The 57,671-nt window shown below is 69.6% G+C and carries 46 protein-coding genes and 1 pseudogene (1 of these 47 running past the window's edge); 28 read left to right on the top strand and 19 right to left on the bottom strand.

Features of this window, described 5'->3' with window-relative positions:
• Window positions 1–1,991, bottom strand: the 5' portion of a protein-coding gene (locus RN729_RS01970; protein WP_310781952.1) for a TlpA disulfide reductase family protein. It extends 256 nt beyond the left edge of the window; the window shows 1,991 of its 2,247 coding nt (coding positions 1–1,991); its start codon is at window positions 1,989–1,991; its stop codon lies off the left edge, out of view.
• A gap of 207 nt (window positions 1,992–2,198) precedes the next feature.
• On the opposite strand from RN729_RS01970, the gene RN729_RS01965 reads away from it, so the two are divergent.
• Window positions 2,199–3,746, top strand: a complete 1,548-nt coding sequence (locus tag RN729_RS01965; RefSeq protein WP_310781951.1) for an ATP-dependent DNA helicase RecQ — start codon at window positions 2,199–2,201, stop codon at window positions 3,744–3,746.
• Window positions 3,747–3,748: 2 nt separating this feature from the next.
• Here the strand turns inward: RN729_RS01965 and RN729_RS01960 are convergent, their stop codons facing one another.
• Window positions 3,749–4,837, bottom strand: a complete 1,089-nt coding sequence (locus RN729_RS01960; protein ID WP_310781950.1) for a carboxypeptidase regulatory-like domain-containing protein — start codon at window positions 4,835–4,837, stop codon at window positions 3,749–3,751.
• Window positions 4,838–4,970: 133 nt separating this feature from the next.
• Between RN729_RS01960 and RN729_RS01955 the strand changes: the two genes are divergently transcribed.
• The 7 genes from RN729_RS01955 (at window position 4,971) to RN729_RS01925 (ending at window position 13,433) form a co-directional block, all read left to right on the top strand.
• Window positions 4,971–5,495: an isoprenylcysteine carboxylmethyltransferase family protein gene (locus RN729_RS01955; protein WP_310781949.1), complete on the top strand. Its 525-nt coding sequence runs from the start codon at window positions 4,971–4,973 to the stop codon at window positions 5,493–5,495.
• 29 nt (window positions 5,496–5,524) lie between these two features.
• Window positions 5,525–6,337, top strand: a complete 813-nt coding sequence (locus RN729_RS01950) for a hypothetical protein (RefSeq protein ID WP_310781948.1) — start codon at window positions 5,525–5,527, stop codon at window positions 6,335–6,337.
• Between the two features lie 97 nt (window positions 6,338–6,434).
• Entirely contained in the window at window positions 6,435–6,884 is a 450-nt protein-coding gene (locus tag RN729_RS01945) for a RidA family protein (protein WP_310781947.1), read from the top strand.
• A gap of 10 nt (window positions 6,885–6,894) precedes the next feature.
• Entirely contained in the window at window positions 6,895–8,898 is a 2,004-nt protein-coding gene (locus tag RN729_RS01940; RefSeq protein WP_310781946.1) for a pyrroloquinoline quinone-dependent dehydrogenase, read from the top strand.
• Window positions 8,899–9,073: 175 nt separating this feature from the next.
• Window positions 9,074–10,102, top strand: coding sequence for a hypothetical protein (locus tag RN729_RS01935; RefSeq protein WP_310781945.1), 1,029 nt, complete (start codon window positions 9,074–9,076; stop codon window positions 10,100–10,102).
• 23 nt (window positions 10,103–10,125) lie between these two features.
• Window positions 10,126–11,202, top strand: coding sequence for an HmuY family protein (locus tag RN729_RS01930; RefSeq protein ID WP_310781944.1), 1,077 nt, complete (start codon window positions 10,126–10,128; stop codon window positions 11,200–11,202).
• Window positions 11,199–13,433 (top strand): TonB-dependent receptor, encoded by a 2,235-nt coding sequence (locus RN729_RS01925; RefSeq protein WP_310781943.1) that lies wholly within the window; start codon window positions 11,199–11,201, stop codon window positions 13,431–13,433. Before RN729_RS01930 ends, RN729_RS01925 begins: the two co-directional genes overlap by 4 nt.
• 19 nt (window positions 13,434–13,452) lie before the next feature.
• On the opposite strand, the gene RN729_RS01920 is transcribed toward RN729_RS01925, so the two are convergent.
• Window positions 13,453–14,625: a M20/M25/M40 family metallo-hydrolase gene (locus tag RN729_RS01920; protein WP_310781942.1), complete on the bottom strand. Its 1,173-nt coding sequence runs from the start codon at window positions 14,623–14,625 to the stop codon at window positions 13,453–13,455.
• On the bottom strand, window positions 14,622–14,906 hold the full coding sequence (locus RN729_RS01915) for a hypothetical protein (RefSeq protein WP_310781941.1): 285 nt from the start codon (window positions 14,904–14,906) through the stop codon (window positions 14,622–14,624). The genes RN729_RS01920 and RN729_RS01915 overlap by 4 nt, the downstream gene beginning before the upstream one ends.
• A gap of 132 nt (window positions 14,907–15,038) precedes the next feature.
• Here RN729_RS01915 and RN729_RS01910 point away from each other — a divergent pair, with 132 nt between their 5' ends.
• On the top strand, window positions 15,039–15,461 hold the full coding sequence (locus tag RN729_RS01910) for an OsmC family protein (protein ID WP_310781940.1): 423 nt from the start codon (window positions 15,039–15,041) through the stop codon (window positions 15,459–15,461).
• A gap of 13 nt (window positions 15,462–15,474) precedes the next feature.
• Here RN729_RS01910 and RN729_RS01905 read toward each other — a convergent pair whose 3' ends face one another.
• Together RN729_RS01905 and RN729_RS01900 are read right to left on the bottom strand one after the other, a co-directional pair.
• Complete coding sequence (locus RN729_RS01905; RefSeq protein WP_310781939.1) at window positions 15,475–16,263, bottom strand: carboxypeptidase-like regulatory domain-containing protein; 789 nt, start codon at window positions 16,261–16,263, stop codon at window positions 15,475–15,477.
• Between the two features lie 112 nt (window positions 16,264–16,375).
• Window positions 16,376–16,966 (bottom strand): DUF6265 family protein, encoded by a 591-nt coding sequence (locus tag RN729_RS01900; protein ID WP_310781938.1) that lies wholly within the window; start codon window positions 16,964–16,966, stop codon window positions 16,376–16,378.
• Between the two features lie 37 nt (window positions 16,967–17,003).
• Between RN729_RS01900 and RN729_RS01895 the strand changes: the two genes are divergently transcribed.
• Window positions 17,004–17,363, top strand: coding sequence for a hypothetical protein (locus RN729_RS01895; protein ID WP_310781937.1), 360 nt, complete (start codon window positions 17,004–17,006; stop codon window positions 17,361–17,363).
• 7 nt (window positions 17,364–17,370) lie between these two features.
• Here RN729_RS01895 and RN729_RS01890 read toward each other — a convergent pair whose 3' ends face one another.
• Entirely contained in the window at window positions 17,371–18,030 is a 660-nt protein-coding gene (locus RN729_RS01890; protein WP_310781936.1) for a class I SAM-dependent methyltransferase, read from the bottom strand.
• Between the two features lie 147 nt (window positions 18,031–18,177).
• On the opposite strand from RN729_RS01890, the gene RN729_RS01885 reads away from it, so the two are divergent.
• The 5 genes from RN729_RS01885 to RN729_RS01865 all read left to right on the top strand — a co-directional run bounded on the left by RN729_RS01885 (window position 18,178) and on the right by RN729_RS01865 (window position 27,111).
• Window positions 18,178–20,454 (top strand): hypothetical protein, encoded by a 2,277-nt coding sequence (locus RN729_RS01885; RefSeq protein ID WP_310781935.1) that lies wholly within the window; start codon window positions 18,178–18,180, stop codon window positions 20,452–20,454.
• 289 nt (window positions 20,455–20,743) lie between these two features.
• Window positions 20,744–21,517 carry a signal peptidase I gene (gene lepB / locus RN729_RS01880; protein WP_310781934.1) on the top strand — a complete coding sequence of 258 codons (774 nt, stop codon included), beginning with the start codon at window positions 20,744–20,746 and terminating at the stop codon, window positions 21,515–21,517.
• 308 nt (window positions 21,518–21,825) lie between these two features.
• Window positions 21,826–23,328 (top strand): efflux RND transporter periplasmic adaptor subunit, encoded by a 1,503-nt coding sequence (locus tag RN729_RS01875; protein WP_310781933.1) that lies wholly within the window; start codon window positions 21,826–21,828, stop codon window positions 23,326–23,328.
• 8 nt (window positions 23,329–23,336) lie between these two features.
• The gene (locus RN729_RS01870; protein ID WP_310781932.1) at window positions 23,337–26,480 is read left to right on the top strand and encodes an efflux RND transporter permease subunit; all 3,144 of its coding nucleotides are present in this window, start codon (window positions 23,337–23,339) and stop codon (window positions 26,478–26,480) included.
• 4 nt (window positions 26,481–26,484) lie between these two features.
• On the top strand, window positions 26,485–27,111 hold the full coding sequence (locus tag RN729_RS01865) for a hypothetical protein (RefSeq protein WP_310781931.1): 627 nt from the start codon (window positions 26,485–26,487) through the stop codon (window positions 27,109–27,111).
• A gap of 44 nt (window positions 27,112–27,155) precedes the next feature.
• On the opposite strand, the gene solA is transcribed toward RN729_RS01865, so the two are convergent.
• Entirely contained in the window at window positions 27,156–28,274 is a 1,119-nt protein-coding gene (gene solA, locus RN729_RS01860) for an N-methyl-L-tryptophan oxidase (protein ID WP_310781930.1), read from the bottom strand.
• A 16-nt stretch (window positions 28,275–28,290) separates the two neighbouring features.
• Window positions 28,291–30,048 carry a serine hydrolase gene (locus RN729_RS01855; RefSeq protein WP_310781929.1) on the bottom strand — a complete coding sequence of 586 codons (1,758 nt, stop codon included), beginning with the start codon at window positions 30,046–30,048 and terminating at the stop codon, window positions 28,291–28,293.
• Window positions 30,049–30,121: 73 nt separating this feature from the next.
• On the opposite strand from RN729_RS01855, the gene RN729_RS01850 reads away from it, so the two are divergent.
• From RN729_RS01850 to RN729_RS01840, 3 genes are read left to right on the top strand one after another with little or no spacing between them, the layout of a single operon-like run.
• Complete coding sequence (locus RN729_RS01850; protein ID WP_310781928.1) at window positions 30,122–31,642, top strand: pyridoxal-dependent decarboxylase; 1,521 nt, start codon at window positions 30,122–30,124, stop codon at window positions 31,640–31,642.
• The gene (locus RN729_RS01845; RefSeq protein WP_310781927.1) at window positions 31,642–33,411 is read left to right on the top strand and encodes a solute carrier family 23 protein; all 1,770 of its coding nucleotides are present in this window, start codon (window positions 31,642–31,644) and stop codon (window positions 33,409–33,411) included. Before RN729_RS01850 ends, RN729_RS01845 begins: the two co-directional genes overlap by 1 nt.
• A complete protein-coding gene (locus tag RN729_RS01840) occupies window positions 33,411–34,661 on the top strand; it encodes a sialidase family protein (RefSeq protein WP_310781926.1) in 1,251 nt (416 codons plus the stop codon). The genes RN729_RS01845 and RN729_RS01840 overlap by 1 nt, the downstream gene beginning before the upstream one ends.
• 12 nt (window positions 34,662–34,673) lie before the next feature.
• On the opposite strand, the gene RN729_RS01835 is transcribed toward RN729_RS01840, so the two are convergent.
• Window positions 34,674–35,666 (bottom strand): alcohol dehydrogenase catalytic domain-containing protein, encoded by a 993-nt coding sequence (locus tag RN729_RS01835; protein WP_310781925.1) that lies wholly within the window; start codon window positions 35,664–35,666, stop codon window positions 34,674–34,676.
• Complete coding sequence (locus RN729_RS01830) at window positions 35,663–36,940, bottom strand: hypothetical protein (protein WP_310781924.1); 1,278 nt, start codon at window positions 36,938–36,940, stop codon at window positions 35,663–35,665. The genes RN729_RS01835 and RN729_RS01830 overlap by 4 nt, the downstream gene beginning before the upstream one ends.
• 216 nt (window positions 36,941–37,156) lie before the next feature.
• Between RN729_RS01830 and RN729_RS01825 the strand changes: the two genes are divergently transcribed.
• The 4 genes from RN729_RS01825 to RN729_RS01810 are packed head-to-tail and all read left to right on the top strand — an operon-like array spanning window position 37,157 to window position 42,342.
• A complete protein-coding gene (locus tag RN729_RS01825) occupies window positions 37,157–38,995 on the top strand; it encodes an FAD-dependent oxidoreductase (RefSeq protein ID WP_310781923.1) in 1,839 nt (612 codons plus the stop codon).
• A 13-nt stretch (window positions 38,996–39,008) separates the two neighbouring features.
• The gene (locus RN729_RS01820) at window positions 39,009–40,841 is read left to right on the top strand and encodes a 2-oxoacid:acceptor oxidoreductase subunit alpha (protein WP_310781922.1); all 1,833 of its coding nucleotides are present in this window, start codon (window positions 39,009–39,011) and stop codon (window positions 40,839–40,841) included.
• The gene (locus RN729_RS01815; protein WP_310781921.1) at window positions 40,838–41,911 is read left to right on the top strand and encodes a 2-oxoacid:ferredoxin oxidoreductase subunit beta; all 1,074 of its coding nucleotides are present in this window, start codon (window positions 40,838–40,840) and stop codon (window positions 41,909–41,911) included. The genes RN729_RS01820 and RN729_RS01815 overlap by 4 nt, the downstream gene beginning before the upstream one ends.
• Window positions 41,912–41,952: 41 nt before the next feature.
• A complete protein-coding gene (locus RN729_RS01810; protein WP_310781920.1) occupies window positions 41,953–42,342 on the top strand; it encodes a VOC family protein in 390 nt (129 codons plus the stop codon).
• A 39-nt stretch (window positions 42,343–42,381) separates the two neighbouring features.
• On the opposite strand, the gene RN729_RS01805 is transcribed toward RN729_RS01810, so the two are convergent.
• Window positions 42,382–42,990 (bottom strand): aquaporin, encoded by a 609-nt coding sequence (locus RN729_RS01805; RefSeq protein ID WP_310781919.1) that lies wholly within the window; start codon window positions 42,988–42,990, stop codon window positions 42,382–42,384.
• Window positions 42,991–43,130: 140 nt separating this feature from the next.
• Between RN729_RS01805 and RN729_RS01800 the strand changes: the two genes are divergently transcribed.
• The 3 genes from RN729_RS01800 to RN729_RS01790 all read left to right on the top strand — a co-directional run bounded on the left by RN729_RS01800 (window position 43,131) and on the right by RN729_RS01790 (window position 44,789).
• Window positions 43,131–44,159, top strand: a complete 1,029-nt coding sequence (locus tag RN729_RS01800; RefSeq protein ID WP_310781918.1) for a proline racemase family protein — start codon at window positions 43,131–43,133, stop codon at window positions 44,157–44,159.
• A gap of 60 nt (window positions 44,160–44,219) precedes the next feature.
• Window positions 44,220–44,465: a hypothetical protein gene (locus tag RN729_RS01795; protein ID WP_310781917.1), complete on the top strand. Its 246-nt coding sequence runs from the start codon at window positions 44,220–44,222 to the stop codon at window positions 44,463–44,465.
• A gap of 111 nt (window positions 44,466–44,576) precedes the next feature.
• On the top strand, window positions 44,577–44,789 hold the full coding sequence (locus RN729_RS01790) for a hypothetical protein (protein ID WP_310781916.1): 213 nt from the start codon (window positions 44,577–44,579) through the stop codon (window positions 44,787–44,789).
• A 12-nt stretch (window positions 44,790–44,801) separates the two neighbouring features.
• Here the strand turns inward: RN729_RS01790 and RN729_RS01785 are convergent, their stop codons facing one another.
• Window positions 44,802–46,973, bottom strand: a complete 2,172-nt coding sequence (locus RN729_RS01785; RefSeq protein ID WP_310781915.1) for a DUF6600 domain-containing protein — start codon at window positions 46,971–46,973, stop codon at window positions 44,802–44,804.
• Window positions 46,974–47,065: 92 nt separating this feature from the next.
• Window positions 47,066–48,202: a hypothetical protein gene (locus RN729_RS01780; RefSeq protein WP_310781914.1), complete on the bottom strand. Its 1,137-nt coding sequence runs from the start codon at window positions 48,200–48,202 to the stop codon at window positions 47,066–47,068.
• Between the two features lie 174 nt (window positions 48,203–48,376).
• Between RN729_RS01780 and RN729_RS01775 the strand changes: the two genes are divergently transcribed.
• The 3 genes from RN729_RS01775 to RN729_RS01765 all read left to right on the top strand — a co-directional run bounded on the left by RN729_RS01775 (window position 48,377) and on the right by RN729_RS01765 (window position 50,694).
• Window positions 48,377–48,889 carry a sigma-70 family RNA polymerase sigma factor gene (locus tag RN729_RS01775; RefSeq protein WP_310781913.1) on the top strand — a complete coding sequence of 171 codons (513 nt, stop codon included), beginning with the start codon at window positions 48,377–48,379 and terminating at the stop codon, window positions 48,887–48,889.
• Window positions 48,886–49,608 (top strand): methylated-DNA--[protein]-cysteine S-methyltransferase, encoded by a 723-nt coding sequence (locus RN729_RS01770; protein WP_310781912.1) that lies wholly within the window; start codon window positions 48,886–48,888, stop codon window positions 49,606–49,608. Before RN729_RS01775 ends, RN729_RS01770 begins: the two co-directional genes overlap by 4 nt.
• 123 nt (window positions 49,609–49,731) lie before the next feature.
• Window positions 49,732–50,694 carry a hypothetical protein gene (locus RN729_RS01765; RefSeq protein WP_310781911.1) on the top strand — a complete coding sequence of 321 codons (963 nt, stop codon included), beginning with the start codon at window positions 49,732–49,734 and terminating at the stop codon, window positions 50,692–50,694.
• Window positions 50,695–50,725: 31 nt separating this feature from the next.
• On the opposite strand, the gene RN729_RS01760 is transcribed toward RN729_RS01765, so the two are convergent.
• The 5 genes and pseudogenes from RN729_RS01760 to RN729_RS01740 all read right to left on the bottom strand — a co-directional run.
• A complete protein-coding gene (locus tag RN729_RS01760) occupies window positions 50,726–52,501 on the bottom strand; it encodes a hypothetical protein (RefSeq protein ID WP_310781910.1) in 1,776 nt (591 codons plus the stop codon).
• Between the two features lie 15 nt (window positions 52,502–52,516).
• Window positions 52,517–54,184: a formate--tetrahydrofolate ligase gene (locus RN729_RS01755; RefSeq protein WP_310781909.1), complete on the bottom strand. Its 1,668-nt coding sequence runs from the start codon at window positions 54,182–54,184 to the stop codon at window positions 52,517–52,519.
• A gap of 114 nt (window positions 54,185–54,298) precedes the next feature.
• Window positions 54,299–55,975 carry a sodium:solute symporter gene (locus RN729_RS01750; protein WP_310781908.1) on the bottom strand — a complete coding sequence of 559 codons (1,677 nt, stop codon included), beginning with the start codon at window positions 55,973–55,975 and terminating at the stop codon, window positions 54,299–54,301.
• Window positions 55,972–56,136, bottom strand: a complete 165-nt coding sequence (locus RN729_RS01745) for a hypothetical protein (RefSeq protein ID WP_310781907.1) — start codon at window positions 56,134–56,136, stop codon at window positions 55,972–55,974. The genes RN729_RS01750 and RN729_RS01745 overlap by 4 nt, the downstream gene beginning before the upstream one ends.
• Window positions 56,133–57,671, bottom strand: a pseudogene (locus RN729_RS01740) (hypothetical protein); the annotation flags it as partial. The gene RN729_RS01745 and the pseudogene RN729_RS01740, both read right to left, overlap by 4 nt.

The following is a 57,671-nucleotide window of genomic DNA, read 5'->3' as shown; positions in this document are numbered from 1 at the left end:
TCGGCGTCGTCGCGGTAGCGTTCGTCGAACTTCTGGTATTCCGGCATCTCGACGACGCACGGTCCGCACCACGTCCCCCAGAAGTGCAGCACGGCGATCTTCCCGTCGAGGTCCGCGGAGTCGACCATCTCGCCGTCGAGTCGAGCGAGCGTGAACGGTTCGTACGTCCCCGCCGCCTCCACCCGTGACTCCATGATCCGCTCGTGCCGCCGGATCCGGTCCCGCTCATCGAGCGTCGCGAGGTACTCCTCGATCCCCTCGCGGCTCCCGTTGCGGCTCTCATAGAGCGCTTCGAGCGCCGCCTCGTTCGGGTTTTCGCGCCGGCTGGCACCGAAGCCCGCGATGTAGGAATCCTCGGCCTGATCCAGCCAGCGCGCCGCTTCTTCCTCGTCCTGTCGCTCGGCCGCTTCGGCGGCCCGCTCCTCATACAGTTGTCCAATGTGGTAACGGGCCAAAGGATTCTCTCCCCAGAGGACGAGCGCACGTTCGAGCGTGTGACGCGCATCTTCACTTCGTCCGCCCTTGGCGAGGCCCCAACCCATCACGTCATGACCCTCGCTGAGAGCGGCACGGATAGCTTGGTCGAACTCCCCCTCCGTATCGAAGAAACTCCGCGTTTCCCGGTAGTAATCGATCATAGCCTGGAACCCTTCGCGGGCAATCTCGACCGCCTCGAGCGCGTAGGGTGTATGTTCGACCATCGCTCGCGGTGCCTGCAGATAGGTGATCCAGGGGGGCGTGCCCCTCGCGTTCGCGGCGAGGCCGCGCACCGCGTCGGCCAACTCTTCCGCCGGTACGGGGTCCATCTGCCGCAGGGCGTTGAAGAGATCGATGTATGCGCCGCCGGTGTACCTGTCGTTGTAGTGGGGACGATCGAGGAATTCGTGGACTGCATCGCGCACGCCCGCGAGTTGAGCCTGGTATTCGGGCGACTCCTGGCCATGCTCTTCGAGGATCCGGCGCCGCTCCTCCTCTGCGGCGCGCTGCCTTCCGACGTAGACCAACAGGGCGTGGCGGCTCTCCGGCTCCCGCTCGACGACCATTGCCTCCAGTTCTTCTGCGCGATCATCGTCTTCCAGATCGCGGTACATGCTTGCCATCACGGAGAGACTGCGAAGCGACTCGGGCGCCGCGTCGCGAAACTCCGCGATGCTGGCTTCCACCGCCGGGCGGCGCTCGTCGGTGGGTAGCGCATCCGACTCGAACAGAATCCACCAGTGCCACTGCCGGACGTCCACGGAGCCGGGTGCGAGGGCGACCGCTTGCTCGATCAGCGGCAGAGCTTCCTCGGGTCGATTGGCCCGGAAGAGAGCCTCGGCCGCCTTGAGATAGCCGTCGACATGGTCTGGCCACCGTTCCCGCAGTTCGGCGTACGTGGCGAGACTCGAGTCCGCCCACGTGGGATCTTCACGCTCGTACCGCGCCAGATTCTCCAGTTCGGCCCGTGCCGCGAGCACTTCGGCCGATCCCCCGATCTCCGGATCCAGAGTCCCGATGAACTCGAGGGCCGCATCGAAGTCGTCAGTCCGCATGGCACGCGCGTACGCGGCGGCAACCTCGGGGCGCGGAAGGGCCTCCCAGGCCCGGCGGCCGGGCTCGAGCGCGAGATCGGATTCGTACGCTGCGAGGTGCCCCAACGCCCGGATGTATGAACCCCAGGGGTTGTCGGGGTCATCGGAGAGGAGCACGTCCGCTTGCCCCTCCAGCTCCTTCGACAGCCGCCAACCCGCGAGCTGCTCCGCGTAGAGGGCCCGGAGTTCCGCGTCGTCCGGAGCGCGCGCAACCCACTGCTCTCCGAACGGCTTTCCGGCCGCGAAGGTGCGCAATCTGGTGTGGTCCCGGAGTGCGGCCTTCGCTGCTTCGAGTTCCTCGGCGGTGTAGTCGGGCGGAGCGGCGCCGTCTCCACATGCCCCAAGCAGCGCACCCGCGAACATGACCAGCGGAAGGAAGAGTCCGGCCTTCGGGCCGGAACGGCGGGAACGCGTCGACATCGCACACCTCCAGGGCAGGGACGTCCTTGGGTCCGACGAGGCCAGGTCTGACGTGGCCAGACTCCTCAAACTCTATCGACACTGAGACGGGTGAAAGGGTTCCCGCGCGCACGCCGGCGTCAACGCACGGCCTCGCAGAGGAGACCCGCTTAACGCCATTGAGGTTACGTTGAGCCCCCGGCGGATATCCGTCGTATGTTCACCGAGATGAGCGACCCCCGACCCCACGCCCCGGAATCCGTCCTGCGCGACGTCTTCGGCTACGACGAGTTCCGGCCGGGACAGGCGCACATCATCGACTCGGTCCTGGCGGAGCGGGACTGCATAGGCGTTATGCCCACCGGGGCGGGGAAGTCGCTCACCTTCCAGATTCCGGCCCGCATCATGCCCGGGACCGTGCTCGTCCTCTCCCCGCTCATCAGCCTGATGAAGGACCAGGTCGACGCCCTCCGCGACGTCGGGTTCCGCGCCACGGCGATCAACTCGTCTCTCGCGGCGGACGAGCGCCGGCGCCGACTGCGGGGATTCGAGCGGGGGGACTATGAACTCGTCTATCTTGCGCCGGAAGCGCTGGGTCCGCACATGCGGGAACGCCTGCGTTACGCGCCGCTTTCCCTGATCGTCGTCGATGAGGCGCACTGCATTTCGCAATGGGGACACGACTTTCGCCCGTCCTACCGGGCACTTCAGGGACTGCGGGACGAGATTCGCGACGGAGGCGCGGGGGAAAACGGACTGCCGATCCTCGCGCTCACCGCCACCGCCACCCGCCGGGTCGCGGCCGACATCATTCGACAGCTGGGGATGAGGAAACCCGAGGGATACAAGGGTTCCTTCTTTCGCTCGAACCTCCGCGTCGTGTGCCGAAAAAAGGGGGAGGGAAATACACGGGCCGAGATCCTCGGGCTTATCCGCCGCCACGCCGGGGAGAGCGGAATCGTCTACTGTCTGTCGCGAAAGTCCGTGGAACAGATGACCGAGTTTCTCCGCCGCGAGGGTGTCGACGCCGTTCCGTACCACGCGGGACTCGACGACGCCTCGCGGGCCGAGCACCAGGACGCCTTCGCCCGCGACGAGGTCGACGTGGTCGTGGCGACGATCGCCTTCGGGATGGGAATCGACAAATCCAACGTGCGCTTCGTCATCCACCGCGACATGCCGTCGGACATCGAGTCGTGGTACCAGGAGATCGGACGCGCCGGGCGCGACGGGCTCACCAGCGATTGCGTCCTCTTCTACTCGTGGGCGGACGTGAAGGTGCGCGAGCGGTTCCTCGCCGACATCGACGACCCCACGGTGCGCGAGGCGAAGCGCCGGGCGGCCGTCGACCTCTTCCGCCTCGCGGACCGAGACGTGTGCCGCCACCGCGGGCTGCTCGCGTACTTCGGGGAGGACTTCGATACGTGCGGCGAAGCGTGCGATGTGTGCGCGGGAATCGGCGTCGCCGATCTCGTGGACGTGCTCCCCGTGCTCAAGCGGAAGGCGCGTGCGGCGGACTCCCGGCGACCGGCTGCGGCGGGCGGGATCGACCGGTCACCGTCGGACCCCACCTTCCAGCGCCTCCGCACCCTGCGGAAGCAGCTGGCGGATGCGAGAGGGGTCCCCGCCTACATCGTGTTCAGCGACCAGGTACTGTGGGACCTGATCGACCAGCGCCCCGGCTCGCCCGAGGAGATGCTCCGGGTCCCCGGCATCGGCCCCGCCAAGCTCCAGCAGTACGGCGACGTGTTCCTCGACGCGCTGCGCGAGGGCTGATCTCAAGACTTCGTCCAGATCACGACGACGCCGCAGCGCGATTCCATCCCGACGAACTCGGCCGGCAGCTCGGAGGGGCCCAGGTACACTTCGACCCCCGCGATCTCGATCGGAAGAACGAAATCGTTGATGTTCGGTACGTCACCGCCCCCGATCCGACCCCTGCGGACGATGAGGCTGCCGTCCAGGTAGATGTTCATCAGGCAGCCATCGTTCGAAGAGATATCCGATATCCGGGTGTTGTACAGCCTGCAGCTGTTCTGCCGCACGCCGCAGTTCCGGAGTCGGATCCCCGGGATATCGGCGACCATCTGCGTGATCCGCAGGGGATTGCGGCGCTCGATGTCCTCGGCCGTGAAGAACATGCCGCCTGCGACCAGTTCGCCCCAGTATTTCCGCTCGTAGAAGCCCCTGGTCTCCAGTCGGCGAGACCGTAGCACGGTCGCGACCAGCGGCTCCAACTCCACCGGGTCCGGGACGAGACCGATCTCGATTTCCGTCGTGTGGCCGCGGGCCACCGCGACCGGATGGCGGAAGGGCGCATACCCGATGTGGCGTATGGCGATCTCGCGCCGGCCGACGGGGACGCCGCTGAGGACGAAGCGGCCCCGCCGATTGCTCGAGACTACGCCGGCGGCACCGAGGATGGACACCGCCGCCGCGGCCACGGGCTCATCCGTAGCGGCATCGCGGACACGGCCCACGAGCCGTCCGGTGCCGGCCTCCGAGAGCAGGAGCCGAAGCTCCACGTCGTGCGGCATCCCCGCTTCGAGAGCCACGACGGCTTCCGGGCTGGATGCGTCTCCGAACTCGGCCCAGAGCGTGGCCTCGCCCGCGTCCCGCGGAGCGCAGAGAAGCAAGTGTCCGTCCGTGCCGGCACTTTCCCGCACGGGTCGCCGCACCGCGTCCGTCCAGCGCAGGACCACGGTGGCTCCGGGGATCGGAATGACGCCGGACTCGTCCACCACCGAGACCCGGAGGGAGGCCCGGCCGTCGCAGTCGTCCATCGACTGGCCCTCCACACCGAGGGGGACGACAACCGGTTGCAGCGCGACCAGAACGGCCAGAGCCAACGCTCGTCCGTGATGCATGTCCGTCACTCCCGCGAGGTGTATAGCCCGTCCCGATGGAGGCGTGGCGAGGCTACGTTCCCGGATGCTGTCCGGAAGACGCCGAAATCACTCCCGGCGTCACATGGCCCCGATACCCGACGCCGAGGTCCGAATGATGAAGCGCCCGCACGCCGCAGCGTTGAAAACGATCCTCACGGCGATCGTGCTGTACGGCGTCTTCGTGGTGGGGCTCCCGGCACTCATTCTCCAGCGCTCCCAGGCGATCCCGCTACCATCGGCGGACATCGGGACTCTTCGCTGGCTGGGCGTTCCTGTGGCGGGATTCGGCTTCTATCTCTACCTGTGGGCGGCCAGCCGGCTCCTGCGGAGGCGGACATCCGCCATCCCCGGAATCGCGCCCAGCGTGCTCGTGACGGACGGTTGGTATGGACGCACTCGCCATCCGCTTCTCCTGGGCGTGGTCCTCACCCTCTTCTCCGAGGCCGTGTTCTTCTCATCCATGGCGTTGCTCGTCTACGCGCTGGCCTACTGGCTGTGGCTGACCCTCTTCGTCGTACGAAGGGAGGAGCCGGATCTCCGTCGGACGTTCGGCGATGCATTCGACGACTACTGCCGCGACATCCCCCGGTGGATTCCGGGAGCACGGCGGGACGCGCAGTCCCGCCGCTCCCGGTAGTGCAGCCGATGCCGGAGGTCTTTTTTCACGTGGGAGCCGGCCGGGCGGCGTCCAGGTGGCTGCAGGAACGGGTGTTTCCGCACTTTCGGGGCGTGCGCTACGTCCCGCGCACCCGGTTTCGGCAGAGCGCGAAGGTGGTGCGGCGGGGTGGAGACCTTCCCGTCCTCGTGTCCCGACAGCTCGGATACCGCGAGTTTACGCCCGCCGTGGAGTGGTTCGCGCGCCTGGCACCGGCGGCCCGGCCGATCCTGGTCCTGCGCCGCCATGATGAGTGGCTCCGGTCGGTATATCTCCGGGAGATCAAGGAACTGCGCTACGTCCCGTTCGGGGCTTTCATCGACATCGAGCGTGACGAAGGCGTCCGGCCGCAGTCCTCGGCCCTCTTCCGCGAGCGCATCCGCGTGCTGGAGGATCACTTCGAACACCGGCCGCTCGTCCTCTTCTTCGACCGGCTCGTCGCGGATCCGCGCGAGTTCGTCCGAACGATCGCGGACTACGTGGGCGCGTCGTACGACGAGACCGACATCTCGTTTCGCCCGTCGAACCGTTCCTATCGAGACCGGCAGTACCGGTTTCTGCGGGAGGTGCGTCGACGCTGGCCGGCGAAGCGGAGCGCGGAGCCTGGGCCCGCCGCCCTCCGATGGCTTCGGGTCCGGGGTCGACGGTTCGCCTGGCACGCGGGCGTGGCGCTCGGACGGGTGGTGCCGGAGCGGATGCTGAGTTCCGACGCGCTTCTCACCGAAGCTCAACTCGCGCGCTCCCGCGCCTTCTACGAGACGGACTGGCAGGCCTGCGTGGACTATGCCCGCCGACACAACCCGCGGCTCCTCGCCGGGGACTGACCGAACGCCGAAGGCGGCGAAGGACTCGCCGCATCCGATCGCGACCGCCAGATTTCCGCCCCTGCGATTCGTTTGCTGACGACACCCGGGAGGACGCATGCCCCGACTACGGTTCTTCATACCCCGCGCGGCCCCAGCCATGCTGGCCCTCGGATGGCTGACGTCTGGCCCGGCACCTGCCGCCGCGCAGGAGCGCTTTCCTGATCCGCCTCCGGAACACGGCCTGTACTCCGATGCCGTGCGGGTGGGGGATCTCGTCTTTCTGGCGGGCGTCGTGAACCGCGACCCCGACCCGGCTACGCAGTTCCGAAACACGTTCCGCCGGATCGGCGAGGTCCTCGAGGACGCCGGATCGAGCCTGGAACGGGTGATCGACATCACGACCTACCACATCGACATGCACGCTCACATCGAGGCCTTCATCGAGGTCAAGGATGAGTTCGTGCCCGAGCTCCCGTCCTGGACTGCCGTGGGAGTGACCGAACTCTACAGCCCGGGCGCCCTTATAGAAGTCAAGGTTATCGCGGCGGTCGATGAAGAGGGCTGACGGTCGACCCGTGACTCCGGCCCGGGCGTGCCGGCCCGTGCACTGTCTGGCTCTCGGGGTGGCGCTCTCGGGGTGCGCCGGCGAGGACGCGGCCAGCGGTATCGGCGAACGCCTGCCTCCGACGGCGGCGCACGCGGGTGACGCCTATGCGGGTGACGACTGGCCGGTGTACGGCGGCGACCCGGGCGGCCTCAAATATTCCGCCCTCACGAATATCGACCGCTCGAACGTCGCGGACCTCAAGACGGCCTGGGTGTGGGAGACGGGGGAGGAGCCGATTCCCGACGCGGCGAGCCCCATCCAGGGCGAACGCGTGGCGCCGGGGGCCTTCGAGGCGACGCCGATCGTCATCAACGACACGATGTGGCTCTCGACCCCCTACAGCCGCGTCGTCGCCCTGGACGCGGAGACGGGAGAGGAGTTCTGGAGCTACGATCCCAAAGCGTGGGAGTGGGGAAACCTCCACCGCGGCTGCCGCTTCTGTCACCGCGGAATCGCCCAGTGGAACGACGGAGGCGAGCGGAGGATCTTCCTGAACTCGCGCTGGCGGCTGATCGCGCTCGACGCCGCCACGGGCGAGCCGATCCAGAGCTTCGGGGACGGAGGCGAGGTCGACCTGACGGATGGGCTCGCCTGGGACACGAACCGGCTTCACATCTCCAACACCTCTCCCGCCGTCGTGTTCGAGGACATCGTGATCGTGGGCAGTGGCGTCCCGGACAACCGGATCTACCGCAACAACCCTCCGGGCGACGTGCAGGCATTCGACGCGCGCACCGGAGAACTGCTCTGGACCTTCCACACCATCCCCAAGGAGGGGGAGTTCGGGGTCGAGACGTGGGAGGACGAGTCGTGGTCCTACACCGGCTCGGCCAACGTTTGGGCGCCGTTCTCGCTGGACCCGGAGCGGGGCTTCCTTTACCTGCCCGTCTCCACGCCGAACAACGACTTCTACGGCGGGCACCGGAGGGGCCAGAACCTGTTCGCCGAGTCGCTCGTGTGCCTCGACGCGCGGACGGGCGAGCGTGTGTGGCACTTCCAGACCGTTCACCACGGGCTGTGGGACTACGACCTGCCCGCGCCGCCCGCGCTCGCGACGATCGAGGTCGGCGAGCGCGAGATCGACGCGGTCGTGGCGGTGGGGAAGACGGCGTTCACGTACGTGCTGGACCGAGTGACCGGCGAGCCCGTGTGGCCGGTCGAGGAGCGCGCGGTGCCGGAGAGCACGGTGCCCGGCGAGGTGCCGTGGCCGACCCAGCCGTTCCCGACGCGGCCCGCGCCGTTCTCCCGACAGGGGATTACGGAGGACGATCTCATCGACTTCACGCCCGAACTGAGGGCCGAGGCGCTGGAGGTGTTCCGCCGCCACCGGACCGGCCCGATCTTCACGCCGCCCTCGGTCGAGGGGACGATCATGATGCCGGGCCTCATCGGCGGGGCGGGGTGGGGCGGCGCGGCGATCGATCCCGAGAGCGGCCACATGTTCGTGAAGGCGTATGACGATCCCTTCCTGGCCCGTGTCGCCGAAGCGGAGCCGGGGGAGGGAGACGCGGACTATCTCCCGAACTTCGCGAGCACGCTCTCTGTGGCCGGCGGGCTTCCCATCCTCAAGCCGCCCTACGGCACGATCACGGCGATCGACCTCAACACGGGCGACCACCTGTGGCAGCGTCCGTTCGGGGACGACTCGGCGATCCGGGAGCACCCGGCACTGGCGGGACTCGACCTCCCACCGATGGGGGGCACGCCGCAGAGCCACGGCACGACGTCGGGACCGCTGGCGACCGCGGGCGGGATCGTATTCCTGGCGGGTGGAACTCCGTGGCTCGAGGCCATGGATGTCCGCGACGGAACCACGCTGTGGCGAGGGGATCTGGCCGGGGGCCTGGGGCGCGGCAACCCGATGACCTATCGCACCCGGTCGGGACGCCAGTTCGTCGTCGTCGCAACCTCCGCCGACGGACAGGTCGATTCGAAGCTGCAGGCCTTCGCCCTGCCGACTCCGGGGCGCTGAACGGTATCTTTGCCAACGTCCCTTCCGGCGCCCGCGGTCCCCGTTAGCCGCCGGGCCGTCCCCGCTGGCCGCCGGCCGAATTGCCGCTTGCCATCCCCCCCTCGCGACGTGCATCATCATTTGACGGTTCTAGTTGAGAATGATTCTCATTATCATTATTGACAAGGTTGAGCCGATGTTGAACGGATCACAGGCGCGCGCGCCGTTCGCCGCCTTCGGATTGCTCTGGATGTTGAGCGGGTGCGCCTCCGCAGGGGGGCCGCAGCCCACCGTCGAACTCACCTCCCGCCCGGAGCATCGGGGAGTCACGCTGGAATCGGTGCCACGTCCCGGGATCCTCGTCATGGCGCATGGGGGTGGGGCGGAGTGGAACGGACGGGTCGAGGAAGCCCTGCGGCCGCTGCGCGACCGGATCCCCGTGTCGCTCGCGCTGGGGATGGCTGACCCCGCGACGATGCAGTCCGCCCTGGACTCTCTCGCGGAAGAGGGCGTGAACACGGTGGCCGTCGTGAGGCTGTTCGTGTCGGGAGCGTCGTTCCTGCATCCGACGGAATTCCTCCTCGGCCTCCGTCCCGACCCCCCGGAGCGCGCGATGGTGGGGCACCGAATGGTGAGCGGGACGGAACTCGATCCCCTCGCGAACGGCAGCCGGATCCTGCTGGTGCGGGAGGGGTTGGGAGGGTCCGGCCAGGCGGCTCGCATCCTGGTCGACAGGGCCGCGACCGCCGGGATACCCCCCGCCCAGAGCGGCGTGCTGCTCCTCGCCCACGGCATGGGCGATGATGGCGAGGACCGACAGGTGCTCCGCTCCATGGAGGATGCGGCCGAGGCCCTGCGGACCGGCGGCTACGCCGAAGTCCACGTCGGGACGCTCAGGGAAGACTGGGCCGGCGCACGGGAGGAGGCGGAGGAGCGGATCAAATCGCTCGTCGCCGGAATGGGAGAGCGTTACCGGCACGTCCTCGTGGTCCCGTACCGCGTGTCCGGCTTCGGACCCTACGCCGACGTGCTGGAAGGTCTCGAGTACGTCGCCACCGAAGGCTTCCTCCCCCATCCCCTGATCACGGACTGGATCGCGGAGAGGGCGGCGGCGCGGTTCTGCGCCACCGGTCTCGTCTCACCGCTCGGACCCTGTTCAGCCTCCGCGGGCGGGCGGGCGCCGTCGCCCCCCCGCGGACAGTCACGAAACCTCGCACGGCGCTAGCTCTCGACACGGAGACGGACCACATGTCCAGAAGCACACTTCTCCCGGCGCGGATCCCGTTCCGCGCACTGATGATTCCACTCGCGCTCGCCGCCCTTGCGGCCTGCGAGTCGGAAGTCGCCGCCCCCGCCGAAGAGACGTTCGAAGAAGGGGTGCTCACGATCGACGCCTCCTCGCCCGTCTCCTTCGGCTACGTGAGTCTGACCGGTGGCGGGGCGCTCCCGAGCCCGGCGGACCCGGGTGGTTCCACAGCGTGGGACATGGCCTTCCGCAGGTTTTCCGTGCGGCTGAACGGCGGCGTCGCGGGCCCCGGCAGCGTCTCCGCGGTCAGCCTGGGGAACAACGCGGGGCTGACCGCGGATCAGGTCGCCGCGCTGACGCCGGAAGACGGCGAAGCGGCGTTCGCGGCGGTCACCGCCGCCGACATTCCGGCGGGGGGATTCGTCGAGGATGCCCTGGCGCCGGAGACGGGACCGTCGTGGTTCCGCTTCGACCGCCAGTCGGGCTCGATCATGGCGAACCCCGGCGCGGCCTGGAAGCTGCGAGAGGGTTCGGGGCGCGGATACGGCGTGATTCGCATGGTGGAGATCGCGATGCAGGGCGAGAGGCCCGTGGGCGCGACGATCCAGTTCCGCCGTCACGACCCGGGCGGCAGCCTCGGCGCGCCGGAAAGCCTGGCGCTGGACCTCACGCGCGGTCCCGTCTTCGTGAGCCTGTCGAACGGGATCGTGCGCGACCCCGCCGGTTGCGGCTGGGACGTCGCGACATCGCCCGAATTCACGATACAGGTGAACGAGGCCTGCGGCGCGGGAACCTTCCCGCTCGACCCGACGGACGACTTCACGGCGCTCGCCCGGGCGGACGACGCTCCGGATTACGCCGGCTTCCTCTCGACGATCGCCGGCGCGTTTCCGGCCACGGTGGGAGATGCGCAGGGCGCGTTCTGGTACAGCATCCGGCAGAACAATCGAATGTGGCCGACCTACAACGTCTACTTCGTCCGCGTGGGCGCGGAGGTCTACAAGGTGCAGCTCTTCGACTACTACAACGCGACCGGGGATTCGGGCCATCCGTCGGTGAGGTTCCAGCGGCTCCGGTGACGCCCGCGCTCGCGCGCCTGACCCTCAGCGCCGCCCTCGGACTGGGCGGCAGCCTGCTTCCGGCTGCGGCCGAGGCCCGGATACAGGCCGAGAGACAGGCCCGGACACAGGCTCAGGCGCAGGGTCGGATCTTCGACCTGGCGTCGGGGGCGGGGATCGCGGACGCCGAGGTGACGTGGCTCCCGGCTCGCGCCGCCGCGGGGTCGGCGGCTCCCGGTGCCGAGGGTTCGCCGGCTCGGGCTCCCCACCAGACCTCGGTACGCACCAACTCCGTCGGCGTTCTTACGCCGGACGACACCTGGGGGCCCGACGGAGGCATCGAGGTCTCGGCGCTCGGATACCTCCCGCGAAAGCTGGCCTGGGCGGACGCGGCGGCGGCGGGCTGGCGGATCGGACTCGAACGCGACCCGCTCGCCCTCGACGAGATCGTGGTCACGGCGAGTTCACTCCCGCGGCTCCGCTCGCAGATCGCCGTGCCCATGGAGACGGTGGAGGCCGAGGAGATCGACGCGGCCGGCGTGGCTTCCGCCGACGGGCTGCTTGCAGAGATTCCCGGCGTCCAGGTGACGGCCGGCACCCCGGTCGGCTCGAATCTCATGATCCGGGGCATCGGTGGCGCGCGCGTCCTCGTCCTGCTCGATGGCCAGCCGACCGCGGGCGCGCTGCTCGAAAACCGCGACCTGAGCCGCATGTCGCTGGCGGGCGTGGAGCGCGTGGAGATCGTGAAGGGCCCGTTGTCGTCCCTTTACGGCTCCGACGCTCTGGGCGGCGTCGTGAACGTCATCACCCAGCTTCCCGCCTCGGGGTTCCAGATCGATGCGCGCGCCGTGTCAGGCGGCGCCGGACGTCGCGAGGCGGAGGCGACGGCAAGCGGTGGAGGCCGTCTCCGGTACCGGATCACGGGCGGCTGGCGCCAGGAAGACCGGATCCCGGGGCTCGCCGATGGGGGGCGGAGCGCGTTCGCCCGCGTCTGGGACTTCCGGTCCCGCTTTCAGTTCAAGGCATCGAACGCCTGGGACCTCCTCGCCACCGCCACCTACCTCCGCGAGCGGCAGCGCTGGCCGGTGGGCGGCGCGTTCTCCGGGTTCAACGACAACGCGGGATTCTCGGGGTCGGTGGAGGCGCGGCGACCGCTGGGTGCCGGAACGTGGAGCGGAAGTCTCTTTCTCCAGGAATACGAGCACCTGTTCCGCAGCGCCCGTGGAGACGCCCCCATCGCCGATGAGGGTGACGACACCCAGTGGGAACGCCTGGCGAAGGGTGCCGCGGGGTATTCCGCCGTCCTGGGTGGACACTCCGTCGATGTCGGCTTCGAGGTCGCGAGCCGCGCGATCCGGTCGCCCGACAAGCTGGTCGAGGAGCGCGCGGCCGACCAACAGCTCGCGCTCTTCGCGCAGGACGCGTGGCGTCTCGGGGGGACCGTCGTGAGCGGGGGCGCCCGCCTCACCTGGAACGACCGCTGGGGCTCCAACCTCTCGCCGACCGTCGGCGTCACACGTCGCGCCGGGGAGCACGTGCACCTCCGCGCGGCGGTGGCCCGCGGCTTCCGGGCCCCCTCCTTCAAGGAGCTGGCCTGGAACTTCGTCAACGTGGGGGGCGGCTACGTCCTCCAGGGGTTCCCGGATCTGGATCCGGAGCGCTCGTGGAACATCTCCGGCGGGGTGGAATGGCAACCGGCGTCGACCCTTCGGATGGAAGTCGAGGCCTTCTCCAACCGCATTCGGAACCTCATCGAGCCCGGGTTCGTCGGTAATGCCGAGAGCGGTCTCCTCGTCTTCTCCCCGCGGAACGTCGCGGACGCGATCACGCGCGGGTTCGAGTTCAGCCTCCGGGCCGTCCTGGATCGCGCGGAGTTCACCGCGGGCTACGCGTACCTCGACGCGTACGCGGTCGACTCCGGGCTTCCGCTGGACCGGCGCGCCGCACATTCCGCGCGCGCCCGGGCGGCGTGGACCGCCGAGGCGCTCTCCGGGCTGCGGCTCGATGCCACGGCACATCTCACGGGCGCCGCGCCGATCATCGGAACCGGCGCCGACGGGAGCGACGCGAGGATCGGCACGCAGGAGCGGTTCGTGGCCATCGACCTGCAGATCTCCGTCGATCTCGGGCGGAGGCTCAAGCTCGTGGCGGGCGTCGACAACCTGTTCGATGCCCGCCCGGCGGGTTGGCAGGGGGCGATAGAACGGAAGCTGCGGTTGGGGCTCGCGGTCGAGGAGCTGTTCGCCCGCTGAGTCGACGCGCGCGGCGAGCTCAGCCGCAGTAGTCGGCGGCCGCCTCCGCGAGGATCTCGGCCAGCCTCGCGCACGATGCGAGGTCCACCCACTCCACGTCGGCGTGCGCGCCCTCGCCGGCCGGGCCGATCACGACGCTGTCGACGCCCGCGGCCTGCGTCAGCGCGGAGTCCATCCACGGAGAGTCTCCGATGACCTCCGGTGCGCTGCCCAGAACGGTGCGGGCGGCGCGCGATACGCAGGCCGCGACCGGCGCCTCCGGCGTCGTCTCGAAGGGTTCGCGGTGGAAGAAGGTCGACCAGGCGACCTCGAGCGACGGGTCCTCCGCGCGCAGGTCCTCGATGATGGCCGCGATCTCGGCTTCCACGGACTCCCGCGTCTCGGGCGGCACGGTGCGCCGCTCGACCCGGAGCGTGCAGCGCGGAGAGTAGGTGCTGATCCCGCTTCCGCCCTCGAGCAGCGGCGCGTGCATCGACGGGGGGCCGAGGAGGGGGTGCCCCGGCCGGGACTGGAGTTCTCCCATGAACGCCTCCAGCCGGTGCAGGATGCGTCCCATTCTCACGTTCGCATCGATGCCCTCCCGGTACCGGCTGCCGTGGGCGGCGCGCCCGCGCGTCGTGATCTCGATCCACGTGAATCCGCGGTGGGCCACGCACAGATCCAGCGACGTGGGTTCGGTGACGATCGCGGCGTCAAACGCGAGTTCGCCGCGTACGCGCCGTTCGAGCAGGTCCGCGGTGCCGAGGCTCGCGTATTCCTCGTCGGCCACGGCGGCCACGAGGACATCGCCTGCCAGGCGCGTTCCCGCTTCGCGGAGGAGTCGGGCGGCCTCGATGCAGGCGGCGAGCGCCCCCTTCATGTCGTAGGCCCCCCGTCCGTAGAGCCGTCCGTCCCGCAAGCTCGGCGAGAACGGCGCCTCCATGCCCTCCACCCCGACCGTGTCGTAGTGGGCGTTCAGCATCAGCGCCTGTCCGCTCCCCGCGCCCGCGAGGCGCCCGACGACGCTCGGCCGCCCCGCCTCGGGCTCGTACCGCGCCACCTCGAGGCCCGCCTCGCGCATGTGCCGCGCCGTGAGGCGCGCGATCTCCGTCTCGCCGGGCGCCCCCTCCACCAGCCTGGGGTTCACGGAGTTCGTGGCGACGAGATCCGTGAGGATGGTTGTGAGGTGCAGCGGGTCGGCGGAGAAGCTCAAGGGCTCGGGAGGCGCTTGATCTCCCTTCGCCCCGCGGCCACGCCGGTCCCGATCCCGATCCCGAACAGGACGGCCGTGAGCGGAGTGACGAATGGAAGGATCGCCGCCAGCAATCCCACGCCCCAGCCCGCGACCCCGGCCACGAGCGGAACCCCGCGCCGGTGAACGCCGTCCACGAAGCGCAGCCGTCCGCGCACGAACCTCTTCATCGTCACGTAGCCGCCGACCGAAGCGAAGCCCGCGATGGCGAGCCAGAGAAAATTCCCGATGAACTCGAACATGTCGCACCTCCCGCACAGCCTGTACGCCCTCCATCCCGGGGCGGTTTCAACGGTCCGGCAGCCGGTTTGCGACGGGCTGCCGACCGTGTTGTACTATGTTGCCGAAGTCCGAACCCAGCCACGGAGATCGAGATGAACAGGGACGGAATCCAGGTCCGGTGGGACGGCGGACTCAGGTTCAGCGCCGACCGAGCCGACCACGAGACGCGAATCGACGGGGACGAGGGCATCGCCCCCAGCCCGGTCGCCCTTATGGTGGAGTCCGTCGCCGCCTGTGCCGCGATCGACGTGGTGGTCATTCTTCAGAAGGGGCGCCAGGAACTCACCGGGCTCTCGGTCCGGGCGAGGGCGCGCAGGGCGGACGCGGCGCCGCGCTACGTGAAGGGTCTCCAGTTCGACTTCCACGTCTCCGGCGACGTGGACGAGGCGAAGGCCCGGCGGGCCGTCATGCTCTCCTTCGAGCGCTACTGCTCCGTCTACCATTCGCTCCGGAAGGATATGGAACTCGAATGGACGCTGACCCTCAACGGCGAGCCCGCGGGCGGACAGGACTGAGCGACCAGGGCCGCTATTCGAAGGGATTGGGAAGGTCCCCGGCCCAGTCCAGGAAGCCCGCGCCGCTCGGCGTCCACACGACGATCGCGCCGCAGGTCGAGCCTGTGCGCATAAATTCCATGGGCGTCTCGACCTCACGCTTGTAGACCTCGACCGCGCCCAGGTCGTCCCTCGGGAGGTCGTCGAACTGCATCCCCGCCTGGTACATCCCGTCCAGGTAGAGCGCCGGCGGACAGTTGAGCCGCGCGCCGTCGCCGAGGAAGACTTTCGCGATCCCGTATTCGATTCGGCCCACGGAGACGTTCGGCAGGCCGCGCAGGAGGTCGCTGGGGAGCCGCGGGTTGCGGTTGATGATGTCCCGCGGCGTGAAGAAGGTCCCGAATCCCCGTCCCCTGCGTTCGAGGAAGCCCTCGAGGTTCCGCGCGCGGCGGGTCTGGCGGACCTCCACGGTGAGATCCGCGATGCGAATGACGGTGCTCGAAAGGGTCAGGGTGACGCGTGTCGTCTGCCCGGGCTCGAGGTCGATGTGCGTATAGCCGGCTTCGTAGCCGATGAACCGGACCTCGATCGAGTCCCTGCCGGCCCAGGTCTGCGGGACCCGGAAGTTGCCTTCGACATCGGTGATCGCCCCGTACCCGGAGCCCATGAGGATCACGCGTGCCCCTTCGATCGGAAGCCCCGTCGAGGCGCTGACCACCTGCCCGATCAGCTCCGCCGTCTGCCGTTCCGTCTCCTCCTGCGCCACAGCCGCGCCCGGCGAACCCGCCAGCACGCCTCCGGCGACAAGGGTCAGTGCCGCCAAACGGGCGCTTATGCTTCCCGGCTCCAACGCACTCATGTCGCCCCCTGCTCGAATCCGGCTCTCTCCGTGACGCTTTCCATCATCCGCTTTCCATCATCCGAAAGATAAGGTCTCATCGCCTCTTCATCGACAGCACCGTCGGATCGCCGCCCGTGCTGCCGTGGATGGTCACGATCAGTTCGGTGCTCGTCGGGCTCTCGTACGTGAACCACCAGGGAGCGTTCGGCTGTGGTGTCTCCGCCGTGCTCCGGAAGGTGGCCTTCCGGCCGTCGAGGGCCGTGAGACGGTATTCGAGGCGCGTCTCCTCCCAGGGTTCCCAGCCCCGCCCGACGTGCTTGAACCGGTAGTAGATCTCGCCATCGTCGTCCTGCTCCAGGAGCAGCAACTCGTACATGACCGCGAGACCGTCCTGCACGAGGCGGAAGGAGCCGGACATCGAGCGCCCCGCCGGGCCGAACCACCCCTCCTCGATCTGTCCCCCGAAGGCGTCCCCGCCCCAGTGGCCGGCGATCCATGCCAGCTCCTCGAGATCGACGGCCCGTGAGGGCGCGTCGGGCGCCGGATGGCCCGCCGGATCCGCATCCTGACCCGTCGCTCCGGTGGCGCCGATCGCGTGGACGACGGCTGCGAACGCGACGGCGACCCATGTCGCCCGCCGGCGAAAGACTCGCGCCGGGCAGCGAAAGGCCCGCGCCGTCGACATTTGAGAAACCGCGGCTCCCGCCGCATCTTCGCACGCCATGAGAGCGGTCCTGAAAGTCCTCGTCTCGGTCATCGTCTGCCTCCTCGCGGGCCTCGCGGGGCTCGCGCTCGTGTTCAGAGATCTGCCCGTGGGTCCCGGTCCCGGGCTCATCGCGCTCGGGGGTCTACTGTACTTCTCCGCGGGCTTCGGCCTCGCGCGGTGGCATCGCGGCGCGCGTCCCCTCCTCTGGGGGCTGGCGCCGGGCTGGAGCCTGGCCCTGCTGGGCGGCATCGGCCTCTGGGTCACGGTGACGGATCCTCCGTCCGGCCACTGGGGCCTGGCGTTTCTCTTCCTGCTCGGCCCGGCCGTCGCGGGCTCGGCGGGCGCCGTCCTCGCCGCGAGGACAGTGAACGGCTGACCCGCGCTCACGGCCCCGTCCCCCGCGGTCTCTCGAGGCCTCCGCCGCCGCGCGGTGTGGCCACGCCGAGGTAGACGGAACCCAGCGCCCGGGGCACTCCCGGCATCGTAAACCGGTCGAGGTCGACAATCCGGAATCCGCCGCCTTCGATCTCGGCATCGATCTTCCGGTTTATGTTGCAGCCGCAGGCGACGACGTTCTGGATCGGGTTCAGCGTGTCCTGGAGGCGCGAGACCCAGCCTTTGTCGTTCCGTCCGTGCTCGAGGAAGAGGAGTTCGCCGGAGGGTTTCAGCGCCCGCCTCAGTTCGAGGAGGGCGTCCCGGAGCCGCTCGATCGAACACAGCGTCCAGGTGGTCGTCACCGTGTCGAAGTGCCCATCCGGAAAGGGGAGTCGGTCGGCGGCGTCGTGGATCACGCGGTCGACGCGGAAGGGGGCACGGGCGATGCGGGCGCGTACGCGGCGTTCGAGTACGGCCGCGGGATCGATCCCCGTGACGCGGCGAACCGACATCGGGTAACATTCGACATTGAGCCCGGTGCCGAAGCCGACTTCGAGCACGTGCCCCTGCGCACGGGAGAGGACCCGGCGCCGGTACCTGCGATGCAGTTCGCCCTTGAGCCCGCTCTCCATGAGACGCGGAAAGATGTGTTCGGAGTACAGCCCCACTCGCTCTCCTCCCCGGTGACGCGGGCCCGGTGACGCGGGCCCGGTGACGCGGACCCCGTGACGCGGGCGAAGGTTGAAACGTCTACCCGAACATAGACGTAACGGCTCCCGTCGGGAGGGGTCGTGGCTCTGGACTGGAGAGCGCTCTTGAACCGAATGTCTGCTGCCGGACGCGCCCTCGCGCTTGCGGTGTGCCTGGGAGCCGCCGCGGGCGCCGCGTTCGACGCGCGCGCGCTCCAGGAGGCGCCCGTCTCCGCCTCGCGGCCGATTCCGGTCGACGCCTACGCCGACGAAGGGATCGCGGGACTGATCGAGCGCGCGCTGGCGCAGCGGAAGGCTCGGGCCGAAGGGCTGACCAGCTTCGAGACGACTTTTCGCGAGCGCATCTACGCGGGACTGGGCGGTGCGGCCCTGCGCCGGGAGCGGGCGGTGTTTCACCAGGAACGCGCCGCACGGCTGCGCTGGGCGGCGGAGGGCGAACACATCATCCGTTGGCTGGGACTGCGACGCGGCGTGCCGATCGTCGGCCTCGGCGTCGAGTTCGAGGACGACCTGCGCGACGACGATGCGTTCGAACTCGATTTCGACATCATCGATCCGGCCAGCGAACACCTGGCCCTGGGCTCGGAGTGGGCCCTCCATCCCCTGGCGGATACTGCGGCCTATCACTACCGCTATCGCTCCGGCGACACGCTGCGCATCCGCTTCCCGGGGGACAACCGGGAGGTGACGCTGATCGAGGCGGTCGTCGAGCCGCGGGAGGCCCGCTTCGACCGCATCGCGGGCTCGCTCTGGTTTGACGCCGACGAGGGCGTCCTCACGCGCGCCGCCTACCGTCCCGCGATCGAATACGACTTCGAGCGCGAAGAACCGGAGGATGCGGAGGATGTTCCCGGGTTTGTGAAGCCGATCCGCGCCAGGGTCGACTTCATCACGATCGACTACGGACTCCAGGAATTGCGCTGGTGGCTGCCGAATCGCATGGCCTTCGATGCGGTTGCCACGATGGCGGACCTCGCGAGCATGCCCGTGCGTTACGAATGGATCTTCGAGGACTACCTCGTCGACGCCGAGCAGACGCTCGATCCGGGGGAGGATCTGCCGGAGGGCTGGACGCGCTGGGTCGACGAGGTCATCGACGCGGATGAGCTCGAGGGGGAAGAGGGCGAAGAGGGGCGAGTCGAGGGATTTCGCGACGACCCGTTGACGGCGGAAGCGGATTCGCTCCCCGCCAGGGTCCATCCCATCGTGACGATCGTCCCGCCCCTCGATCAGCTTCCCGCGTACCCGGAGCTTCCGGAGCCGCTCTTTTCCGCCACCGTCGACGCCTTCGCGACGGCGGAGCTCGACGACCTGAAGGATCGTTTGTCCTCGCTGCAGATCCCCGCCGCCGTGGGCCTGAGTCCCCGTCTGGATCTTTCCCCGGGTCTGCGCAGGCTCCGCTACAATCGGGTCGAGGGACTGTCGGTCAGCGCCCGGTTAGCCGTGCCGACGGGGGTCACGTCCGAGTTCGCGGTCACGCCGCGAATCGGCATACCGGAGTGGGAGCCGGGCGTGGAGGTCGGGTGGCGGCGCCAGACGGCGACGGGCGGTTTCGGGATCACGGCGTACCGGCGCCTCGCGGACCTCGGGGACTGGGGCCGTCCGCTCTCCTTCGGCAACTCCTTCAACAGCTTGGTTGTGGGGTACGACGAGGGCCTCTACTTCCGCGAGACCGGCTTCGAGGTCTCGGCGAACCGCCACGGCAAGAGGACGCGCGTGGAAGGCGCCCTCTTCGCCGAGCGCCACCAGAACGCACGGAAGCAGAGCGACGCCTCGCTCCCGAACCTCTTCGGCGACGCGGTCTTTCCGGACAACATCGTCGCCGCGCGCGGAGATCTCGCCGGCGTCTCGGGCCGCCTGCGCGCGTTTTCCTCCGTCGACCCGGGCACGCCGATCCTCAGCGGGTCCGTTTGGGGAGAAGTCGCGACGGGCGATTTCGATCTTTACGGGCGCGCCGCCGTCTCCGCGGCGCTGCAACTCCCCGTGAGCGAGTGGTCGCTGGCGCTGGAGGGCGGGGCCGGAAGAGTATTCGGAGAGCCGCCTCCACAGCGTCGCTTCCACCTCGGCGGATCGTACACCTTGCGGGCCTTCGATCCCGTGTCGACCGGAGGCGACAGCTTCTGGTTCGGCCGATTGGAACTGGGGCGCGGTTTCCGGATCGGCGATCCCACGTACGACGTCGGGGGCAGCCCGATGCGGATCACGGGGTTCTGGGACACGGGCTGGACGGGCCCCGTGGACGCCTTCGGCACGGAGGGCTGGCGGTCGAGCGTGGGCGTCGGCGTGTCTCTCCTGGACGGCCTGTTTCGCATCGACATCGCCCGCGCCATCCGCGGCGGCAGCCTCTGGCGCCTCCACATATACTCCGACGGCCTGATGTAACGATGCCGAGGGCCGGGGGTTCTGACGATGCGGGGAAGGCCCTTCTTCGTCTACTTCTCATACGATCGGGACGCGCTCGAGCCGTTTCGGGTTCTGACGGCCATGAGGCCGGGCAGGTTCGGGCTCCGGCCGGACTGACGATCATGAAGCTCGCGGCGCTGGCTGGATCCGTCCGCAGGGCCGAGTGTTTGCATGGCGGCTGACATGGTCGCAGAGTAGCGTCCGCCGCAACCGACGACGACGCCCGGTGCCGTTGGCGCCGGCGACCCCCGCAAGAGCGTCCCGAAACATGGCACGAGATCGGAAAGTAAAGAACGGTTCCGGAGAGGCGGACGAGGCCGCGGGAGGGAAGCGGGAACGTTCCCCGTCTCCGCCGGCGTTCAGCGCGGCGTGGTTCCGCGACTGGGGCCGCACGCTCTTCGTTGCGCTCCTCATCTTCCTGTTCTTCCGGACGTTCCTGCTGGCGACGTTCGTGATCACGTCGGGGTCGATGGAGGGGACCCTCCTCGTCGGCGATTTCCTGCTCGTGAACAAGACGTCGCTCGGTGCGCCGATCCCGTTTACGAATGCCCGCATCCCGGGATACGCGGAGCCGGAATACGGGGACATCATCGTGTTCCGGGCGGACCATTCTCCGGGGCTGGATATCGTCAAGCGCACCCTGGGTCTGCCCGGCGACACGCTGCGCATGGAGGGGGGGATCCTCTACCGGAACGGCGTCGCGCTCGACGAGCCTTACGTCCGCCGGAATCCGCGACAGCGGGATGAAGGGGATCTCCGGATGCAGTGGCAAGTCGCGCACCTGATCCCGGATCCCGAGCGGGGCGAGTACAAACCCACGCGGGACAACTGGGGGCCCCTCGTGGTGCCGCCGGAACGCTACTTCATGTTGGGGGATAACCGGGAGGAGAGCCTCGATTCACGGTACTGGGGCTTCGTCGAGCGCGGGAAGATGCAGGGCCGGCCCTTCTTCATCTACTTCTCGTACGACCGGGAGGCGCTGAAGCCCGTTAAATTCATCACGGCAATGAGGCCGGGAAGGATCGGACCCTCGCCGGACTGAGCGGGGTCGGGAGGTTTTCGTCCGCCGTCAGAGTGTGGCGTCCGCCGTCAGAGCTTCTTGAGCAGCTTCCGAATGACGAAAACGGCGACGACGATGGCGATCTTTCTCATCGGGTTTCCTCTTCCGCGCATGGCGTATGCTTCAAGGTGGCGCGTCCACCCCCTGCCGGACAGTCCATCCGCGGGTGTATCCGCGCTCTGTCGGACAGTACGGGCCGCTCCCGGGTCGAGGTTTCGGCGGCTCTGGCCCGCGGCCGGACGTCGGGCAACGTTGAGCGGCTGGGAGAGGTTCGCAGTCGAGGAGGTGTCATGCGCGTGAACCGGGCGGTCGCCCTTGCGGCGGCGTTCTCTTGTGCGGGGTGTGATTCACCGTCCGCCGACGAGGCGGCGGCCACCCATTCCCATGCCGGCGGTGGTGTCGTGACGCACTGGACCGAGTCGCTCGAACTCTTCGTCGAGTACCCTCCGCACGTCCGGGAGGTCGCGAGCGAACCGTGGGGCATCCACCTCACGTGGCTGGCGGACTGGAAGCCGGTGCGGGAGGGACGCCTCCGGCTGGTGCTCCGGGGACCCGGCGGCGCCCGCGAAGAGATCGTCATGCAGGCCCCGGCGAGCCCGGGCGTCTACAGCGCGAGCCCGACCCTCACGGAGGTCGGGACATGGCGGGCGGACCTGACCCTCACGGCCCGCGGCGCGGACCACACGATCTCGATGGGGCAGCTGGAGGTGTTCGCGAGCGAAGATGCGCTCCCGCACGACGTGGAGCAGCCGCTTCCGGGGCTGATCGCGCTCCTGAAGGAAGAGCAGTGGGCGATGCCGTTCGAGGTTGCGGTCGCGGAGACGCGCCGGATTCCGAACTCGATCCCGGTCACCGGGGAGATCACGGCTCCCGCGGGCGGTCTCGCGCACGTCTCGACGCCGGTGGAGGGCCTCGTGCTCGTCCAGGGGCCGTCGCCCGCCCCGGGCCAGGCGGTGCGGGAGGGAGAGACGTTGGCCTTGATCGCCCCCACGAGCCTCCACGATTCGTACGCCCGCATGCTGGCGGATGTGGAGGATGCCGAGCGCGAGGCGGCCCGGGCAGAGCGTCTCTTCGCCGCCGGAGCCATCGCCGAGCGCCGTCTGGAAGAGGCCCACCATGACCTCGAGGTGGCCCGGTCGGCGTTCGAGGCAGTGGGAGGCAGTCTCTCCGCCGACGGGGACGACGGTTCCGATCCGAACGTCTACCGGCTTCGGAGTCCGATCGGGGGCGTGATCGCGGATCGTCACGTGGCCCCCGGCGAGCACGTCGCCACCGGGACGCACGCGTTCACGGTCGTGCGGCCCGATCCGCTGTGGTTCGTCGCGCGGGTTCCGGCCCGCCACGCCGAAGCGGCCGGCGGAGTCAGCGGCGCATGGTTCACCGTCGAGGGCGCGACCCGCACGCACGCCGCCGACCGCGTCGTGTCCGTGGGCAGCATCATCGATCCGGAGAGCCGGGCGCTCCCGGTTCGGTTCGCGGTGGCGAACCCGGGCGGGGTGCTCAAGGTGGGGATGCTGGCCGAGGGACATCTGCTCCTCGGCGAGCCCGTGGAAGGCGTGGTGGTCCCGACGCCGGCGATCCTGGACGAAGACGGGCTCTCCGTCGTCTACGTGAAGGTCGGCGGCGAAGCGTTTCAGCGGCGGGTGGTGGAGACCGGCCCCTCGGACGGATCGTGGACCATCGTTCACTCCGGCGTTGCGAGCGGGGAGCAGGTCGTCGCGGTCGGCGCCTACCAGGTGAGACTGGCCTCGCTCGGCGAAGTGGAGATCTTGGACCACGGGCATCCGCACTGAGGATGCGATTGCTGGACCGACTCGTCCACGCTTCCCTGGAGAACCGTTTCCTCGCCGTGGCCGCCGGGGCCCTCCTCCTGGCGGGCGGGGGCTGGGTGGCGGCCACGCTGCCCGTCGATGTTTTTCCCGACCTCACCGCCCCCACCGTGACGGTGCTCAGCGACGCCCACGGACTTGCCCCGGAAGAGGTGGAGAGTCTCGTCACCTTCCCCGTCGAAACCGCGGTGAACGGAGCGGCCGGCGTACGCCGGGTCCGGTCGAGCTCGGCGCAGGGGATCAGCATCGTCTGGGTGGATTTCGATTGGGGGACGGACATCCTCCGCGCCCGGCAGACCGTGAACGAGCGGCTTCAACTCGCCACGGCCCAGCTGCCCGACGATGTGAGCGCGCCCGTCCTCGCCCCCGTGAGTTCGATCATGGGAGAGATCCTGCTCGTCGGCATGAGCGCGCCCGCCGCGCAACTCATGGAGGCGCGGACGGCGGCCGACTGGACCGTGCGGCGAAGGCTGCTCGCCGTGCCCGGCGTCTCGCAGGTCGTCGCCATCGGCGGACAGGTCCGCCAGTACCAGGTCCTGATCCGTCCCGAGCGCCTGCTCGCATACGGCGTCGGGCTGGACCAGGTGCTCGAGGCGGCGGCGGGCTCGAACCGGAACGCGTCTGGAGGCGTCTATCGCTCGGGCGGGCGCGAGATCTTGATCCGGGGCATCGGCCGCGCGCGCGACCTCAAGGAGATCGGCCTCACCGTCGTCGCCGTGCGGGAGGGGGTACCGGTCCTCATCGAGGACCTGGCGGAGGTTCGGATCGGTCCGCGCGTCCGGCTCGGCACCGCCTCCGTGAACGCGGAGCCCGCCGTCGTGCTCTCGATCCAGAAACAGCCCGGCGCCAACACGCTGGAGCTGACGGAGCGAATCGACGCCGAACTGAATGAAATCGAAGCGGAACTCCCGGCGGGCGTGGCCTTCGAGCGGTCCGTGTTCCGACAGGCGGACTTCATATCGCTTGCCGTGGAAAACGTCATCGAAGCCCTGCGCGACGGTGCGCTGCTCGTCATCGCGGTGCTCCTGCTCTTCCTCTGGAACCTGAGGACGACGGCGATCTCCGTGCTCGCGATCCCGCTGTCGCTCGCCCTGGCCGTCATCGTGCTGCGGCTCCTTGGTGGCACGATCAACACGATGACGCTCGGCGGCATGGCCATCGCCATCGGCGCCCTCGTCGATGACGCGATCATCGTCGTCGAGAACGTGTACCGCCGCCTGCGCGAGGACCGCCGCCGCCCGCCGGAGCGCCGACGACAGACGCTGTCCCTCATCCGGGATGCGGCGCGGGAGATCCGGAACCCGATCCTCAGCGCGACGCTCATCATCTCCATCGTCTTCGTCCCGCTCTTCTTCCTCTCCGGCGTGGAGGGGCGGATGCTCCGGCCGCTCGGGCTCGCGTACATCGTGAGCATCCTGTCATCGCTCCTCGTCGCGGTCACGGTGACGCCGGCGCTCTGCCACATGCTTCTGCCGGGGGATCGGGCGATCGCCCGCCCGCGCGACCCGTGGCTGATGCGCGGGCTCGAACGGGCGTACGGGCGCGTCCTCGACGCGGCGCTGCGCCGGTCCGGGGCCGTGATTGGCGGCGCGGCGCTCCTGCTCGCCGGCACCCTGGCGCTCGTGCCCTCGCTGGGGCGCGGATTCCTGCCCGAGTTCCAGGAGGGGACGCTGACGATCTCCGTCGTGAGCCTGCCCGGGACGTCGCTGGTGGAGTCCGATGCGATCGGGGCCCGCGTGGAGCGCCAGCTTCTGGCGCACCCGGCCGTCGTCTCCACGTCGCGGCGGACCGGCCGGGCCGAACTCGACGAGCACGCGCAGGGCGCCAACGCCTCCGAGGTCGACGCGCGGCTGGACCTCTCGGAGCACGACCTGGAGGAGGTCATGGCCGCGCTCCGGGGCGAACTGGCGGGGCTTCCCGGGACGAATGTCACGATCGGACAGCCGATCGGGCACCGGATCGACCACATGCTCTCGGGCACGCGGGCCGCCATCGCGGCGAACCTGTTCGGGCCCGACCTCCGGCAGCTGCGCGACATCGCCGGCGAGATCGAGACGGTCGCGGGGACCGTGGAGGGCCTCGTGGACGTCTCCGTCGAGAGGCAGGCGGACATCCCCCAGCTTCAGGTCCGCGCCGACCGCCGAGCCATGGCCCGTCACGGCGTCACGCCGGCCGAGATGGCCGCGGCCGTCGACGTCGCGTTTCAGGGAGAGGAGGTGTCGCTCATCCGGGAGGGGGAGCGCGCCTTCGACCTCGTCGTTCGCTACGCGGACGAGCACCGCACGGACCCCGAGGCGATCGGCGGGACGCTGATGACGACCCCGTCGGGCACGACCGTGCCGCTCTCGCAGCTCGCATCGATCGTGCCGTCGCTGGGGCCCAACACGATCAGCCGGGAGAACGTGCAGCGGAAGATCGTCGTGAGCGCAAACGTCGCCGGGCGCGACGTGGGCGGGGCGGCGGAGGAGCTGCAGTCGCGCGTCGCCGCGCAGGTCGACCTGCCGCCGGGCTACTACGTCGAGTACGGAGGCCAGTTCGAGAGCGGACGGGAGGCGACGCGACGGATCACGCTGCTCTCGCTGTTCTCGATCGCCGCCATCTTCCTCATCATGTTCCGGGCCTTCGGGAGCGCCCGGGTCGCGGCACTGCTCATGGTGAACCTGCCTCTGGCGCTGGCCGGAGGCGTGCTCGCGGTCCTGATCATCGGCGGCACGGTGAACATCGCGACTTTGGTCGGGTTCATCACGCTGTTCGGCATCGTGGTGAGGAACGGGATCCTTCTCGTCAGCCGCTACCAGGACCTGCGCGCGGCGGGCGCCGGGCTCGGCCCGAGCATCCGGCGCGGCTCCATGGAACGTCTCGGCCCGATCCTCATGACGGCGCTCACGGCGGGGCTCGCGCTCGTCCCGCTCGCGCTGGGCATCGGCGAACCGGGCAAGGAAATCCAGGCCCCGCTCGCCGTCGTCGTCCTCGGGGGGCTCGTGACTTCCACCACGCTCAACATGGTCGTCGTTCCGGCCCTCTTCCTGCGCTTCGCCGGGTCCGGGTCGCCGGGGAGCCCTCGGGACGGCGGGAGGCTGACAGCCGGGACACAGCCCGGCGGGGAATGGAGGTGAGGAGATGAGACATCCGGGAGTAGCCGGGTCCATTGCGGCCCTGCTGGCGGTGGCAGGGAGTACGTGGGGCTGCGGTAACGGCGCGACGGAGCCTGAGGAGCCCGTGCTGACGTTGGAGGAGAGCGAGGCGCTGCTCATGGCCATCAACCTCGTCGGGACGAGACCGTTGGAGGCGGATCCGGCCTCCTTCGCCGGTACCGTGAGCGTGAGGGCCAACTGCGCGGGGGGTGGTGTCGTCAATGCGGGAGGGACGCTGATCCCCTCGGAAACCGAGACCGGATTCCGGTTGCTGGCGAATCTGACGATGGTGCCGGAGGGCTGTACGGAAACCGCCAATGGCAGGACGTTCACGCTCGATGGGGCGCCCAGCCTCCGACAGACGGGCACCTACGCGTTTTCGATGCCGGAAGAGCTTGTGTTCGTGTTCGATCTCGACGTGTCGATGGTTGGCGCTCTCGCATACCGACTCGAAGGAAGAAACGGGGTCTGCGAAGTTTCGGTCACGGTGGAGTCCCGGTTGAACTTCAGCGATCTGATGCAGACGGGAAGTGCTTCGGGCACGCTGTGCGGCAACGCCGTGGACATAGACCTGAACCGTGAGATCCCACTGGCGCCCGATCCCGGCGGCTGAGTTCGGTTACCACGCGCGGACACCGTTGGCGACGGTCTCCGGTCTCACCCGAAACGGTCGATCGAGAAGATCGGCGGCGCGTAGCGGCGTGGCTCGTCCGTGAGGAGGTCGGCCATGAGCGATCCGAGGGTGGGCGCGAACTTGAAGGCGTGGCCGGAGCCCCCGGCGAAGATCGCGACGCGGGAGTGCTCGGGGTGGCGGTCTAGGATGAAGTCTTCGTCGGGCGTGTTCGTGTAGAGACAGACGGAGGCGTGAGCCAGCGCGCCGGCGACGCCCGGCGCGTACCGCGCGAACAGCCGTCGCAGATCCTCCGTCTCGGAGGCCCCCACCTCGCGGTCGACCTGCTCGACATCGGTCCCGCGTCCGGCTTGGAAGTGCATCCCCGCCTTGAGACCCCGCGCACTCGGCGGGAATCCGTACCACGTCCCCTCCCGTTCGAGTTCCCACACCCAGGCGGGACCCTCCGCGAGCGCGTCCGCATGCACCCCCGCGGGCTCGAACCAGTACTGGACGGTGCGCTCCACCTCGAGCGGGAGGGACAGCGCGGGAAGCAGTTGCGGCGTCCAGGCTCCCGCGGCGATCGCGAGCCGCCGCGCCGGGTACTCTCCCCGTTCCGTCCGGACCCGGACGCCCGAAGCCGAGGCGGACCACTCCATCGCGGGTTCGTCGAAGAGCAGATCCGCGCCCTCCGCAGCCTCCAGCGTCGCCTCGAGGCAGGCCTCCAGTGAGAGGATCGCGGCACCGGGTTCGTAGATGGTGACGGTCCCGGGATCCGGCCGGAGCCAGGGGAAGTGCTCGACGACCTCCCCGACGGAGAGGAGGAGGTCGTCGGTGTCGGACCGCGCGGCGTCGCGAAGCGGACTCCCCGCGAATACGCGGCCGTCCTCCGGCCCCATCATGAGGGCGCCCGCCGGCCGCAGCAGCGTCCTGCCGGACGTAAGCTCGAGATCTGCCCAGCGGCGGCAGGCATCGCGGACGAGCGGCATGTACGGAGACCCCCGGTACCACGCCTCGCGGATCATCCGCGTCTCGCTGTGCGCGGACCCCATGGTGTGCGGGGGCGTGTGGCGGTCGAACCCGACCACCGAATGTCCCCGCCGGACGAGTTCGGCTGCGGTCGCGCCTCCGATGGCTCCGAGCCCGATGACGGCGAAGTCGTGCAAGTGGCTCCCCGCCCGCTCAGTTCCCGATTCTGGGGAAGGTGAGGCGCTGGTCCGCCTCCACCACGGAGACCGCCCTCGCGACCCCGTCGGCGACCTCGAACTCGAACTGCAGGGCGGAACCGTGCAGGAGGAAGGTCGTCGGTGACTGCGGGAGGAGTCGGAACGCCGCCTCGCCGGTGCGCGCGGCCATGAGGACGCCCTCCTCGAGCGTCACGGTCAGCGTAGTGGTCGGGTCGATGCGGTACTCGCCCACGAAAAGCGACAGACTCCCGGGTTCGGCGCGCACGACGGGGAGCGTGAGCGCCGGATCGGGCTCGACGCCCAGCTCCGACAGACGCTCCAGGAGCCGGGGCATGCCGGGAGCGTATGTGAGCGCCTCCCGGATGTGGGCGGCCGCCGCCTCCGGATCCCCGGCCTCCTCGTGAAGCTCGGAGAGCGCGAAGCGGATCGCGGCGGGTTCGGGCGTCTCCACCGCGTAGGCCTCGAGGATCGCAATGGCCGTGCCCGGCTCGTCCTCCCGGAAATGGCCCGCGAGCCTCAGGATCTGGCCGGCGGAGTAGTCGTATTCCTCCGGCCGCGTGCGCCGCCAGTTCTCGTACCTCGACATCGCTGCCTCGACCCCGCCCGCCTCGACGATCGGCCGCAGCCGTTCCGCGATCGACGGTTTCGGGCGCACGGCTTCGGCCCCCCACAGCAGGTTGGTCAGTCCCTCCAGGAGCGGTCCCAGGTCCGAGGACGTGTTGTCCAGCAGCACGATGAGGCGGTCGTGGTCCGGGAAGACGCGCAGGTAGGAGGAGAAGCCGAAGATCCCTCCCGAGTGTTCGATCACGCGCACGCCGCGGTCGTCTCCGATGTCCCGCGTCCGCACGCCCACGCCGTACCCGTAGGATCCGGACTCGAGGCCGGGTGTCGTCATGCGCGCCAGCGTCGCCGTGTCCCGGAACAGGCCTCCGTCGACGAAGAGGCCGCCGCCCCAGCGGGCGAGGTCGCCGGCGGTGGAGTACAGCATGCCGGCGGCATGGGGCACGGTCGGGTCGATGAGGCGCGCCGGCCGGTAACCGCCGAGGTCCCGCGTGTGGCCGGCCGCGTGGCCCTCCGGCGGCCGGAGCGCATGATCGTACCCCGTATCGCTCAACTCCAGCGGTCCGAGCACGTACGTGCGGAGCGCCTCGTCGTAGCTCAGCCCCGTGACCCGTTCCGCGATCCAGCCCAGGAGTACGTAGCCCGAGTTCGAGTACTCGAAGTCCGTGCCCGGCTCGAAGGAGAGCGCCTCCTCCCACGTGAGCGCGACGATCTCCCCCGGCGAGAACGGAGTTGCGGCCTCCCACTCCAGGAACCCCGGCATGTTCGTGTAGCTCGGCAGCCCGGAGGTGTGCGTGAGCAGGTGGTGGAGCGTGATCCGTTCTGCGTTTTCCGGCGGATATTCCTCGATATGGCGGCCCACCGGGTCCTCGACCCGCAGCAGTCCCTCCTCCTCGAGTCTCAGGATGAGCGCGGCCGTGAACTGCTTCGTCAGCGACGCGACGCGGAACCGGGTGTCGAGGGCGTTGCGGCCGCCCCCGGCGAAATCGGATTCGCCGAACGCGCCCTCGAACAGCACCTCGCCCTCGTCGACGATGAGGGCCGCGCCGTTGAAGAGCCTCAGGTCGTGAAAGGACCGGAGGTAGCCTTCCGCGCGGTCCGCGCGCCCCTGCGCCTCGACGCCGGACGCGAGCCCGAGCGCGAGCGCCGCAGCGAGACCGTACCTCCAGGATGATTTCCGACGAGGAACCAAGCGGGATCCTCCCATGGGTGACAAAGGGACCGGAACGCTCGCGTCCCCCGAACGAAAGGGATAGGATCGCATCATGCGCTCGATCTCAAGTCGACAGCGGTCACGGATCCTGGAACTGGAGGAGGCTGCGCGGCCGCTCGACCCCGACGCGGGCGAGCGCGACCGCCTCATGGCCGAGGTACACGCCTACGCGCAGAGGTTCCTCGACGGACTCCCCGAGCGGCCCGCCTACCGGCACGACAAGTCCGCCGTCCGGGAGATCCGAAAGCTCGGATTCGGCCGCGGACCGCAGCCCCTGGCCGGACTCATCGACCGGATCGACGAATCCGTGGCGGGCGTCGGCCTCGTGCCCTCGCACGGCGGACATCTCGGCTACATCCCGGGCGGAGGCATCTACGCCTCGTCGCTGGGGGACTATCTCGCTGCGGTGACGAACGAATACGCGGGCGTACGATTCACCGGGCCGGGCGCGGTCGAGATCGAGGATCTGATCCTCGACTGGATGGCGTCGTTCGCCGGATTCCCCGCCGGGGCCGACGGGAACCTCGCTTCGGGCGGCTCCATTGCCAGCCTCATCTCGGTGGTTACGGCCCGGGAAGCGGCCGGTCTCCGGGCGCGCGACTACGAGCGGGCCGTCGTCTATTCCTCCGCCCACACACACCACTGCCTGCACAAGGCGATCCGCGTGGCCGGCCTCGCGGAGGCCGTCCGGCGCGAGGTATCCCGAGACCGGGATCTCCGCCTGTGTCCCGACTCGCTCGCCGAACTCGTCGCGGAGGACCGGGCGCGAGGGCTCATGCCGTGGCTTGTCCTCGGCTCGGCCGGAACCGCGGATACCGGTCAGGTCGATCCTCTGGACCGCATCGCGGATGTGTGCGAGCGGGAAGGGCTCTGGTTCCACGTCGACGCGGCATACGGGGGCTTTTTCGCTCTCGTGGAGGACTGCCGACGCGTGCTCGCCGGGATGGAGCGCGCGGACTCGCTCGTGCTCGATCCGCATAAGGGAATGTTCCTGCCGTACGGCACCGGCGCCGTGCTCATCCGCGACGGGGAGGCTCTCCAGGATGCCCACGCCTACTACGCGAGCTACCTGCAGGACACCGTCGAGTCCGAGTGGGGAGGTCGTTCGCCCGCCGCCGTATCCCCCGAACTCACGAAGCACTTTCGCGGGCTCCGGGTCTGGCTGCCGCTCCTCCTGTATGGAGAAGCCCCCTTTCGGGCCTGCCTCGAGGAGAAGCTCGAACTCGCGCGCTACTTCCACGGCGAGATCGGGGCGCTCGGATTCGAAGTGGGTCCGGAGCCTCAGCTCTCGGTCGTGACCTACCGCTGGGTGCCAGAGTCGGGTAACGCGAACGCCTTCAACCAGGCTCTCGTGGAAGAAACGCATCGCGATGGGAGGATCTTCCTCTCATCGACGACGATCGACGGGACGTTCTGGCTGCGGATGGCGGCGCTCGCCTTCCGGACGCACCTCGACACCATCGACCTGGCGCTCCACGTGCTCGTGGAGGCCGTGGAGCGCCTCGAGGCCCACCCCGAGCGCTGGCGCTCCGCGGCGCCCGCCCAAGCGCTCGCCGGGGGAGGCGGCGGCTGATGGCGGGTTCCGGCTCCGGGCTCGCTCGCCAGGACGTGCGCTTCGAGCCCGACGAGCGTCCCCCGCTCCCCATGGCCGCCGGGCTCGGCGTCCAGTACGCGCTCATCTGCCTCGCCAGCATCGTGCTCACGCCGACGGTCATGATCACGGTGGCGGGCGGCAGCGCCGAATACCTGTCGTGGGCGGTGTTCGCGGCGCTCGTGATCAGCGGCGTCACGACGGCGATCCAGGCGCGCAGAGTGGGACGGATCGGCGCCGGCTACGTGCTCGTCATGGGGAGTACGAGCGCATTCATCGCGGTGAGCGTCACCGCCATCGAGCAGGGCGGCCCGGGCATGCTCGCGGTGCTGATCATCGCTTCCTCGCTGGTCCAGTTCCTTCTCGCGTCCAGGATGGCGCTCCTGCGCCGGGTCTTCACGCCCACCGTGGCGGGCACCGTGCTGATCCTGATCCCGGTGACCCTCACTCCGATGATCCTGCGGAAGCTCGCCGAAGTCCCGGCCGGAGCCCCGGCCGCCGCCGGTCCGGTCGTGGCCGGCGTGACGCTGGCCGTCACGGTCCTCGTCCCGCTTCGGTTCTCCGGCGCGCTCCGGCTGTGGGCCCCGGCCCTCGGGATCGTCGCCGGGTCGCTCGTCGCCGGCCTGGGATTCGGGATCTACGACCTGTCCGCCGTCTACGAAGCCGACTGGATCGGCCTCCCGGACCTGGCGTACCCCGGTCTCGATCTGAGCTTCCGCCCCGAGTTCTGGGCCCTGCTCCCGTCTTTCCTCATGGTTACGCTCGTGAGCGCCATGGACACGCTTGGCGACGCGATCGCGATTCAGCGGGTCTCCTGGCGCAGGCCGCGCGCGATCGACTTTCGCTCCATCCAGGGCGCGATCGCGGCCGACGGCGCCGGCAACCTCCTGTCCGGTCTGGCGGGGACCGTCCCCAATACGACCTACGGCGTGGGCATCGCCGTCGCCGAACTCACGGGCGTCACCTCTCGCGCCATCGGGATCTGCGTTGGCGTCGTCTTCGCGGCGTTCGCCTTCCTGCCGAAGCTGCTCGCCCTCATCATCGTGATCCCCGGCCCCGTCGTGGCGGCCTATTTCGTCGTCGTCGTGGCGCTGATCTTCGTCTTTGGCATGAAGATCCTGCTCCAGGAGGGGCTGGACTATCGCAATGGCCTCGTCGTGGGCGTCGCGTTCTGGCTCGGCATCGTCTTCCAGTTCGACTGGATCTACCCGGAGCAGATCGTCGGGGCCTGGGAGGAATTCCTCGGCAACGGCATGACGGTCGGCGGGATCACGGTGATCCTGCTCACCATCTTCTCGGAGGTCACGGGAGGCCGTCGGGCCCGACTGAAGACCCGGTTATCGGACGACACGTGGTCGGAAGTCGACGCCTTCCTGGTGAAGTTCGCGGCGCGCAGAGGCTGGGACGAGACGATGGAGACGCGTCTGCGCGCGGTGGGTGAAGAGACGATGCTGATCCTCGGCCGCCAGGAGGCCGAAGCCGAAGCCGATGACGCGCGAAGCCTCCTGCTCATCGCGAGCAGCGATGGCCCCGCCGCGGATCTCGAGTTCATCGCGACGACGGATGAGAAGAACGTCGAGGATCAGTTGGCGATGCTCAGCGAAGCGGCAGCGGGGGTCCCCGTCGAAGCCGAGACTCCGCTTCGGCTGCTGCGGCACTATGCTTCGTCCATCCGCCACCAGCAGTACCACGACATCGACATCCTCACGATCCGCGTGGAGTCCGCCCCTCAGGTGGCCGGCGACTTCTGATGAGGACCCGTCCCGGCTGGCCGGTTCGTGCGCTCGCCCTCGGCGCACTCCTCAGCGCCTGCGCCGGCGAGGCAGAACGGCAGGTGTCGCTGGAGTCCGGGGATATCGAGTTCGAGCGGCCATTCCCGAGCGGCGAACCCCATCTCGCGGTGGGCGCGGAGGGTCGCACGATCCTGACGTGGACCGAGCCGGAGGATGGCGTGCCCGCGCTGCGCCTGGCGATTCGCGAAGCGGACGGCTGGTCCGCGCCGCGCACCGTGTGGACGTCGGAAGACATGTTTGTGAACTGGGCCGACTTCCCCTCGTCGGTCGAGATGCCCGACGGCACCCTCGCCGTCCACTGGCTGGAGAAGGTGGCCGAGGCGCCGTACGCGTACCACGTCATGCTGGCGCTCTCCTCGGACGACGGGATGACGTGGACGGAGCCGTTCCGCGCGCACGACGACGAGTCGCCGACCGAGCACGGCTTCGTATCGATGGTCCCGTGGCGCGACGGCGCGGCGCTGACCTGGCTCGACGCCCGCGCGATGGCGGGCGCCGCCGCCGGGGGCGTGCACATAACGGAAGACAGCCACGCCGTGCGGGGTCCGATGTCCGTCCGCTTCCGGACGCTCGCGCCGGACGGCCGACTGGGCCCCGAGGTACTCCTCGACGACCGGACCTGCGAGTGCTGCCAGACCGCGCTGGCCCGCGTGGGCGACGGACTCGTCGCCGCCTACCGCGACCGGAGCGAATCCGAGGTCCGCGATATCGCCGTCGTCCGCGGGGCGGGGGAGCGCTGGACCGCGCCCGCTCCGGTGTCGACCGACGGCTGGGTCATTCCCGGCTGTCCGGTGAACGGGCCGCAGTTGAGCGGCGACGAAGCGGCGCTGGTTTCCGCTTGGTACACTGGCGCCGGCGGCACGCCGCAGGCGTACGTCGCCTTCTCGGCCGACGGCGGCGCGAGCTTCGGCCCGCGGATCCGAATCGACGAAGGGCTGCCGCTGGGCCGCGTGGACATCGAGCGCCTCGACGACGGTTCGGCGGCGGTCGTGTGGCTCGAAGCCTCGAACGACACCCCGCGCGTCCTCGTCCGCCGCGTCCACCCGGACGGCTCGCAGGAGCCGCCCCTCCTCATCTCCGAGACCGCCGGCGAGCGCTCGAGCGGATTCCCGCGCATGGTGCGGCTGGGAGACGAACTCCTGTTCGCGTGGACGATCCCGGGCGAGGGAGGCGGCGTCCGCGTCCGCCCCGTGCGCCTCTCCGACTGAACCCGGCCGGGGTCAGGGGACGAGAAGCACCTTTGCGATTCCCGCCTCCGCCGCCTGCTCGAAGGCCTCCGGGGCGGCCGAGAGCGGCAGCCGGTCGTCGATGAGATCGCGCACCTCGAACTCTCTTCGCTCCAGCGTCAACAGGGCGTCGTCGAAAGACCCGCACCGGGAGCCGAGCAGTCGGATTTCATCTACGACAATGGATGAGATGTCGACGTCTAACTCATTTTTATGCGTGCTCTTGAGGATCATCGTGCCGCGTGGCCGAACCGCCTGCCGGGCGACGGCGAAGCCGGCCGAGGCGCCGCTGCAATCGACGACGAGATCGTAGGCCGCCTCCTCCACGGCCGCGGCCGACACGGTGGCGAGACCCGCCGCGCGAGCCCGCGCGAGGCTTCGCTCCGACCGCCCGGCGACCTCCAGCTCCGGCAGCCGACGCGCCAGCACCCGCGCCACGAGCTGCCCCAGCCGTCCGGCCCCTACGACGAGCGCCCGGGTCACGCGCCCACGATCGAGGTCGCGCCGGATGTCGGCCTCGATCTGCCGCAGGACGCGGCACGCGGCCGCAACGGGTTCCGCGAACACGGCGACCTCGTCCGGAAGCGGCTCCGGCACGCGATGCAGGTTCGGGACGGGCACCCGCAGCCATTCGGCAAAGGCGCCGTCGCGACCGCGGATGCCGATCGCCTCGCGGCGAAGGCAGTGCGTGAGCCGCCCGTTCGCGCAAGGGAAGCAGGGGGGCTCGAACCTTCGCCCGCGGCAGGTGATGTTGATCTCCGCCACGACCCGCGCGCCGACCCACTCGGGCGGCCCCTCCTCGACACGTCCGACGAACTCGTGCCCCGGAATCCCCGAGAAGTCGCGATATCCGCGCAGCAGCTCCAGGTCCGTCCCGCAGATTCCCGCCATCAGGACCCGGACGATGGCCTCCCCGGGCTCGGGGGAAGGCCGCGGGAGGTCGTCGCGCACGCGGACCCTGCCGCGGTCGATCCAGGCGGCGATCACCCGCCGCGCCGCTCCGGGCGCTGAGGCGGGGTCTTGCTGCGGCCTGCCAGGATGGCGGGGAAGGAGCGGGTCTCGAGTTCGGCGGGCGTGAGGCCGGAACGCGCCGCCTCCTCCGCCGTCAGTGCGCCGCTCGCGAGCCCCCGGAGAAAGAAGTTCAGGAGACCCTGGCCCGAGGCTTCATCGTCGAACACGGACCCCGTGAGGATGGCCTGTCCCGCTGCGCTCACGAAACGGTCGAGCCGGCTCGCCGCCGCGTCCAGACCCTCCAGGAAGAAGGAGAACACGGCCGCATAGCGGGAGACGAGCTGCGCCGGGTGGAGGTCCCAGCTCTGGTAGAACCCCTGGCTCAGGGACCGCCGCACGTCGGCGTAGTGCAGGCGCCACGCGTCATGCACGACCGCCGCGTTCTCCCCGCGCTCGGCCGGCGAGATCTCCGTCTTCCCCCGGTGCGGCTCGACGGGGAGCACGTTGGTCGCGCCGTCCGCCAGCCGAACGCCGGTCCCGCCGAGCGAGAGCTGAAGGAGCTGCCGGGCCATGTCGCACAACGGATGTCCGAGCGTCTGGGCTTCCGCCGCGACCGCCACGGCGCCCGTGAGGTCGTACGCTCCGAGATGCACGGTGCGGCACCGCCCCCCCGCCGCGGCGACCAGCCCGGGCACGGCGATGCGTCCGTCCGGCGCCACGAGCGACTGCGGCGTCTCGATCATGAGGTCGATGCCCACCCGATTCTCCGGCAGGCCGAGCGTCGCCTCGAGCCGATCCAGCGCGGTCGCGAGCCTCTCCACTTGCCCGGCGTCGACGATCTTCGGCAGAAGCACCGTGAACCCGTCCGGCAGCTCCCCCCCCGTCCGCGCCAACCCGGCAAGGAAGAGTTCGAGCGTCCGCAGCGCCCGTCCGCCGGTGGCTTCCGACAGCGACTTGATGCGGATTCCGAGCGAGGGCGGGAGACCACCCGCCGCCGTCCCCGCCGCGACTTCCGCCGCCGCCGCCGTCGCCGCCTCGTCCTCTTCCGCCTCGGACCGGACGCCGAACCCATCCTCGAAGTCGATCAGAAAGCACTCGACGGGCTCGCGTTCGAGCTTGACGCGCACGCGCCGGTGCACCGATTCGGCGGTCTCCGGCGGAAGGAGATCTCCCAGGGCATCGGCGAGGGAAGCGGGGTCCGCCGCGTACCGGTCGAGATATCCTCCGGCGATCCGTCCAAGCTTCGCCGCCGTGTCCCGCCGGAAGAGGTGAGCCCCGCCGGCAACCGTGTGCACGGGCTGTTTTTGCATGCGCTCAACTTCCGCGGCTGCGGGCGCCGCAGCAACGATCCGCCCGCCGCGCCCGCCGCCCGTCCCGCGCCGCGCCCGCCGCCACTCCCGCCGGCGCAACGAAGAACTGGCGACAATCCCCCTCGTCCCCTACGATTGCGGGCGGTTATGTCTCCAAGCGACTCACGGGCCGGGGAACGGAGCGCCTGTCGGGCGGGGTAAGCCCGAGGAGAAACGGTGGAGCCAACAAACGTCGGGAATCCCGACTACTACCACAAAGTCGTGGATTGCCAGTGGGCCTGCCCGGCTCACACCAACGTACCGGGTTACATCCGCCTCATCGCGCAGGAACGGTACGACGACGCCTACATGCTCAACTGGGAGTCGAACGTCTTTCCGGGCATCCTCGGCCGGACGTGCGACCGCCCCTGCGAGCCCGCGTGCCGGCGCGTACGGGTCGAGGAGAAGCCGGTCGCGATCTGCCGCCTCAAGCGCGTCGCCGCCGACCTCAGGGGCGACATCACTCCCCGCTTCCCCGACATCCCGAAGCAGAAGAACGGGAAGCGGATCGCCTGCGTGGGCGCGGGCCCGGCGTCGCTGACCGTCGCCCGAGACCTCATGCCGCTCGGCTACGAGGTCACGATCTTCGAGAAGAACGACCGCCCCGGCGGTCTCATGTGGACGAACATTCCGCAGTTCCGCCTGCCCCCGGAAGTGCTGTGGGAGGAGATCGACTACATCCTCGACATGGGCGTCGACATCCGCTACAACGCGCCCGTCGAGAGCATGAAGTGGCTGCTGGAGCAGGACTTCGACGCCGTCTTCGTCGGCTCCGGCGCCCCGCGCGGCAAGGAACTTCGCCTGCCGGGCCGGTACGACACCGACCACATCTACATCGGCATCGACTGGCTCGAATCCGTCGCCTTCGGGCACACGAACACGATCGAGGAGAACGTCCTCGTCATCGGCGTCGGGAACACCGCGATGGACTGCTGCCGCACCTCGAAGCGGATCGGCGGCACGAACGTCAAGGTCATGGCCCGAAAGTCGAAGCCGTACTTCAAGGCCTCCCCCTGGGAACTCGAGGACGCGGAAGAGGAACTCGTCGACATCGTCGAGAACCACTCGCCCACGGAGTTCGTCATCGAGGACGGCGTCCTCAAGGGGATGAACTTCGACATCGTGGAATGGCACGAGAACGACGAGGGGCGGCTCGTCTCGACCAAGCTCGACGAGGCGTTCTTCCCCGCGGAGGCCGTCATCCTCGCCATTGGGCAGGAGACCGCCTTCCCCTGGATCGAGGACGATGCGGGGATCGATTTCAACAAGTGGCGCGAAGCCGTCGTCGACCGCACGACGTTCATGTCCACGCGCGAGGGCGTCTTCTTCGGCGGCGACGCGGCGTGGGGCCCGGAGAACATCATCTGGGCGGCCGAGCACGGGCACCAGGCGGCGATCTCCATCCACGCCTACTGCCGTGGCGAGGACCTCCGGAAGCGCCCGCCCGAGCACATGAACCTCGTGAGCGCCAAGATGGGCCTCCACGAGTGGAGCTACTCGAACGACTACGAGTACGCGGCCCGCCGGAAGATGCGGCACGTCCGCCTCGAGGAGCGCCTCCAGAGCATCGAGACGGAAGTCGAGGAGGGGTTCGACATCGAGCAGACGCTGACCGAGGTCGAGCGCTGCCTGAACTGCGACATTCAGACGCACTTCACGGGGAGCCTGTGCATCGAGTGCGACGCCTGCATCGACATCTGTCCCCTCAGCTGTCTCACGATCACCCACAACGGGGCGGAGGCGGAACTCCGCACGCGGCTCACCGCGCCCGCCGAGAACGCGGAGCAGGACATCTACGTCTCCGAGCCGCTGCCGCAGACCTCCCGCGTCATGGTGAAGGACGAGGACCTCTGCATCCACTGCGGGCTGTGCGCGGAGCGCTGTCCGACGGCGGCCTGGGACATGCGGACCTTCGATCTGCTCAAGCCGTACGCCGGCCAGGACGCGGAGCATCCCTACTCCGGAATGGGAATCGAGGAGATGTCGCCGGGCGGCTTCGTTTCGGTGACTCCCTGACGGAATGCCCGAAATGAAGACCGGCCGCGTGAACGACTTCGCGCTCAAGATCGGCACCGTGAACGGGACGGGCTCCGCGAGCGCCAACGGGCTCATCATGCAGTCGATCTTCCGGATGGGGGTCCCGGTGTCGGGGAAGAACGTCTTTCCGTCGAACATCCAGGGCCTTCCCACCTGGTACGAGATCCGCGTGAACGGGTCGGGCCACGTCGCGCGCACGCCGGACTTCGACCTCATCGTGGCGATGAACCCGGAGACCTACGCCCAGGACATCGAGGAACTCGTCCCTGGCGGCTGGCTGCTGTACGACTCGAGCTGGCCCATGGCGGACACGCTGCGGCGCGAGGAGGTGACCTTCCTCGGCGTCCCGCTGGCCGAGATGTGCGTGAAGACCTTTGACGGCGGCCGCACGCGCATCCTGATGAAGAACATCGCCTATACGGGCGCGCTCGCCGCCCTCCTCGACATCGACATGGCGGTGATCCGCGGACTGCTCGAGGAGACCTTCGGCGAGAGGAAGCGCCACCTCCTCGACGCCAACTTCGAGGCGATCCGGCTCGGCCACGACTACGCGACGGAGAACTTCGAGTGCCCCCTGCCGATCCGGCTCGAGGGGATGGACGCCACGCGCGACTCGATTCTCATCGACGGCAACACGGCGGCGGCGCTCGGCTGCGTCTACGCGGGCGCGACGGTCGCGGCCTGGTACCCGATCACCCCCTCGACCTCGCTCGTCGACGCCTTCACGGCCTATTGCCGGCGGCTGCGCGTCGAGGACGGGACCGGGCGGAGCCGGGCGGCGATCCTGCAGGCGGAGGACGAACTCGCGGCGGCGGGCATCACGATCGGCGCGGGGTGGGCCGGAGCCCGGGCCTTCACGGCGACGAGCGGGGCCGGGATCTCGCTCATGACCGAGTTCATCGGGCTCGCCTACTACGCCGAAGTCCCGTGCGTCTTCTTCGACGTCGAGCGCGTCGGCCCCTCGACCGGCATGCCGACGCGCACCCAGCAGGGCGACATCCTCCTCTGCGCCTACGCCTCGCACGGAGACACGAAACACGTCTGCCTCTACCCGAAGGACCCGGCGGAGTGCTTCGAGTTCAGCGTGCACGCGTTCGACCTCGCGGAACGCTTCCAGACGCCCATCTTCGTGCTCTCCGACCTCGACATCGGGATGAACGACTGGGTCGTGCCCCGCTTCGAGTGGGATGACGCGTACCGGCCGGATCGCGGGAAGGTGCTCGACTCGGAGGCGCTCGCGGAGATCGAGACGTTCTATCGCTACCTCGACGTGGACGGGGACGGGATCCCGTATCGGACGATCCCGGGCGAGGATCCGAAGGGCGCCTACTTCACGCGCGGCTCCGGCCACACGAAGTACGGCAAGTACACTGAGGAGCCGGACGAGTACCAGGAGGTCATCGACCGCATCGCGGTGAAGATCGACAACGCCGCGGAGGCCGTGCCGGCCCCGGAGATCCGCTCGCGGCCGGACGCGCGATACGGGCTCATCACGCTGGGCGCCTGCGACGGCGCGGTGCGCGAGGCCATCGAGCGCATGGAGGCGGAAGACGGGCTCCGGCTCGACTACATGCGGATCCGCGCCTTCCCCTTCGCGCCCGAAGTCGGACGCTTCATCGAGGCGCACGACCTCAACATCGTCATCGAACAGAACCGGGACGCGCAGTTGAAGTCGCTGCTCACGCTGGAGACGCCGGCCTCGAAGGAACGGCTGGCCTCGGTCCTCCGCTACGGGGGGCTCCCGCTGAGCGCGCGCCACGTCATCGCGGGCGTGAAGGACCGCCTCGGGCTCACGGCGGAGACCGCGGAAGGAGTGGGTGCATGACGTACATCGCCAAGCCGCGGGTCTTCCACCCGAGCCTGGAGAAGAACGAACTCGGGCTGACGCGGCGCGACTACGAGGGCGTGATGTCCACCCTGTGCGCGGGGTGCGGTCACGATTCCGTCACCGCCGCGCTCATCGAGGCGGCGTGGGAACTCGCGATCCCGACGCACCGGGCCGCGAAGATGAGCGGGATCGGCTGCTCGTCGAAGACGACCGCCTACTTCATGTCCGAATCCCACGGCTTCAACAGCGTGCACGGGCGGATGCCGTCGGTCGCGAGCGGAGCGAACGCCGCGAACCGCGACCTCGTTTACGTCGGCGTCTCCGGAGACGGGGACTCGCTCTCGATCGGGCTCGGGCAGCTGTGCCACGCGGTGCGGCGCAACCTCAACCTCCTCTACATCATCGAGAACAACGGGGTCTACGGCCTGACGAAGGGCCAGTTCTCCGCCTCGGCCGACATGGGCTCGAAGTCGAAGCGGGGCGTGTCGAACGAACAGCCCCCCATCGATCCCGCCCTGCTCGGACTTTCGATCGGCGCGACCTTCGTCGCCCGGGGCTTCTCCGGCGACAAGGACCAGCTCGTCCCCATCATCAAGGCGGGAATCCGGCACCCGGGCCTCGCCCTCGTCGATGTCATCTCGCCCTGCGTGACGTTCAACGACCATGTGGGTTCGACGAAGAGCTACGCCTACACGCGCGAGCACTTTCGCGAGGCCGTCGAGGCGGCGTTCGTCGCCCCGAAGGACTTCGTCCCCCCGGCCGATGAGATCACGGCCGACATCGCGTCCGCCGATGTGCGCGACGTCCGCATGCACGACGGCAGCGTGATCCGCTTCCGGCAGGTGGAGGGCGACTACGACGCGACCGACCGGGACGCCGTGTACGGCTACCTGCGCGAACGGCAGAACGCGGGAGAGGTTCCGACCGGGCTCCTCTACGTGGACCCGGAGTCGAGGGACCTGCACGACGTGCTGGGGACGGTCGACCGGCCGCTGTGGGACCTTCCCTTCGAGGAGTTGTGTCCGGGATCCGAGGCGCTGGACGCCCTGATGGAGAACTACCGATAGCGGGGGAGGGGAGGGCGGCCCGCCTCGAGGCGGTACAGCCCGTGCTCCCGTCGCGGGACGTCGCCGCGGCGATCGGCTTCTACGTCGGGCGGCTGGGTTTCGAACTCGCCTTCGCCGATTCCACCCGCGATCCGGGATACGCCGGACTGAGGCGCGACGGGATCGAGTTACACCTGCAGTGGCACGATGCGGAGGATTGGTCCCGCGTCGAGCGCCCCATGCTGCGCTTCGTCGTGCCCGACGTCGAGGCATTGTTCGAGGAATACCGGGATCAGGGCGTCTTCCACGAGCGGACGGCGCTGCGCCGGACCCCCTGGGGCACCCGCGAGTTCGCCTTCTACGACCTCGACATGAACGGCCTCACCTTCTACCGCGCCCTCGCGGAGGGCGAGGCGCCGGACTCGCCGGAGGGCGAGGACCGCTCCGAATGACTCCGGGCGCCGACCGCTACGCCACGCACCGCTAGCCAGCTACGGGGCGTCGCCGGGATCGCGGACGTATCGGGACAGGTGCGCGCCGATCAGGGCGCCGACGACCGGTCCCCAGACGTAGGGGAACGAGAAGGAACCGATCCCCAAGGCCACCGCGGGATTGAGTACTCCGTTCGATCCGTGCGCGGCCCAGGAGATTCCCACGACGAGTGCCGCGCCGATGACGGCGCCGGTCAGCCGGTCGGGGATGCGGCCCATGAAGACGGCCCCGATCGTGAAGGCGAGCAATGCAGCTCCCAGCATCTCGGCGACGCCGGTGCTGGCGGACGCGTCTACAAGGAGCGGGACCGGATCTGCGAACAGGACGCTTCCGAGGGCGAGGGCCAGTCCGGCCCCCGCAAGCTGCGCCGCGATGAACGAGCCGGCATCCTTCGCCTCGAGTCTGCCGATCGACCAGATGGCGATCGTCACCGCCGGGTTGAGCAGGCAGCCCGAGACAGGCCCGAGCAGGTGAACGAGGACGCCCAGCGTGAGTCCCGCCATCGCCGGCGCCGGGATGGGAAAACCGGGGTTGTTGACGGAGATCACGGCGGACACCGCGAGCGCAAACGTGCCCACGAGTTCGGCGGCGAGAGCCCTTGGTTTCATGCCTTCTCCTGAAGCAGGCAACCGTTGCGGAGCGCGGCGAGCCGCCGCTGGAGCGGACTGCGGCGACGGGGTGTAAGATCAGCGACGCCAGCATACGACGATCCCGTCGATGGGGGCCACCGCCTCACCGAGGAGTTCACATGACCTGGACCGCGCCCGGACACTGGCTTCGCATCGAGACGATCGACGCTCACACCGAGGGAGAGCCGCTCCGCGTCATCGTGGCGGGCTTCCCGGAGTTGGAGGGAGACACGGTCCTCGCACGGCGTCGCGTCGCGCGAGCGGACCACGACGAACTCCGCCGCGCGCTGATGTGGGAGCCGCGAGGGCACGCGGACATGTACGGCTGCCTCGTGATGCCGCCCGTCCGGGCCGGATCCGACTTCTCCGTCCTGTTCATGCACAACGAGGGCTATTCGACCATGTGCGGCCACGGGATCATCGGCGTGGCGAAGATCGCCGTCGAAGCCGGCTGGATCGACGGGTCGGCGCGGGAGCGGCCCGTGGTGATCGACACGCCCGCCGGGCTCGTGGGCGCCACCGCGATCGTGGACGGCGAGCGGGTCAGCGAGGTCCGGTTCGTCAACGTGCCTTCCTTCGCGCCCGCTCTGGGCCAGGCCGTGGAGGTCGAGGGGCTGGGTACCGTGCCGTACGACCTCGCCTTCGGCGGGGCCTTCTACGCGTACGTCGATGCGGACGCGCTCGGGCTCGCCCTCACACCCGCCGCCGCCGCCGACCTCATCGACGCGGGGCGCCGGATCACGCGCGCAGTGTCTTCGTCCGCCGCGAATCACATCTCGCATCCGGACGACCCGGATCTCGGGTTTCTCTACGGCACCGTGTTCACGGGGGCGGCGGCGGACACCGCACACCACTCGCGGCATGTCTGCATCTTCGCGGACGGGGAACTCGACCGAAGTCCGACGGGGACGGCAGTGAGCGGCCGCCTCGCCATCCTTCACGCGCGTGGGGAGGGGTCCGGGGCTGCGGAGATTATCGTCGAGAGCATCATCGGCGGCCGGTTCAGCGGCCGCGTCGTGGAGACGACGTCGGTCGGCGGGCACGAGGCCGTCGTGCCGGAGGTCGGCGGCCGGGCCTGGGTGACGGGCCGTCACGAGTTCCTCGTCGATCCGGAGGACCCGTGGCGGGACGGCTTCCTCGTACGCTGAGGAGCCGGTTCCGCCGATGAGCTGACTCGCACCCCGGATCCATCGCCCACAGGAGGCGGCATGCCGCATATCGAGACGGTAGCTCCCGACGAAGCGAAAGGGCTCGTGGCCCGCGAGTACGAGAAGGCCGTCCGCCGCGCGGGGCGCGTCTTCAACGTGATCGGCATCCAGAGCCTGAACCCGCCCGTCATGCGCGCCTCGATCCAGCTCTACGAGGCGTTGATGCTGGCGCCGGGACCGCTGGCGCGGGACGTGCGCGAGATGCTCGCGACCGTGACCTCGCGCGAACTGGACTGTTTCTACTGAACGGAGGCGCACGGAGAGGATCTCCGTCAGGCCACTGGAGACGCTGAACTGGCCGGCGCGATCCGCGCCGACTACCGGACGGCGGGGCTCGACGAAAAGACGCGCCGCCTGATGGACTATGCCGTGGCGATCACGCGCGACCCGACCTCCACAGCCCGGCGGGACATCGACGAGTTGCGAGAGGTCGGCTGGACCGACGCGCAGATCCTGACCGCGACCGAAGTCGTCGGCTTCTTCAACTACTACGTCCGCATGGTCGAGGCGCTCGGCGTCGAACCGGAGCCGGAGATGGAGCGGGACCCGGCCGTGTGGCCGGATTCCTGATCTCTCGGACTGCTAGCCGCCCGATCGGCGAACGGCACCTCCGGATCGGGAGCTGCCACCCGAGCGGCGGACCGCGCCCCCGGATCGGGAGCTACCGCTGGAGCGGCGGACCGTGCCCCCGGATCGGGAGCTGCCGCTGGAGCGGCGGACCGTGCCCCCGGATCGGGACCCGCCGCTGGAACGACTGATGGTGCCGCTCGACCTCGACGGGCCGGAAGGCCGCGCCGCCGGCCGCGATGACCGCGGGGCGGGTTGCCGGGTCACGGGTCTCGTCGTCGTGGGCCGCGCCGCTGGTCGCGCCGGCGTGGACCGCACGGTCGGCCTCGCCGAATTCGACCGTGCCGTCGGCCGCGTCGTCGAGCCTCCCGTCCGCCGAACGGCCGGCGACTCCCGCGCCGTCCGCGGGCGAACGATCCGACGAACGCCGTCGTCGCCCGTCCGCGGGGACGCGCGCTGTACGCCGCCGGAACCCGTGCGCGTCGTGGGCCGCACGACCGGTCGTCTCACGGCGTCGGGCACATCCCGCGCCCGCGCCGTGGGCCGCCGGATCGCCGGGCGGGCTCCGGTCCCGTCCGCGGGCGGCGTCGCCCGCTGCACGCCGGTCCGCGTCGTCCCCTGCGCGCCGGACCGCTCCAGCCGCAACGCGCCGGCCTCGGGCGACCGCGTGGTCACGCGAACACGCGGCGAACCGGCCGTCCGCGAGGTGCCGTTCCGCATTCCGGCGGTCGCGTCGCGCGGGCGGGCCGACCGGCCATCGCGGCTCCGTAGCACGACGCGTTCGACATCCCGCGGCAGGCTCGCGCCGCGATCGATGAAGCCGTTCGCATCGACCGCCGTCCTCCCGTCACGCGAGACCGCGCGCCTGAGACTCGCCAGCGTCTGCGCGGGTCGCCGCTGCGCCTGCCGCCCGAGCAGACGGGAATCCGTCAGCAGGACGCCTCGCTCGACCGCCTTTCGCCCGCGGCCGAAGTCCGAACCGCCCACCGAGTAGAAGTGCTGTCGCCGGTGTCCGAGGCGCCCGTGCGGCAGGAACGTCCAGTGCCGATACCGCCCGAAGCCGCCCCCGATGTGTCCGTAGACGCCGAAGTGGAAGCCCCAACTGCTCCCGTAATAATTCCGGTAGTGGCGCCAGTAGTATCCCGACGGAATCCAGCCCGCGTAGCTCGGGCCCCAGTACCAGTAGACGTGCGCCACGGCGAAACGGCGGCCGGGGAACCAGATCCAGCCCCAGTTCGGATCGAGGTCCCAGTACCCGTAGTGGTAGGGAACCCAGCCCCACGGCTCGTAGGAGACCCAGAACATTCCGCTGGGCGTGTTTCGCCAGCGCCCGTGTCGGTACGGGGCCCAGCCCGTGGACACCCGCGGACGCCACGCGACCCCCGCGTCCACCTGCACCCACGACCCGTGCCCCCCGAGCGAAGACGCGGCGTAGTGGAGGTCCGGGTCCACGTGAGCGGCGTACTCGCCGCCCGCCTGGTCGGCGAGCCCCCGCCCCCACGCTTCCAGTTGCTGGAGACCCGGGGCCGCCGCAAAGCGGAGCCGGTCGCCCTGCGCTCCCTCTACGAACAGGCTCTCTCCCGGGCGAACCTCCGCGAGTTCGGACTGCGTGGTGACCTCGGCCACCCCCTCGCGCACGACGATCTCGCTGCGGCCCCCGTCGTCGACAAGGATCAGGAAGGCACCCGCTCCCTGCGGCCGGATCGTCGCGTTCGGCGTGATGACGGAGGGCCCTTCGGCCGCCGGCGGATTCGCGGCCACCACGAGTTGCAGCGATCCGCGCGCGAGTTCGAGGATGGAGGCGGGGTCGCTCGAATCCGCCGAGTTGGCGAGCGCGCGGAAGACAAGCTCCGCCCGGTCCCCGATCCGAACGGGGTTTCCGTCGGCGAGCAGAATCTCGATGCGCGATTCGTCGGACACGAAGATCCGGTCGCCGACAAGGACGGGCTCGTTCACCGAGAGCTGGATGCGCTCCCGGGTGTCTCCCTGAATGAGCGTCGCGGACCCTTCCAGCGCGCTAAGGTACCCGTAGCTGCCGTCGATTCCGCTCTGCGCGATCGCGGCGTCGTAGTCGATCGGGGTTCCCGCTTCCTGGGCGGAGACCGGGAGCGCGGCGAACGAGACGCCCCACGCCACCCCGACCGCCCACGCCCGCCGCCGACCCCATATTGTCTTTGCGAACCGCATCCCGAACTCCCGTGTCCTCCGGTCCCTTCCCGGGCGGCCGGCCTGCCGCCGGGGCTGTCTTCAGAGATTAGACGGTTCGCGCGGGAAGTCGGTCACTCGGCGAGGTCGTCGATCCACTCGGCGATGAAGACGTTCGTGTTCCCCTCGTGGGACCCGTGCCGGTTTGATGCGAACACGAGAAAGCGGCCATCGGGGCTGAACATGGGGAAGCTCTCGAACTCCTCGCTGAACGTCACCTGCTCCAGCCCCGTCCCGTCCAGGTTGATCAGGAAGAGGTCGAAGTTGCGGCCGTCCGGATCGTTCAGGTTCGAGGAGAAGATCACCTTCTCGCCGCTGGGGTGGAAGAAGGGGGCGAAGTTCGCGGCCCCGTTGTCCGTGAGGCGAATCCGGTTCGAGCCGTCCGCGTCCATCACGTAGATGTCGAGCACGCCGGGCCGCACGAGACCGTCGGCCAGGAGCGCCTGGTAGTCCGCGAGTTCCTCCTCGCTCTCGGGATAGCGCGCCCGGTAGACGATCTTCGTCCCGTCCGGGGAATAGAACGGGCCGCCATCGTATCCCGGTTCGTCCGTCAGTTGTTGCACATCGGAGCCGTCGGGATTCATCGAGTAGATGTTCAGGTCTCCGTCCCGCGTGGAGGTGAACACGATCCGCGAGCCGTCGGGAGAGAGGGTCGGCTCCGCGTCGTACCCGGGGCTCGAAGAAATCACCCGGACGTCGGAGCCGTCGGGCTGCGCCGTGTAGATGTCGTAGTCGTAGAGCGCCCACACGTAGCCGCGGCGCATGTCCGGGGGCGGAGGACACCCGGGTGCCGCGTGGTGGGTCGAACTGTAGACGATTCTGGAATCATCCGGAAAAAAGTAGCCGCAGGTGGTCCGGCCGAGCCCGGTCGACACGAGGCGCCGTTCGCCGCCTTCGACGGTCATCGTGAAGATCTGGTCGCACTCGTACTCGCCCTCGTGGCTGCGTTGGAAGATCAGCCGCTGTCCGTCCGACGAGTAGTAAGCCTCGGCGTTTTCTCCCTCGAAGGTGAGCTGGGTGAGACTCGCGAAGCGCCGCTCTTCCGGGAGCGGGTCGCGGGCCACGGCACTCGTCTCCGCACGGCCCTCATCCGCCGCGCCGCCGCTCCCGGCTCCGGCATCGCCGGCGCAGGCCGCTGCCGCGGACGCAGCGATGAGCGTGAGCGCGACGCGGGTCGGCCAGGACACCGAAACTGAAAACTCTGGGTTCAAGAAAACCTCCGAGTGCTCCGGGTAGGGGCTGCGGGCTCACACGGTACGGCTCGCGCGCGCGCGCGGCCAGATTCAGGCCTGCTTCGAGGGATTACGGGTGGGTTCGCGGGCGGTCCCGTTTCACGGATTTCGACATGATACGTTCCAGGGGGTGAGAACGAAGGGAGAGGGCGGGTGGACGACTGGTCCGAACGTTACGGCGGGGAACTGGAGCGCCATGTGGCCGCGATGCTGGGGAACGCGGAGGAGGCGCGCGACGTCGTGCAGGAACTGTGGGTGACGGCGCTTCGTGCGCCGCCCGAGGCGGGCGACGCCGTGAACGTGCGTGCGTGGCTGTACCGGGTCGCGACCCGCCGGGCGCTCGACCGCATCTCGATGCGCCGCCGCCGCTCGAAGTTGCTCGCGGCCCGCTCCGGGGAAGTGGAGCCTGGCGCTCCTCCCGCGGCCGACGCGGCGTTGAACCGGCTTTCGGAGGCCGCCGCGGCGCGCGTCCGGAAGGGGGTGGCGGAGCTTCCCCGGCGGCAGCGGGACGCGGTCTGGCTCCGCTGGATCGAAGAGGTGGATTACGCGACGATCGCTCGACGGATGGGGATTTCTCGCGAGGCCGCGAGGGCCAACGTCTACCAGGGGATGAAGAAGCTGCGCCGCGACCTCGCCGAGGTGTGGCTTGAGGAGGGACCGATATGACTGAACGCGGGACGACCCGGAGCGAGGAAGATCTGGTCGCATGGATTCTAGGCGACTCGGAGGCGGAGGCCGCCAAGGAGACGGCCGAGCACCTGGCGGCGAGCCCGGACCTCCGGGAGCGGGCGGCGGAGTACCGGCTCCTGCATCGTTCCGCGGAGAGCCTCCGGGACGGTCCCGTCATCCGCTGGCGCCGCTTCGATTCGCCCTTCGGCGCCATGCGGATCGCGGCGAGCGCCGAGGGCCTGGTCGCGCTCTCGTGGCAGGACGAGGGCGACGATGCCTTCGTGGTCGGCCTCGAGCGCCGATATCCGTCGACCCCCGTGGTGTGCGACACCGACCGGCTCGCCTCCGCCGAAGCGCAGCTGACGGAGTACTTCGGCCGCCGCCGCCCCCGCTTCGATCTCTTCGTCGACCTCACGGAGCTGGGCGACTTCCAGCGCGCGGTGCTGGACGCCGCCTCGGGGCTCGGTTTCGGCGAGACGGTGACGTACACGGAGATCGCGCGTCGGATCGGACGCCCAAAGGCCTCACGCGCCGTGGGCAACGCGCTCGGCCGCAATCCGGTCCCGATCATCGTGCCGTGCCACCGGGTCGTCCGGACCGACGGAACCCTCGGCGGATACACCGGCGGACTCCGCTACAAGCGCACTCTCCTCGACATCGAGGGCCGCACCGACCTCCTCGGCTCGCACGCCCAGACGGAGATGCCGCTCGCCTGACCGCAGGGTCGGCGCCATGCGGAACTCCGGCCGCCGCCGCCGGTACCTCCCGAAATGGTGTCCCGGCGCCGCGCCTTCCGCGCGAACGCCGGGGAGGGGGGGATCTTCACGGGAGTCGCAACCATGCCCGCTTCATCGAAAGCCGTTGCCGCCATTGGAGTTCTGTGCACGTTCATCGTCGCCTCCGGGGGTCCCGGGGACGCCGGCGACGAGGCGTCCGGCCGCACCGCGACGGCGCCGCCCTCGGCGGCCACGTTCGCGCGGGCCGAACCGGGGGTGCTGGAGACCCGGCGGATTCACGGGCACCTGCTCGACGTCGAGGGGGTGCTGCGGCGAAGGGCGACGGACGCCCTGAGCGCCTCGCAGCGGGAGAGACGGAACACCGCCCTGAACTGGCTGCGCGAGTACCGGGAGCGGGGCGAGTTCCCCCGCAACCACACGCACGCCGACCGTGTGCCCGTCTTCGTCGACGAACACGGGACGCCGTGCGCGGTGGCCTACCTGCTCCAGAGGTCGGGCAGGGAGGATCTCGTCCGGGAGGTCGCAAGCACGGACAACAACGTGTACGCGTGGGAGCTTGCCGGCGACGCACGCTTCTCCGAATGGCTCGATGAGACGGGTCTCACGCTGGATGAGGCCGCGAGGATCCAGCCCGCCTACGCCGACGGTTGCTTCTGCCCCCGGGATGCGGCGTCCAACACCTGGCGATATGTGGCCCCGCTGTCCGCGGGGTCGGCCTTGGTGACTCACCTCGCGAAACCCGAGGGGTGGGCGAAACCCGTGGTTGGCGCGCTCAACGGGGCCTTTGCCGCGGCGCACGCCGGCTTCGCTTGGCATGCGCTCAATGAATGGAATGACGGGGGGACCGACGGGGCCGAACTCTCGGCGCTCGCCAACACCGCGCTGACGTTCCTGTCCGCGCACGCGGCGTGGACGCTGTTGATCCGAGACCCGGACGAGACTTCGACGGCGGGAGCCGAGGACGGGCTTGCGACCGCGCTGAGGTCGCAGCGCCCGCGGCTTCTTGCGCCTTCGGCGGCCTGGGTCGGTGGCGGCCTGGGCCTGCAGGTGCGCCTGGTCCACTGAGCCGGACCGCCGCTCGGCGTCGGGAGTCGTTCTAGGGGGACTCCTCGACGAGTTGAATCAGGCGACGGAGGCCGAGGCCCTCCGGGCCGCCCACGCGGACCCGGAGCGCCAGGCGTTCGCATCGACCGAGCGCTTCGATATCCCCGAGGCCCTGGGCGCGGATCAGTCTGCGGAAGGTGAAGTCGGTCTCGGGGACGTGCATGTGCTCGCCGGCGTCGTCGACGAGTTGGAGGAAGACGGCGTTGTCCCCGCCTCCCTTGTGCAACTGCCCGGTCGAGTGGAGGAAGCGCGGGCCGTAGCCCAGCGTGGTCGTCGCCCCCGTGGCTCCGGCCAGGGCCGCGCGCAGCGTCGCGAGTAGCCCTTCCTCCTCCTCGCCGCCCGCGAGGAACGCCTGTATGGCGATGTAGTCCGTCGACTCCACCGCGGCCAGGAACTCCTCCACCCGCTCCCGGATTCCATCCACGTCGGGCGTCACGGGGGTGCGGGGCGGGGCGTGTCCGAACCGCGGCAACTCCCAGACGAGGTCGATCTCGTCCGCCTCGGAGACCTGCACATCCTCCGCCGGCTCCACGCCCGGCGACCGTTCCTCCGGCTCGCGGTCGCCCTCCGGCTCGCCGTCACCCGCCATCGCGCGGCGCGCGAGGCGCTTGGCGAGTTGCACGTCCGGCTGGTTGAAGGGGTGGATGCCGAGGGCGGCTCCGGCCATGGCCACGCCGACCTCCCACACGAAGAAGAGCGCGCCGAGTTCCCCGGGCTGTTCGACCCGGATGCGGAGCGTCGGGTGGCCGGCGGCCTCGAGCGCGTCGAGGAGGTCCGGGGTCTCGTCGGCTTCTCCCCACTGCTCCGCCTCGCGCGCCGCGTCCCCGCCGAGGAGGAGGCCGACGAAGACCCGGTCCTCGCCGTATTCGTCCGGCGGCCGCGGGGGCTCGCCGACGACCGGTACGATGCCCCGGCCCTCCTTGCCGGTGCTCTCGGCGAGAAGCTGCTCCGCCCAGTCGGGAAACGCGTTCCAGTCGGACGCCGCGGCGAAGGTGACCTTGTCGCGCCCCGCGAGCGCGAGTTCTCCCAGCGCCGCCCCGAGGAGGAAGCCCGGGTTGAGGTGGGCGTCGTCCCTGCAGGCGTCCGCGGCCTCGGCGGCTTCCGCCAGGAGGGCCGCGACATCGGCGCCGGCCAGAGCCGCCGGCACGAGACCGAAGGGGCTCAGGGCGGAGAAGCGGCCGCCCACGTCGGGGGGCGCTTCGAACACCGCCCGGAATCCCCGCTCACGGCCGAGTTCGGCGAGGGGAGATCCGGGGTCCGTGATCGCGATGAAGTGCTCCCCGGGATCGTCCACGACTTCCGCGGTCCGCGACCAGAAGTGGCGGAAGAGCGAGAGCGTCTCGACGGTCGTGCCGGATTTGCTGGAGACGACGAAGATCGTGTTCGCCGGACGCAGCCATTCGAGGTCGCGGAGCGTCCCGGGGTGCGTGGTGTCGACGAGCGTGAGCGGCAGCCCCTCGCCCCGCATCGTGTGCGCGATGACCTCGGGCGCGAGGCTGGAGCCCCCCATGCCGAGCAGCACGAGGTCGGTGAACCAGAAGGGCACGCCCGCGCGCAACGCCTCGAGCGGACCGAGCATGGCGGGAGACGTCTCCGGGAGTTCAAGCCACCCGAGCCGGTCGGCCAACTCCGGCGTCTCCGGGTCCGCGCTCCACAGCGTCGGGTCCCGCCGCCAGAGGCGCGCCACCGCGTCCCCGGCGGCCCATTCCCGGAGCCGGCGATCCATGTCCTCCGTGTGGGGACCCGCGGAGAGTTCGATCTCGATCATGAGCCGGTCACGGGACTAGAAGAGCCCGACCACGCTCCCGTCCTCGACGATCCGGATCCCCTCCGCCGCGGGCACGCGCGGGAGTCCCGGCATCGTCATGACGGTGCCGGCCCGGGCCACGACGAAGCCCGCCCCCGCCGAGGGGCGCACGTCCTGAACCGTGATGCGGAAGCCGGCCGGCCGTCCGAGGCGCGCCGGGTCGTCGCTCAGGCTGTTCGGCGTCTTCGCGATGCAGACCGGCGTATTCCCGATCCCCGCCGCCTCGAGTTGGGCGACGTCCTTCGAGGCGCGCGGCGTGTAGTCGACCCCGTCGGCGCCGTACACCTTCCGCGCGATGGCCTCGATCTTGTCCCGGATCGAAGCCTCCGCGTCGTACTTGGGCTTGAAGTCGGCCCCTCCCTCGTCGAGCGCCGCGAGGACCGCGCGGGCGAGGTCTTCGCAGCCGGCGCCGCCCCGCGCGTGGCCGTCGGAGCGGGCCCAGGGCACGCCCAGGTCCTCGCACGCCTCGGCCACGGCCGCGATCTCTTCGTCGGAGTCTGTCGCGAAGACGTTGATCGCCACGACCGGCTCGATGCCGAAGCCGCGGATGTTCTCGACGTGCGCGCCGAGGTTCGCGAGCCCGCCGCGGACGGCGTTGGGGTCCGGCGTGGAGAGCGCCGTGCGGTCGCCCCCGCCGTGCAACTTGAGGGCGCGGATCGTGGCCACGAGCACGGTGGCCTCGGGGTTGAGTCCGCCGGTCCGGCACTTGATGTCGAAGAACTTCTCGGCGCCGAGGTCCGACCCGAAGCCCGCCTCCGTGATCACGACATCGCCGAAGGCCAGCCCGGCCCGCGTCGCCATGAGCGAATTGCAGCCGTGGGCGATGTTCGCGAAGGGTCCGCCGTGGACGAAGGCGGGCGTCCCCTCGAGCGTCTGCACGAGGTTCGGTCCGATCGCCTCCCGCAGGAGCAGCGTCATGGCGCCCGCCACGTTCAGTTCGCGCGCCCGCACGGGCTCGCCGCCGTAGTCGTACCCCACGATGATGCTGCTCAGCCGCTCCTCGAGGTCCTCGAGGCTCGCCGCGAGGCAGAAGATCGCCATCACCTCCGAGGCGGCCGTGATCATGAAGCCGTCCTCCCGCGGCACCCCGTTGATCCGTCCCCCGAGTCCGACGACGATGTTCCTGAGCGCCCGGTCGTTCATGTCCACGGCGCGGCGCCACGTGATCTGTCGCGTGTCGATCCCGAGCCGGTTCCCCTGCTGCAGGTGGTTGTCCAGGGCGGCGGAAAGGAGCGCGTGCGCGGACGTGATCGCGTGCAGGTCCCCCGTGAAGTGGAGGTTGATGTCCGCCATCGGGATCACCTGCGAATACCCTCCGCCGGCGGCCCCGCCCTTGACGCCGAACACCGGGCCGAGACTCGGCTCGCGAATGCAGAGCACCGAGTTCGCCCCCACGCGGCGCAGGCCGTCGGCGAGCCCCACGGAGACGGTCGTCTTGCCCTCGCCCGCGGCCGTCGGCGTGATGCCCGTGACGAGGACGAGCTGGCCCGATCCGGGCTCGCGCTCGAAGATGGAGTCCGGGGCGACCTTCGCTTTGTAGTGACCGTAGGGGACGAGTTCCTCGAGCCCCAGCCCGATCTTCTCCCCGATCTCCCGTATGGGCCGGGGCGTCGCGGCCTCGGCGATCTGTACGTCCGTGAGCATCCGTATCATCCCGCTCAGGTGGCTTGAAAACTGTCGTGGCTGAAAAACTGTCGTGGCCCGAAAACCGTCGGAGACTCTACCGCACGCGACGCGCGCGGAAAACCGTACCGCGGATCATGCCGGCCGTTCCCGCCTGCGGAGCGCTAGGCCGACCACGAGAACGGCCAGCGTCCCGACGACGTTGTACCACAGCCACGCGATCTCCGTGAAGCGCGACACGGCGAGCACGGCGAGCATCGAGGAGATGAGCCCGTAGAAGGCCCCCGCCGCCGTCGCCCGCTTCACGAGAAAGGCGAGGAGGAAGACGCCGAGGAGCGCGCCGTAGAAGATCGAGCCGACTTCGTTGACCGCTTCGACGAGCGACCCCAACTGGCCCGCGTAAAGCGCGAAGAGGACGGCGAATCCGCCCCAGCCCAGCGTGGCGAGCCGCGAGATGAGCAGATAGTGGGCGTCCGTCCCCTCCGGTTTCACGTACCTCCGGTAGAAGTCGATGACCGTGGCGCTCGACAGGGCCGTGAGTTCGGAGTCCAGCGAGGACATGGCGGCCGCGAAGATGACGGCGATCAACAGTCCCAGGATGCCGGCGGGGACATAGGCGATGAGATAGGACGGGAAGACGTAGTTCACGTCGTTCGACGAAGCTCCCCGCACTTCGGACACGAGCGATTTCGATTCCTCCCTCAACCGCGCGAGTTCGTCGTCGTACGCGGCGATCCGCCGCTGCATCGCCCCGGGATCCTCGCCGGTGCGGCGCGCTTCCAGCACCGCGAGCGTGCTCTCCCGGCGCAGTTGGTGCGTGCGTTCGTGCTCGGCCTCCAGCGCGGCGAAGTCTCCGGCGCGGGGACTTTCCGCGACCATGGCGGCTTCCGCCGAATTGAAGACGAGCGGGGGACGCTCGAAGTGATAGAAGACGTAGAGGAGGACGCCGATGGCGAGGATGAAGATCTGCATCGGGACTTTGACGAAGGCGTTGAAGATGAGCGAAAGGCGGCTCTGGCGGAGCGAGCTTGCCGTCAGATAGCGCTGTACCTGGCTCTGGTCGGTCCCGAAGTAGCCCAGGGCGAGAAAGAGTCCTCCAATGAGTCCGGACCAGAGCGTATAGCGATTCGTCGGGTCCCAGGAGAGGTCGATGCTGCGCCACATCTCATGGATCCCGCCGATATACGCCACGTCGCCGACGCCCACCCCCTCCGGCAGCGTCGCGAACAGCACGGCGATCGCGATCGCGATCCCGGCGAACATGACGATCATCTGCAGCACGTCCGTCCAGATGACGGCCGTGATCCCCCCCATGATCGTATAGGCCACGGTGATGAGTCCCATGACGAGAATCGTCACGCGCTCGTCCCATCCCATGATGACCGAGAGGACGATGGCCGGGGCGTAGAGGACGATCCCCGCCGAGAGTCCGCGGGAGACGAGAAAGAGGAAGCTCGTCAGCGAGCGGGTTCTGGGGTCGAAGCGGCGTTCAAGGTACTCGTAGGCGGTGAAGACCTTCGAGCGATAGAAGAAGGGGATGAAGACGACGCAGAGAATCACCATCGCGATCGGCTGGCCCAGGTAGAACTGGACGAACTCCATGCCGTCGTCGAAGGCCTGTCCGGTCGTGCCGATATACGTGATCGCGCTCGCCTGCGTCGCCATGACGGAGAGGCCGATCGCGCCCCAGCCCAGCCGGCGGTTGGCGAGAAAAAAGCCCTCGACGCCGCGGTTCTTTCGGCTCTGGCGCCAGGCGAAGGCGACGACGGCGCCGAAGTAGACGGCAAAGACGAGCCAGTCGAGTCCGCTCACGGCACGCTGAAGTCGAGCAGGCGCGTGGCGAGATACAGGAGGAGGATGAGTCCGGCCGTATAGGCGATCACGGACACATAGAGCGCGCGCCAGCTACGGAAGGGACCGATCCGGCCCTCCGCCTCGTCCCGGCGGCCCGTCTCGTCCCGGCGTTCCGTCACTGGGCGGCGATCTCCCGCCAGCGGTTCCCGTCGAGCGAGAGCAGGTTCGCCCACAGACGAAACGCGCCGGGCACGCCCGCGCGCAGCTGCCGGAAGAAGGAGAGCGACGTGTGGATATAGAGTCCGCGACCCATCGGGGCGGCGAGCAGGCTGCCGCGGTTCGGCGGCTCTCCCGTGTCGGCCATCTCCAGCGGCGCCCGGTATCTCTCGTCCCACTGGTCGGGGAAGTACAGTCCGCGCTCCTGGACCCAGCCCTCGAAGTCGGCCGCGCCGAGACGGTTGGGCTCCGCCAGAACGGGCGCCCGCGGGTCGACGAGCGTGACGGAGGCGTCCTCCTCGGTGACGCGGGGCGCCGGTCGGCCGATGGCGATCGGGTACGGGGCGTAGGCCCCCTCGTTGAACTCGTAGCGGTTGTACTGGACGACGACCGTGCCTCCGCGCTCCGCCCACGCGAGCAGTTCCGCGTTGGCCGCGATGAGGTCATCGCGCACTTCGTAGGCCCGGATTCCGAGCACGATCGTATCGAACCGGTCGAGCCTCTCCGCCTCCCAGTCTCCCGGTTCGATGAGTTCGACATCGAGCCCGAGTTGCCGGATGGCCTCGGGTCCGTCGTCGCCGGAACCCATCACGTATCCGATGCGCCGATCCGCGACCCGCACGGGAAAACGCACGATCCGCACGGCCGCGTCGCCGGACAGGAGCCGCGGCTCGAGGTGCGGATAGTCGATCATCGTCGTGCGCGTGGCGGGAACCGCGGCTCCGGCGATCCGGATGCGCGGGCGTGCGAAGAACTCCCCCTCCGCCTCTCCCTCCGGGGGCTCGACGGTGAAGCCGACCGTCCGGACCGCGCCTTCCCCGGCGAGTTCGAACGCCGTCGTCTCGGGCGTCACGCGCCATCCGGGCGGCAGGTCGAGCCCGATCTCTCCGGCCGTCGCGTCCCGGGCGAAACTCGAAATGCGGAAGGCGATGTCACGCGAATCCGAGCGGCCGACCGGCCAGATCATCGCAGGCGCCATCGGCGCGACGGAGATGCGCGGCGCCACCTGCAGCGGTCGCCAGCTCTCTCCCGTCACGCCATCGACCGCCCGGTAGCGCACCGGGCCTTCGACCTCGATGTCGAAACGTTCGCCCGCCGCCGACACGACCGCGGCCACGTGGCCGTGAACGGGTGGGGGACGGAACGGGAGCGCGCGAAGCTCGGGCTCCGCGGGCCAGTCGTACAGGTCGCCGTCCCGCGGGTTTTCGAGGAACCACGGGGAAACGGGGGGCGCACCCTCGGGCACGGTGACGGCATAGCGCCACAGCCCGAGTTCCCCCGGCCCGAGCCGCGCGCGGGCCGACGGATCGAAGACGGTGTCCTCCTGCCGGAAGAAGCGGGCGAACGGACCCAGATCGTCGGGCTCCGTCTCGACGTCCGGGCCGATGCCCTCCACCGACCACCCGACGGGGACCTCGATGGCCGGCGGGTCGAGTTCCACGGCGGCGTCGGTGCCGCTCCGGACGCGCGCTTCGACGAGTACGGTCTGTCCCGGGAC

Origin of the sequence: Candidatus Palauibacter polyketidifaciens (assembly GCF_947581785.1) — a bacterium.
Classification (GTDB): Bacteria; Gemmatimonadota; Gemmatimonadetes; order Palauibacterales; family Palauibacteraceae; genus Palauibacter; species Palauibacter polyketidifaciens.
The sequence above is the reverse complement of the archived record's forward strand: the minus strand, read 5'-3'. Positions and strand labels throughout refer to the sequence as shown.

Bases quoted from the DNA above. Each gene is read 5' to 3' on its own strand.
- RN729_RS01820 (WP_310781922.1), top strand. From the start codon at position 39,009: ATGAAGACCGGCCGCGTGAACGACTTCGCGCTCAAGATCGGCACCGTG.
- RN729_RS01765 (WP_310781911.1), top strand. From the start codon at position 49,732: ATGCCCGCTTCATCGAAAGCCGTTGCCGCCATTGGAGTTCTGTGCACG.
- RN729_RS01850 (WP_310781928.1), top strand. From the start codon at position 30,122: ATGCGCTCGATCTCAAGTCGACAGCGGTCACGGATCCTGGAACTGGAG.
- RN729_RS01960 (WP_310781950.1), bottom strand. From the start codon at position 4,837: ATGCATCACGGACGAGCGTTGGCTCTGGCCGTTCTGGTCGCGCTGCAA.
- RN729_RS01895 (WP_310781937.1), top strand. From the start codon at position 17,004: ATGAGAGCGGTCCTGAAAGTCCTCGTCTCGGTCATCGTCTGCCTCCTC.
- RN729_RS01955 (WP_310781949.1), top strand. From the start codon at position 4,971: ATGATGAAGCGCCCGCACGCCGCAGCGTTGAAAACGATCCTCACGGCG.
- RN729_RS01930 (WP_310781944.1), top strand. From the start codon at position 10,126: ATGTCCAGAAGCACACTTCTCCCGGCGCGGATCCCGTTCCGCGCACTG.
- RN729_RS01900 (WP_310781938.1), bottom strand. From the start codon at position 16,966: ATGTCGACGGCGCGGGCCTTTCGCTGCCCGGCGCGAGTCTTTCGCCGG.
- RN729_RS01815 (WP_310781921.1), top strand. From the start codon at position 40,838: ATGACGTACATCGCCAAGCCGCGGGTCTTCCACCCGAGCCTGGAGAAG.
- RN729_RS01875 (WP_310781933.1), top strand. From the start codon at position 21,826: ATGCGCGTGAACCGGGCGGTCGCCCTTGCGGCGGCGTTCTCTTGTGCG.
- RN729_RS01865 (WP_310781931.1), top strand. From the start codon at position 26,485: ATGAGACATCCGGGAGTAGCCGGGTCCATTGCGGCCCTGCTGGCGGTG.
- RN729_RS01805 (WP_310781919.1), bottom strand. From the start codon at position 42,990: ATGAAACCAAGGGCTCTCGCCGCCGAACTCGTGGGCACGTTTGCGCTC.
- RN729_RS01910 (WP_310781940.1), top strand. From the start codon at position 15,039: ATGAACAGGGACGGAATCCAGGTCCGGTGGGACGGCGGACTCAGGTTC.
- RN729_RS01800 (WP_310781918.1), top strand. From the start codon at position 43,131: ATGACCTGGACCGCGCCCGGACACTGGCTTCGCATCGAGACGATCGAC.
- RN729_RS01830 (WP_310781924.1), bottom strand. From the start codon at position 36,940: ATGCAAAAACAGCCCGTGCACACGGTTGCCGGCGGGGCTCACCTCTTC.
- RN729_RS01755 (WP_310781909.1), bottom strand. From the start codon at position 54,184: ATGCTCACGGACGTACAGATCGCCGAGGCCGCGACGCCCCGGCCCATA.
- RN729_RS01785 (WP_310781915.1), bottom strand. From the start codon at position 46,973: ATGCGGTTCGCAAAGACAATATGGGGTCGGCGGCGGGCGTGGGCGGTC.
- RN729_RS01840 (WP_310781926.1), top strand. From the start codon at position 33,411: ATGAGGACCCGTCCCGGCTGGCCGGTTCGTGCGCTCGCCCTCGGCGCA.
- RN729_RS01790 (WP_310781916.1), top strand. From the start codon at position 44,577: ATGGACTATGCCGTGGCGATCACGCGCGACCCGACCTCCACAGCCCGG.
- RN729_RS01915 (WP_310781941.1), bottom strand. From the start codon at position 14,906: ATGTTCGAGTTCATCGGGAATTTTCTCTGGCTCGCCATCGCGGGCTTC.
- lepB (WP_310781934.1), top strand. From the start codon at position 20,744: ATGGCACGAGATCGGAAAGTAAAGAACGGTTCCGGAGAGGCGGACGAG.
- RN729_RS01845 (WP_310781927.1), top strand. From the start codon at position 31,642: ATGGCGGGTTCCGGCTCCGGGCTCGCTCGCCAGGACGTGCGCTTCGAG.
- RN729_RS01770 (WP_310781912.1), top strand. From the start codon at position 48,886: ATGACTGAACGCGGGACGACCCGGAGCGAGGAAGATCTGGTCGCATGG.
- RN729_RS01945 (WP_310781947.1), top strand. From the start codon at position 6,435: ATGCCCCGACTACGGTTCTTCATACCCCGCGCGGCCCCAGCCATGCTG.
- RN729_RS01965 (WP_310781951.1), top strand. From the start codon at position 2,199: ATGAGCGACCCCCGACCCCACGCCCCGGAATCCGTCCTGCGCGACGTC.
- RN729_RS01935 (WP_310781945.1), top strand. From the start codon at position 9,074: ATGTTGAACGGATCACAGGCGCGCGCGCCGTTCGCCGCCTTCGGATTG.
- RN729_RS01760 (WP_310781910.1), bottom strand. From the start codon at position 52,501: ATGATCGAGATCGAACTCTCCGCGGGTCCCCACACGGAGGACATGGAT.
- RN729_RS01795 (WP_310781917.1), top strand. From the start codon at position 44,220: ATGCCGCATATCGAGACGGTAGCTCCCGACGAAGCGAAAGGGCTCGTG.